This is a genomic window from Nocardiopsis codii, from assembly GCF_036327455.1.
Lineage (GTDB): Bacteria > Actinomycetota > Actinomycetes > Streptosporangiales > Streptosporangiaceae > Nocardiopsis > Nocardiopsis codii.
In genome coordinates, this window is sequence record NZ_JAUZMY010000012.1 from 1 (window position 1) to 56,502 (window position 56,502).

Annotated in this window: 55 protein-coding genes; 17 read left to right on the plus strand and 38 right to left on the minus strand. The window is 71.3% G+C overall.

Annotation, left to right across the window (positions count from 1 at the left end):
* Positions 1–220 (plus strand): hypothetical protein (locus tag Q8791_RS13680; protein WP_330092063.1); only part of this gene is annotated, 220 nt, incomplete at its 5' end.
* 435 nt (positions 221–655) lie between these two features.
* Here Q8791_RS13680 and rdgB read toward each other — a convergent pair.
* The 6 genes from rdgB to Q8791_RS13710 all read right to left on the minus strand — a co-directional run bounded on the left by rdgB (position 656) and on the right by Q8791_RS13710 (position 4,953).
* Positions 656–1,261 (minus strand): RdgB/HAM1 family non-canonical purine NTP pyrophosphatase, encoded by a 606-nt coding sequence (gene rdgB, locus Q8791_RS13685; protein ID WP_330092064.1) that lies wholly within the window; start codon positions 1,259–1,261, stop codon positions 656–658.
* Between the two features lie 56 nt (positions 1,262–1,317).
* Complete coding sequence (rph, locus tag Q8791_RS13690) at positions 1,318–2,037, minus strand: ribonuclease PH (RefSeq protein WP_330092065.1); 720 nt, start codon at positions 2,035–2,037, stop codon at positions 1,318–1,320.
* Positions 2,038–2,128: 91 nt separating this feature from the next.
* Entirely contained in the window at positions 2,129–2,881 is a 753-nt protein-coding gene (locus Q8791_RS13695) for an MBL fold metallo-hydrolase (protein ID WP_330092066.1), read from the minus strand.
* Between the two features lie 319 nt (positions 2,882–3,200).
* Complete coding sequence (locus Q8791_RS13700) at positions 3,201–4,148, minus strand: PLP-dependent cysteine synthase family protein (RefSeq protein WP_330092067.1); 948 nt, start codon at positions 4,146–4,148, stop codon at positions 3,201–3,203.
* 7 nt (positions 4,149–4,155) lie between these two features.
* Positions 4,156–4,434 (minus strand): MoaD/ThiS family protein, encoded by a 279-nt coding sequence (locus Q8791_RS13705; RefSeq protein WP_330092068.1) that lies wholly within the window; start codon positions 4,432–4,434, stop codon positions 4,156–4,158.
* 96 nt (positions 4,435–4,530) lie between these two features.
* A complete protein-coding gene (locus Q8791_RS13710) occupies positions 4,531–4,953 on the minus strand; it encodes a M67 family metallopeptidase (RefSeq protein ID WP_330092069.1) in 423 nt (140 codons plus the stop codon).
* Positions 4,954–5,083: 130 nt separating this feature from the next.
* Here Q8791_RS13710 and Q8791_RS13715 point away from each other — a divergent pair, with 130 nt between their 5' ends.
* The gene (locus Q8791_RS13715) at positions 5,084–6,385 is read left to right on the plus strand and encodes a nicotinate phosphoribosyltransferase (protein WP_330092070.1); all 1,302 of its coding nucleotides are present in this window, start codon (positions 5,084–5,086) and stop codon (positions 6,383–6,385) included.
* 70 nt (positions 6,386–6,455) lie between these two features.
* On the plus strand, positions 6,456–7,034 hold the full coding sequence (locus Q8791_RS13720; protein WP_330092071.1) for a nicotinamidase: 579 nt from the start codon (positions 6,456–6,458) through the stop codon (positions 7,032–7,034).
* Between the two features lie 5 nt (positions 7,035–7,039).
* Here Q8791_RS13720 and Q8791_RS13725 read toward each other — a convergent pair whose 3' ends face one another.
* From Q8791_RS13725 to Q8791_RS13760, 8 genes are all read right to left on the minus strand, one after another.
* Positions 7,040–8,062: a tryptophan--tRNA ligase gene (locus Q8791_RS13725; protein ID WP_330092072.1), complete on the minus strand. Its 1,023-nt coding sequence runs from the start codon at positions 8,060–8,062 to the stop codon at positions 7,040–7,042.
* Between the two features lie 251 nt (positions 8,063–8,313).
* On the minus strand, positions 8,314–9,243 hold the full coding sequence (locus Q8791_RS13730; RefSeq protein ID WP_407942000.1) for a zinc metalloprotease: 930 nt from the start codon (positions 9,241–9,243) through the stop codon (positions 8,314–8,316).
* A gap of 144 nt (positions 9,244–9,387) precedes the next feature.
* Complete coding sequence (locus Q8791_RS13735; protein ID WP_330092074.1) at positions 9,388–11,109, minus strand: DEAD/DEAH box helicase; 1,722 nt, start codon at positions 11,107–11,109, stop codon at positions 9,388–9,390.
* Between the two features lie 219 nt (positions 11,110–11,328).
* Positions 11,329–11,595: a hypothetical protein gene (locus Q8791_RS13740; protein ID WP_330092075.1), complete on the minus strand. Its 267-nt coding sequence runs from the start codon at positions 11,593–11,595 to the stop codon at positions 11,329–11,331.
* Between the two features lie 11 nt (positions 11,596–11,606).
* Positions 11,607–12,293 (minus strand): class E sortase, encoded by a 687-nt coding sequence (locus tag Q8791_RS13745; RefSeq protein WP_330092076.1) that lies wholly within the window; start codon positions 12,291–12,293, stop codon positions 11,607–11,609.
* A 167-nt stretch (positions 12,294–12,460) separates the two neighbouring features.
* Positions 12,461–13,342 carry a heme ABC transporter ATP-binding protein gene (locus Q8791_RS13750; RefSeq protein ID WP_330092077.1) on the minus strand — a complete coding sequence of 294 codons (882 nt, stop codon included), beginning with the start codon at positions 13,340–13,342 and terminating at the stop codon, positions 12,461–12,463.
* Positions 13,339–14,451 (minus strand): FecCD family ABC transporter permease, encoded by a 1,113-nt coding sequence (locus Q8791_RS13755; RefSeq protein ID WP_407941996.1) that lies wholly within the window; start codon positions 14,449–14,451, stop codon positions 13,339–13,341. The genes Q8791_RS13750 and Q8791_RS13755 overlap by 4 nt, the downstream gene beginning before the upstream one ends.
* Positions 14,448–15,557 (minus strand): heme/hemin ABC transporter substrate-binding protein, encoded by a 1,110-nt coding sequence (locus Q8791_RS13760; protein ID WP_330092078.1) that lies wholly within the window; start codon positions 15,555–15,557, stop codon positions 14,448–14,450. Before Q8791_RS13760 ends, Q8791_RS13755 begins: the two co-directional genes overlap by 4 nt.
* A gap of 254 nt (positions 15,558–15,811) precedes the next feature.
* Between Q8791_RS13760 and Q8791_RS13765 the strand changes: the two genes are divergently transcribed.
* The gene (locus tag Q8791_RS13765) at positions 15,812–17,227 is read left to right on the plus strand and encodes an LPXTG cell wall anchor domain-containing protein (RefSeq protein WP_330092079.1); all 1,416 of its coding nucleotides are present in this window, start codon (positions 15,812–15,814) and stop codon (positions 17,225–17,227) included.
* Between the two features lie 128 nt (positions 17,228–17,355).
* Positions 17,356–19,230: an HtaA domain-containing protein gene (locus Q8791_RS13770; RefSeq protein WP_330092080.1), complete on the plus strand. Its 1,875-nt coding sequence runs from the start codon at positions 17,356–17,358 to the stop codon at positions 19,228–19,230.
* A gap of 486 nt (positions 19,231–19,716) precedes the next feature.
* Here the strand turns inward: Q8791_RS13770 and Q8791_RS13775 are convergent, their stop codons facing one another.
* The 7 genes from Q8791_RS13775 to Q8791_RS13805 all read right to left on the minus strand — a co-directional run bounded on the left by Q8791_RS13775 (position 19,717) and on the right by Q8791_RS13805 (position 26,954).
* Entirely contained in the window at positions 19,717–19,959 is a 243-nt protein-coding gene (locus Q8791_RS13775) for a DUF3039 domain-containing protein (RefSeq protein ID WP_330092081.1), read from the minus strand.
* A 66-nt stretch (positions 19,960–20,025) separates the two neighbouring features.
* Positions 20,026–20,607 (minus strand): YqgE/AlgH family protein, encoded by a 582-nt coding sequence (locus Q8791_RS13780; protein WP_330092082.1) that lies wholly within the window; start codon positions 20,605–20,607, stop codon positions 20,026–20,028.
* A 101-nt stretch (positions 20,608–20,708) separates the two neighbouring features.
* Positions 20,709–22,115 carry an NAD-dependent malic enzyme gene (locus Q8791_RS13785; RefSeq protein WP_330092083.1) on the minus strand — a complete coding sequence of 469 codons (1,407 nt, stop codon included), beginning with the start codon at positions 22,113–22,115 and terminating at the stop codon, positions 20,709–20,711.
* 367 nt (positions 22,116–22,482) lie between these two features.
* On the minus strand, positions 22,483–23,268 hold the full coding sequence (locus Q8791_RS13790) for a cytidylate kinase-like family protein (RefSeq protein ID WP_330092084.1): 786 nt from the start codon (positions 23,266–23,268) through the stop codon (positions 22,483–22,485).
* Positions 23,269–23,524: 256 nt separating this feature from the next.
* The gene (locus Q8791_RS13795) at positions 23,525–24,478 is read right to left on the minus strand and encodes a tetratricopeptide repeat protein (protein WP_330092085.1); all 954 of its coding nucleotides are present in this window, start codon (positions 24,476–24,478) and stop codon (positions 23,525–23,527) included.
* Positions 24,479–24,626: 148 nt separating this feature from the next.
* Entirely contained in the window at positions 24,627–26,357 is a 1,731-nt protein-coding gene (locus Q8791_RS13800; RefSeq protein ID WP_330092086.1) for an acyl-CoA mutase large subunit family protein, read from the minus strand.
* A 75-nt stretch (positions 26,358–26,432) separates the two neighbouring features.
* Entirely contained in the window at positions 26,433–26,954 is a 522-nt protein-coding gene (locus Q8791_RS13805) for a MarR family winged helix-turn-helix transcriptional regulator (RefSeq protein ID WP_330092212.1), read from the minus strand.
* A gap of 429 nt (positions 26,955–27,383) precedes the next feature.
* On the opposite strand from Q8791_RS13805, the gene Q8791_RS13810 reads away from it, so the two are divergent.
* Together Q8791_RS13810 and Q8791_RS13815 are read left to right on the plus strand one after the other, a co-directional pair.
* Positions 27,384–29,054, plus strand: coding sequence for a glycosyl hydrolase family 18 protein (locus Q8791_RS13810; protein ID WP_330092087.1), 1,671 nt, complete (start codon positions 27,384–27,386; stop codon positions 29,052–29,054).
* A 322-nt stretch (positions 29,055–29,376) separates the two neighbouring features.
* Positions 29,377–31,326 carry a glycosyl hydrolase family 18 protein gene (locus Q8791_RS13815; RefSeq protein WP_330092088.1) on the plus strand — a complete coding sequence of 650 codons (1,950 nt, stop codon included), beginning with the start codon at positions 29,377–29,379 and terminating at the stop codon, positions 31,324–31,326.
* Positions 31,327–31,453: 127 nt separating this feature from the next.
* Here Q8791_RS13815 and meaB read toward each other — a convergent pair whose 3' ends face one another.
* Together meaB and Q8791_RS13825 are read right to left on the minus strand one after the other, a co-directional pair.
* The gene (gene meaB, locus Q8791_RS13820; protein WP_330092089.1) at positions 31,454–32,401 is read right to left on the minus strand and encodes a methylmalonyl Co-A mutase-associated GTPase MeaB; all 948 of its coding nucleotides are present in this window, start codon (positions 32,399–32,401) and stop codon (positions 31,454–31,456) included.
* 269 nt (positions 32,402–32,670) lie between these two features.
* The gene (locus tag Q8791_RS13825) at positions 32,671–33,858 is read right to left on the minus strand and encodes an acetyl-CoA C-acetyltransferase (protein ID WP_330092090.1); all 1,188 of its coding nucleotides are present in this window, start codon (positions 33,856–33,858) and stop codon (positions 32,671–32,673) included.
* Positions 33,859–33,944: 86 nt separating this feature from the next.
* On the opposite strand from Q8791_RS13825, the gene mce reads away from it, so the two are divergent.
* Positions 33,945–34,403 (plus strand): methylmalonyl-CoA epimerase, encoded by a 459-nt coding sequence (mce, locus tag Q8791_RS13830; protein WP_330092091.1) that lies wholly within the window; start codon positions 33,945–33,947, stop codon positions 34,401–34,403.
* Between the two features lie 421 nt (positions 34,404–34,824).
* Positions 34,825–36,126: a DivIVA domain-containing protein gene (locus tag Q8791_RS13835; protein WP_330092092.1), complete on the plus strand. Its 1,302-nt coding sequence runs from the start codon at positions 34,825–34,827 to the stop codon at positions 36,124–36,126.
* A 272-nt stretch (positions 36,127–36,398) separates the two neighbouring features.
* On the opposite strand, the gene Q8791_RS13840 is transcribed toward Q8791_RS13835, so the two are convergent.
* From Q8791_RS13840 to Q8791_RS13850, 3 genes are all read right to left on the minus strand, one after another.
* Positions 36,399–37,139 carry an alpha/beta hydrolase gene (locus Q8791_RS13840; RefSeq protein ID WP_330092093.1) on the minus strand — a complete coding sequence of 247 codons (741 nt, stop codon included), beginning with the start codon at positions 37,137–37,139 and terminating at the stop codon, positions 36,399–36,401.
* 126 nt (positions 37,140–37,265) lie between these two features.
* The gene (locus Q8791_RS13845; RefSeq protein WP_330092094.1) at positions 37,266–37,595 is read right to left on the minus strand and encodes an ATP/GTP-binding protein; all 330 of its coding nucleotides are present in this window, start codon (positions 37,593–37,595) and stop codon (positions 37,266–37,268) included.
* A 70-nt stretch (positions 37,596–37,665) separates the two neighbouring features.
* On the minus strand, positions 37,666–38,880 hold the full coding sequence (locus Q8791_RS13850; RefSeq protein ID WP_330092095.1) for a 3-hydroxyacyl-CoA dehydrogenase: 1,215 nt from the start codon (positions 38,878–38,880) through the stop codon (positions 37,666–37,668).
* A 244-nt stretch (positions 38,881–39,124) separates the two neighbouring features.
* On the opposite strand from Q8791_RS13850, the gene nucS reads away from it, so the two are divergent.
* The 8 genes from nucS (at position 39,125) to Q8791_RS13890 (ending at position 47,487) form a co-directional block, all read left to right on the plus strand.
* Entirely contained in the window at positions 39,125–39,802 is a 678-nt protein-coding gene (gene nucS, locus Q8791_RS13855) for an endonuclease NucS (RefSeq protein ID WP_330092096.1), read from the plus strand.
* 175 nt (positions 39,803–39,977) lie between these two features.
* Positions 39,978–40,853 (plus strand): ABC transporter ATP-binding protein, encoded by an 876-nt coding sequence (locus Q8791_RS13860; RefSeq protein ID WP_330092097.1) that lies wholly within the window; start codon positions 39,978–39,980, stop codon positions 40,851–40,853.
* Positions 40,850–41,719: an ABC transporter permease gene (locus Q8791_RS13865; RefSeq protein WP_330092098.1), complete on the plus strand. Its 870-nt coding sequence runs from the start codon at positions 40,850–40,852 to the stop codon at positions 41,717–41,719. Before Q8791_RS13860 ends, Q8791_RS13865 begins: the two co-directional genes overlap by 4 nt.
* On the plus strand, positions 41,695–43,062 hold the full coding sequence (locus tag Q8791_RS13870) for a sensor histidine kinase (RefSeq protein ID WP_330092099.1): 1,368 nt from the start codon (positions 41,695–41,697) through the stop codon (positions 43,060–43,062). The genes Q8791_RS13865 and Q8791_RS13870 overlap by 25 nt, the downstream gene beginning before the upstream one ends.
* Positions 43,059–43,694: a response regulator transcription factor gene (locus Q8791_RS13875; protein WP_330092100.1), complete on the plus strand. Its 636-nt coding sequence runs from the start codon at positions 43,059–43,061 to the stop codon at positions 43,692–43,694. The genes Q8791_RS13870 and Q8791_RS13875 overlap by 4 nt, the downstream gene beginning before the upstream one ends.
* Positions 43,695–43,799: 105 nt before the next feature.
* On the plus strand, positions 43,800–44,468 hold the full coding sequence (locus Q8791_RS13880) for a DUF1707 SHOCT-like domain-containing protein (RefSeq protein ID WP_330092101.1): 669 nt from the start codon (positions 43,800–43,802) through the stop codon (positions 44,466–44,468).
* 417 nt (positions 44,469–44,885) lie between these two features.
* Positions 44,886–46,316 (plus strand): M28 family peptidase, encoded by a 1,431-nt coding sequence (locus Q8791_RS13885; protein ID WP_330092213.1) that lies wholly within the window; start codon positions 44,886–44,888, stop codon positions 46,314–46,316.
* Between the two features lie 574 nt (positions 46,317–46,890).
* Positions 46,891–47,487, plus strand: coding sequence for a cob(I)yrinic acid a,c-diamide adenosyltransferase (locus tag Q8791_RS13890; protein WP_330092102.1), 597 nt, complete (start codon positions 46,891–46,893; stop codon positions 47,485–47,487).
* Positions 47,488–47,514: 27 nt separating this feature from the next.
* Here the strand turns inward: Q8791_RS13890 and Q8791_RS13895 are convergent, their stop codons facing one another.
* The 12 genes from Q8791_RS13895 to Q8791_RS13950 form a co-directional block, all read right to left on the minus strand.
* Positions 47,515–48,030, minus strand: coding sequence for a hypothetical protein (locus Q8791_RS13895; protein WP_330092103.1), 516 nt, complete (start codon positions 48,028–48,030; stop codon positions 47,515–47,517).
* Positions 48,031–48,081: 51 nt separating this feature from the next.
* A complete protein-coding gene (locus Q8791_RS13900; RefSeq protein ID WP_330092104.1) occupies positions 48,082–48,378 on the minus strand; it encodes an MTH1187 family thiamine-binding protein in 297 nt (98 codons plus the stop codon).
* A gap of 46 nt (positions 48,379–48,424) precedes the next feature.
* On the minus strand, positions 48,425–48,925 hold the full coding sequence (locus tag Q8791_RS13905) for a DUF2550 domain-containing protein (protein ID WP_330092105.1): 501 nt from the start codon (positions 48,923–48,925) through the stop codon (positions 48,425–48,427).
* Between the two features lie 28 nt (positions 48,926–48,953).
* A complete protein-coding gene (locus tag Q8791_RS13910) occupies positions 48,954–49,343 on the minus strand; it encodes a F0F1 ATP synthase subunit epsilon (protein ID WP_330092106.1) in 390 nt (129 codons plus the stop codon).
* A 134-nt stretch (positions 49,344–49,477) separates the two neighbouring features.
* Complete coding sequence (gene atpD / locus Q8791_RS13915) at positions 49,478–50,920, minus strand: F0F1 ATP synthase subunit beta (protein ID WP_330092107.1); 1,443 nt, start codon at positions 50,918–50,920, stop codon at positions 49,478–49,480.
* A 5-nt stretch (positions 50,921–50,925) separates the two neighbouring features.
* Positions 50,926–51,846, minus strand: coding sequence for a F0F1 ATP synthase subunit gamma (locus Q8791_RS13920; protein WP_330092108.1), 921 nt, complete (start codon positions 51,844–51,846; stop codon positions 50,926–50,928).
* A 3-nt stretch (positions 51,847–51,849) separates the two neighbouring features.
* Entirely contained in the window at positions 51,850–53,490 is a 1,641-nt protein-coding gene (atpA, locus tag Q8791_RS13925) for a F0F1 ATP synthase subunit alpha (RefSeq protein WP_330092109.1), read from the minus strand.
* A 65-nt stretch (positions 53,491–53,555) separates the two neighbouring features.
* A complete protein-coding gene (locus tag Q8791_RS13930) occupies positions 53,556–54,380 on the minus strand; it encodes a F0F1 ATP synthase subunit delta (protein ID WP_330092110.1) in 825 nt (274 codons plus the stop codon).
* On the minus strand, positions 54,380–54,922 hold the full coding sequence (locus tag Q8791_RS13935) for a F0F1 ATP synthase subunit B (RefSeq protein ID WP_330092214.1): 543 nt from the start codon (positions 54,920–54,922) through the stop codon (positions 54,380–54,382). The genes Q8791_RS13930 and Q8791_RS13935 overlap by 1 nt, the downstream gene beginning before the upstream one ends.
* A gap of 56 nt (positions 54,923–54,978) precedes the next feature.
* On the minus strand, positions 54,979–55,206 hold the full coding sequence (gene atpE / locus Q8791_RS13940; protein ID WP_267946340.1) for an ATP synthase F0 subunit C: 228 nt from the start codon (positions 55,204–55,206) through the stop codon (positions 54,979–54,981).
* A 122-nt stretch (positions 55,207–55,328) separates the two neighbouring features.
* A complete protein-coding gene (gene atpB, locus Q8791_RS13945; protein WP_330092215.1) occupies positions 55,329–56,159 on the minus strand; it encodes a F0F1 ATP synthase subunit A in 831 nt (276 codons plus the stop codon).
* 105 nt (positions 56,160–56,264) lie between these two features.
* A complete protein-coding gene (locus tag Q8791_RS13950) occupies positions 56,265–56,495 on the minus strand; it encodes an AtpZ/AtpI family protein (protein WP_330092111.1) in 231 nt (76 codons plus the stop codon).
* Positions 56,496–56,502 lie beyond the last annotated feature (7 nt).

Here is a 56,502-nt window from a genome sequence, read left to right on the forward strand (position 1 = left end):
CAACCGCTCTTCCCGTACAAGCCCGATCCTGGTGGACCGTGTGCTCTTCCGTGGAAGGCGTCTGCGTTTCCGCTTTGTTGTGTCTTTACTTTATCAGGTGTTCCGCGCCCCGCCAAATCGGCGGTTTTTCGCATTTGCGCTTTCAAAACCCTGCGGTTTTTCCTGCGCACCCGATCGGGCTAAAGAAACCCGTTTTCCCTCTTTCGAGGCAACTCCCTGAGCTTACATGCTCCGAGCACATGCTCGAACCAGGCGGCTCTGGAGGAGGATTGTCGGATCGCGGTCCGGTTCCGAGTGATCCGAAGATGGATCCTCGCCGTCCCGCAGCGACTCGGTCGACTATAGGCAACTACTCCGACGGCGTCAAACCGGCCCGGGCTCGGGGAGAACCCCTGTGTCCACGGGCGTCCCGCGTCCCTCTGCCCCGAGGGGGGCGATCCGCGGATCCGCGCCTGCCGGAGCACCCGATCCACCGGATCGTGTGTCTCTTACGGCTTACTTGTCGTGCAACGACTGTCCTGCCCCTCCGCCCCGGGGCCCAAACACGCGGAGCGAGGATTTCCTGTGCCGCCCCCCGCCCCCGCCCCGGGAACGACGGGGGGCGGCACCCGGACGCGAGGTCCCGGTACCGCCCCTCCACCCGCGGCGTCGCGGGTCAGACCATGTCGGCCAGGTCCTTGGCCAGTTGCCGGAAGGCGATCCCGCGGTGGCTGATCGCGTTCTTCTCCTCCGCGCTCAGCTCGGCCGTGGTGCGGGTCTCCCCCTCGGGGACGAAGACCGGGTCGTAGCCGAACCCGTTCTCGCCCCGGCGCTCACGCGCCAGGCGACCGCGCAGTACTCCCTCCGCGACCACCTCGGTCCCGTCCGGCATCACCAGGACCGCCGCGCACACGAACTCCCCGCCGCGGCGCTCGGACGGGGTGTCCGCCAGCTGGTCGAGGACGAGGTCCAGGTTGGCCCGGTCCTGGTCCCCCTCGCCGAAGCGGCCGGCCCAGCGGGCGGACAGCACCCCGGGCATGCCCTTCAACTCGTCGACGGCCAGGCCGGAGTCGTCGGCGACCGCGGGGAGCCCGGTGTGGGCGGCGATCGCACGTGCCTTCAGCAGCGCGTTCCCGATGAACGAGGGTTCGGTCTCGGGAACCTCCGGCGCGTCCGGGAAGGCGTCGAGCGAGACCACCTCCGCCTTCACGCCGGCCTCGGCCAGGATGGCGCGCATCTCCGGCACCTTCTTGGCGTTGCGTGTCGCAAGGACGATCTTCACCGTTCCCCCTCCTCCGGGAACACCGCCGATTCGTGGGCCGACGCTGTTCATCGCGGTCACTCCGCCAGTGCCTTCTTCTGGATCGCGGTCAGTTCCTCGCAGCCGGCGGCGGCGAGGTCGAGCAGTTGGTCGAGGAGGGCGCGGTCGAACGGGTCGCCCTCAGCGGTGCCCTGGACCTCGACGAACTTTCCGTCCCCGGTGAGGACGACGTTCATGTCGGTCTGGGCGACCGAGTCCTCCAGGTAGTTCAGGTCCAGCCGGGGCTGTCCCTGGACCACGCCGACGCTGACCGCGGCGAGGGAGCTGGTCAGCGGGTTGTTCTTGAGCTTGCGGCGCTTGCGCAGGTACTTCATCGCGTCGGCCATCGCCACGTAGGCGCCGGTGATCGCGGCGGTGCGGGTCCCGCCGTCCGCCTGGAGGACGTCGCAGTCCAGGGTGATGGTGTGCTCGCCCATCGCCTTGAAGTCCACGACGGCGCGCAGGGAGCGGCCGATCAGGCGGGAGATCTCGTGGGTGCGTCCGCCGATCTTGCCGCGGACCGACTCCCGTGCCCCACGGGTGTCGGTGGCGCGGGGCAGCATCGCGTACTCGGCGGTGACCCACCCCTCGCCGGTGCCCCGGCGCCAGCGGGGGACGCCGTCCTCGACGGTGGCGGCGCACAGTACACGGGTGTCCCCGAACTCGATGAGTGCGGAGCCTTCCGCCTGGCGCAGCCAGTTGCGGGTGATGGTCACGGGGCGGAGTTGGGTCGGAACGCGTCCGTCAGGTCGGGCCATGCCAGAAGCGTATATCCGAGGAGGGACCTGCGGTGCGGGTGCGCACAACTGTCCGTCCCGGTGGGACGCCCACCACGCCCCGCCCCTCCCGTCAGCGGCCGATGGCGTGCACCTGTCCGCTGCGGGCCAGCCCGATCGGCCCCCCGAAGGTGGAGCTCGCCTCGGCGAGGGTGACGGCGTCGTCGTTCCACGGCACGAGGTGGGTGAGGAGCAGCTCGCGGGCTCGCGCCCGGTTGGCGTGGTCGCCCGCCTCGCTGCCCGTGAGGTGCATGTCCTTGGGGTGCTCGACGTGGTCCTGGAAGGCCGCCTCGCACAGGAAGAGGTCGGTGTCCGTCGCGAGGTCGACCAGGGAGTCGCACACGCCGGTGTCACCGGAGTAGGCCATGGACACCCCGCCGTGCTCCAGGCGGATGCCGAAGGCCTCGACCGGGTGGTTGACGTAGTCCACGCGGACGGAGAACGGGCCGATCCGGAAGGAGCCGGGGGCGAGCTCGTGGAAGTCGAAGACCTCGGTCATGCCGGGGTCGGTTTCCAGGCCGTACGCCTCCGCGACCCGGTCGGCCACGCCCTTGGGTCCGTAGACGGGGATGCGCGGCTTGGCGCCGTCCGGGTGGAACATCCTCGCCACCCAGTAGGAGCACAGGTCGAAGCAGTGGTCGGCGTGCAGATGGCTCAGGTACACGGCGTCGACGGAGTAGATGTCGATGTACCGCTGGAGGGCTCCGAGCGCGCCGTTGCCCATGTCGAGCAGGAGGCGGTAGCCGTCCGCCTCGAGCATGTAACAGGAGGCCGGGCTGTCCGGCCCGGGGAAGCTCCCCGAGGACCCGATAATCGTGAGTCGCACGTCGTCGTCGCCTTCTCGATGGGCCGCGCGGCTTCCGTGGCACCCCCGGCATGTGAGGCGGAGTGCGGATGGCGGCTGGTTCTGCGGATGTCCCGTTGTTACGGGTCTACCCCAATGGCCGCCCGGGTGGTACAAAATGTGGCCCGCGTCTCACGCGACGTCCGTCACGTGTGAATTTTTCACACACTTTGACGTGTTCTGTCTACGTTGTTCAGGCCGTGTTTCGGTTGTGTTCAGAACGGCGTGAGGGCCGGCACCCTTCCCGGGTGCCGACCCTCACTGCGTCCCGGAGCCGCGGAGTCCGGGACGCGTCGCGCGCTCAGGCCCAGAGCTGGCCGTCGAGCCGCTCCTCGGCCTCCTCCAGCGTGCCCTCGTAGGCGCCGGTGGACAGGTACTTCCATCCCGCGTCGGCGATGACGAAGGCGATGTCGGCGCGTTCCCCCGCCTTCTCCGCCTTGGCCGCCACGCCCATCGCGGCGTGCAGGGCGCCCCCGGTGGAGATGCCCGCGAAGATGCCCTCCTTGTCGAGGAGCTCGCGGGTGCGCCGGAGCGCGGCCTCGGCCGGAACGGAGAAGCGCGTGGTGAGCACCGACTCGTCGTACAGCTCGGGCACGAAGCCCTCGTCGAGGTTGCGCAGCCCGTACACCAGCTCGCCGTACCGGGGCTCCGCCGCGACGACCCGGATGTCGGGCCGCTGTTCGCGCAGGTAGCGGCCCGCGCCCATGAGGGTCCCGGTGGTGCCGAGCCCGGCCACGAAGTGGGTGATCTCGGGCAGGTCGGCGAGGATCTCGGGGCCGGTGGACTCGTAGTGGGCACGCGCGTTCGCCGGGTTGCCGTACTGGTAGAGCATCACCCACTCGGGATGCTCCACCGCCATCTCCTTCGCGACGCGGACGGCCTCGTTGGACCCGCCCGCCGCCTCGGAGTAGTGGACCTCGGCCCCCCACATGGCGAGCAGCTGCCTGCGCTCGGCGGAGGTGTTCTCCGGCATGACGCAGACCATGCGGTAGCCGCGCAGCTTGGCGACCATCGCCAGCGAGATGCCGGTGTTCCCCGACGTCGGCTCCAGGATGGTGCAGCCGGGGAACAGCAGTCCGTCCTTCTCGGCCTGTTCGATCATGAAGAACGCGGTGCGGTCCTTGATCGAGCCCGTGGGATTGCGGTCCTCCAGCTTCGCCCACAGCCGGACCCGGGGCGACGGCGAGAGGCTGGGCAGGCCGACGAGCGGCGTGCCTCCGAGGGAGTCGAGCAGGGAGTCGTAGCGCATGAGCGTCCTAGCGGCTTCCGCCGGCGACGGCCGGCAGGACGGTGACGCTGTCGCCGTCGGAGAGCTCGGCCTCCAGGCCGCCGACGAACCGCACGTCCTCGTCGTTCAGGTACACGTTGATGAAGCGGCGCAGCTTGCCGCCGTCCACCAGGCGCTCACCGATGCCCGGGTAGCGGCCGTCCAGGTCGGTGAACAGCTCTCCGATGGTGGCGCCGGACCCCTCGACGACCTTCGCGTCGTCGGTCAGGTTGCGCAGGATGGTGGGGATGCGGACCTCGATGGCCATGAAGAGTGTCTTCCTTCGCGGTGGGTTGGTGTGCGTACATTCCCAACAGGGGGTGTCCCGCGCCCATTCCTGGGCGCAGGCCCCGGGAGGGGGAACCTACTGGTCGGCGCCCGCGCCGACGACCTCCACCGGTTCCTCGGTGACCTGGCCGTCGACGATCCGGTAGGAGCGGAACTCGACGGCGTCGGGCTCCCGGGTGGAGACGAGCACGTAGTGCGCGCCGGGCTCGGACGCGTAGGAGATGTCGGTGCGCGAGGGGTAGGCCTCGGTGGCGGTGTGGGAGTGGTAGATCACGACGGGCTCCTCGTCCCTGTCGTCCATCTCCCGCCAGACCTTGAGCTGTTCGAGGGAGTCGAACCGGTAGAAGGTCGGGGACCGCTCCGCGTTGGCCATCTCGATGAACCGCTCGGGGAGGTCGGACTTCTCGGGTCCGGCCACGACGCCGCACGCCTCGTCGGGGTGGTCGCGGCGGGCGTGGGCGACGATCTTGTCGTAGATCGAGCGATCAATCCTCAGCATGCGTCCAGAGTACCCACATCTCGTTCCCTACCAACCGAATGGGTATTGTTACCGGACGCGGGACCCCCGCTGGTCCGTGGCTGGTGGGCCGCCCGTCGTGGCTCATCGCGCACGGATTAGGCTCGTCCCCATGAGCGACGACAGCAGCAGCGCGCTGCTCACCGACCACTATGAACTGACGATGCTCCAGGGGGCCCTGCACAGCGGTGCCGCCCCGCGTCGGTCGGTGTTCGAGATGTTCGGCCGGCGCCTGCCCGAGGGCCGGCGGTACGGGATCGTCTCCGGGACCGGCAGGTTCCTGGACCTCCTGGAACGGTTCAGGTTCGACACCGCGGAACTGGACTTCCTGTCGGACAACGGGGTGGTGGACGACCGCACCCTGGAATGGCTGGCCGACTACCGGTTCTCCGGGAACGTGTGGGGCTACGGCGAGGGCGAGGCGTACTTCCCCGGCTCCCCCATCCTCGTGGTCGAGGGCACGTTCGCCGAGTCCGTGATCCTGGAGACCCTGGCGCTGTCGGTGTACAACCACGACACCGCGATCGCCTCGGCCGCCAGCCGGATGTCGGTGGCCGCGGGGGGCCGGCCCCTGATCGAGATGGGGTCGCGCCGCACCCACGAGCGGTCGGCGGTCGCCGCGGCGCGCGCCGCGTACGTGGCCGGGTTCGCGACCTCCTCCAACCTGGAGGCGGGGCGCACCCACGGCGTGCCGACCGGCGGCACGGCGGCGCACGCGTTCACGCTGCTGCACGACAGCGAGCGGCACGCGTTCAAGGCACAGCTGGAGTCCATGGGCACGGGGACCACCCTGCTGGTGGACACGTTCGACGTGGAACGCGCGGTGGCCACCGCCCTGGAACTGGCCGGACCGGAGCTGGGCGCGGTGCGCATCGACTCGGGCGACCTGGGCGCGACCGCCTCCCGGGTGCGTGCGCAGCTGGACGCCCTCGGCGCGACCGGCACCCGCATCGTGGTGACCGGAGACCTCGACGAGTACTCCATCCTGGCCCTGGCCGTGGCACCGGTGGACGGTTACGGAGTGGGTACCTCTCTGGTGACGGGGTCGGGGGCGCCGACGGTGTCCCTCGTGTACAAGCTGGTGGCGCGGGCCCGAGGCCTGGAGGCGGACGCACCTCTGGAACCCGTGGCCAAGCGCTCGGTGGGCAAGCCCAGCAGGGGCGGCCGCAAATGGGCGTCGCGACGCCTCGACGACAAGGGGATCGCCGTGGCGGAGGAGGTGTTCCCCCACGATCCGTCACCGGGCGTGGGGTTGCGTCCGCTGTTGCGTCCCCTGGTCAGCGAGGGCGTGGTGGTGGGACGCGAGAGCGTCCACGAGGCGAGGGAGCGGCACCGTTCGACGGTCGCCGAGCTTCCCGAGCAGGCCCTGAGAATGTCGCGCGGCGAGACCGCGCTTCCGACGGTCTTCCACTGAGCCGCCGTACACGGGGTGACGGCCCCGGTGTTCCGAGACCTGACCGACAGACGCGAGAAAGGGGTGCCGGATGACCAGGGCACTCATCGTGGTGGACCTTCAGAACGACTTCTGCGAGGGCGGCAGCCTGGGAGTCACGGGCGGCGCCGAGACCGCGGGGGCCGTCACCGAGTACGCACGGGCCAACGCCGACTCCTACGACCACGTGGTGGCGACCCGCGACTACCACATCGACCCGGGCGCGCACTTCTCCGAGAGTCCGGACTTCGTGGACAGCTGGCCACGGCACTGCGAGGTGGGGACGCCCGGGGCCGAGTTCCACCCCGAATTCGACGGGTCGCTGGCCGAGGAGGTGTTCAGCAAGGGGCTGTACACGGCGGCGTACAGCGGTTTCGAGGGCACCGCGAGCGACGGCACGACCCTGATGGCCGACTGGCTGCGCGCGCGGGGGGTCGACGAGGTGGACGTGGTGGGGATCGCCACGGACCACTGCGTGCGGGCGACGGCGATGGACGCGGCGGCCGAGGGGATCCGCGCACGGGTCCTGCTCGGGCTGACCGCCGGGGTGTCCGCGGACACCGTGGCCACCGCGCTGGAGCGGCTGCGCGAGGCGGGTGTGGAGCTGGAGGGCGAGCCGCTGGTGGGCTGACCGCCTCACTGCGGCGGGGGGGGGGGGGGGGGGCCCCCCCCCCCCCCCCGGTGGTGGGGGGGGCGGGCCCGCGCGCGGCCCCGCGCGGAACCGGCCTCCAGGACCTCGTCGATCTCGGAGGGGTTCGCCATCAGGTGGTCGTAGCGCTCGCGCTTGGGTCCGAGTTCGGCGTTGACCGCCTCGAAGAGCTCGTTCTTGAGCTCGCCCCAGCCCATGCCCCCGGCCTCCAGGCGTCGGCGCACGTCGGCGACGGTTTCGGCGTCGGCGAAGTGGCCGAGGAGCTGGACCGGCACCGAGCCGTCGGGGTCCTTGGGGTCCTCCACCGGGGTGGAGTCGGTCGGGATGCGGCGGATGGCCTTCTTGAGCTTGGCCTCCGGCAGGAACAGCGGGATGTGGTTGTCGTAGGACTTGCTCATCTTGCGGCCGTCGGTGCCGGGCAGGATGCTGCCGTCGCCCTGGTCGATGACGCCCTTGGGGACCGGGAAGGTGTACGACCCGCCGAAGCGGTGGTTGAAGTACCCGGCGATGTCGGCGGTGTACTCGATGTGCTGGGACTGGTCCCGGCCGACGGGGACGTGCGTGCCCTCCATGACGAGGATGTCGGCGGCCATGAGGATGGGGTAGTTGTACAGCCCCATGTTGATCCCGGCGTCCAGGTCGGTGATCCCGGCCTCGGTGTTGCGGTCGCGGGCGGCCTTGTAGGCGTGCGCGCGGTTCATGAGGCCCTTGGGGGTCAGGGCGCCCAGGATGGTGGTGAGCTCGAACGTCTCGGGCACCTTGGACTGCTGGTAGACGATCGTCCGCTCCGGGTCGAGACCGCACGCGAGCCAGGTGGCAGCGCCCGACCGGATGCTGTGGCGGAGCTCGCCCGCGTCCTTGACGGTGTTGAGCGCGTGGTAGTCCGCGACGAAGTAGTACGTCTCGTACTCCAGCGCCGCGGCCAGGGCGGGCTTGATCGCGCCGACGTAGTTGCCCAGGTGGAAGTCACCGGTGGGCTTGATACCGGTCAGGTAGGTGTTCGCTGCCATGCCCTCAGCCTAGCGGCGTTCGCGGGCGCTCCCCCGTCCCGGTCCGCCCGCCGCCAGGTCCGCGGCGTGGGAGGGACGTTCCGGGTGCCGGGCCCGCGGGCTGCCCCTGCGGGTGGCGACCGGGCGGCGGTCCGGAGCGCGGGAGCACGCCTCGGGCGGCGCGCGGTGGCCCGGGGCGCCGTGCCGGGGCGGCGGAAGGCCCCGGGGCGAAGCGCCCCGGGGCCGTGCGAGCGGCGTCCTGATCCGTCCGGTCAGGAGCGGAAGGCCGCCCAGTGCTCCGCGATGCGAACGGCCTGCCCCTCCGTGAAGTGGCTCATGCAGCTGTCGTCGCTGTAGTTCATGAAGTTGCTGACGGGGTCCTTGCCCGCCTTGCGGGGGCAGGAGTCCCTGCCCTCGGGGCAGCCGGAGGCGGCCTCCCGCTCGTACGGGGTGTCGTCCACGTAGTCGCCGGGCGAGCTGCACCCGTTCTGGAACGTGTGGAACAGGCCCAGCCAGTGGCCGACCTCGTGGGTGCCGGTGTGGCCGAGGTCGAAGCCCTCGCGGCCACCGCCGGGCAGGGTGTCGTGGGCGATCGCGACCCCGTCCTGCTCGGGGGCCGACTCGTAGTCCTGGGGGAAGGTCGAGAACCCGAGCAGCCCCGTCCCCAGGTCGGCGGTGTAGATGTTGAGCGTCCCGGCGTCGCCCTGGCGCAGTTCGGCGCGGATCGTGTCGCGGTACTCGCCGAACCGGGTGAACCAGGTGTCGTTCACCGTCCGGGTGACCTCGGTCAGTTCGAAGCTGAAGCCGGTGTCGGCGCCCTCGGTCGCGTAGCCGCCCCGGTAGGCGGTGTTGAGGACGTCGATCTGGTCGCGGATGCGCGCGGCCGGCACGTTGCCCCGGCCGTCCTCCGCGGAGATGACGTGGACCACGACCGGTACGGCCTGGGGCGGCTGGATCTCGTGTCCGCGCAGGGGCAGGACCGCCTCGCGGAACTGCCTGTCGTACTCCGCGGCCTGCTCGGGGGTGAGCTCGCCTCCCTCGGGGACCGCGGCGGTGGGATCGCTCACCCGTGCCGCCGGGCCGGGCGCGCACTCCTCCAGGGAGGCGCCGCCCTCCCCCACCACGCGGGCGGGTGCGGCCTGGGCCCCGGCCTGGTCGGGCGGCAGGGCCACGACCGTTCCGGTCAGTGCGAAGCCGCACATCAGCAGTCCGGTCCAGAGTGCGGCTGAGCCACCGCGAGCGTTTCGTCGAGTCACATCACGGACTGTAATCACACGATTACATTCAGCTTGGTAGCCGTGCGCATACTGACGAAGTGTTTGCCCGATTCGGGACCCCTGTCCGGGCTACTTGCCGCCGACCGCCCAGGTGCGGAGCTTGGCGATCCGCTCGCGGATCTGCGGCGGGGACGCCTGGGCGACCGGGGGCCCGCCGCACGCGCGGCGCAGCTCGTTGTGGATGACCCCGTGCGGCTTGCCCGTCCGGTGGTGCCAGGCGCCCACCAGCCCGCTGAGCTCGCGGCGCAGGTCGGCCACCACCTCGTGGGTGGGGCCCTCCTCCTCGGAGGGATCGTCCTTCTTCGCCTTGCGCTCACCGGCCCGGATGTCGGCCTTGCGCTTGCGCAGCAGCTGGGAGACCTGCTGCGGATCGAGCAGACCCGGAAGCCCCAGGAAGTCCTCCTCCTCGGAGGAGCCCGGGACGCCGCCGTACTCGGCGCCGTCGTAGAGGGCGCGGTCGAACTCGGCCGCCGACTCCATCGTCTCGAACGGCAGCTCCTCCCCCGCGTCGGGGCTGTCGCGCTTGCGGTTGGCCTCCTTGAGGAGGTCCTCCTCCGGGTACTCGTCGTCGCCGGGCGGGGGCTTGTCCAGCACGTGGTCGCGCTCGCGCTCCATCTCGCCCGCGTACTCCAGCAGGGTCGGGACCGAGGGCAGGAACACCGACGCCACCTCGCCGCGCTGGCGCACCCGCACGAAACGGCCGATCGCCTGGGCGAAGAACAGGGCGGTACTGGTGGAGGTGGCGTACACGCCGACCATCAGCCGCGGCACGTCCACCCCCTCCGACACCATGCGCACCGCGACCATCCACCGGTCGTCGCCGACGGCGAACCGGGAGATCTTCCGGGAGGCCGTGGGGTCGTCGGAGAGCACCACGGTGGCGCCCTTGCCGGTGATCTGCCGGATGATGCGCGAGTAGGCGCGGGCGTTCTCGTGGTCGCTGGCGATGACCAGCGCGCCCGCGTCGGGGTGCGTCTTGCGGACCTCGGTCAGGCGCCGGTCCGCGGCCTGGAGCACCCGCTTGATCCAGTCGCCCTTGGGGTCCAGCGCCGCGCGCCACGCCTGGGAGAGGGCGTCCTGGGTGAGGGGCTCCCCGAGCCTGGCCGCGAGTTCGTCCCCCGCGCGGGTGCGCCAGCGCATCTCACCGGAGTAGGCCATGAAGATGACGGGGCGCACGACCCCGTCCTCCAGGGCGGGACCGTACCCGTAGTTGTAGTCCCACGAGCAGCGGCGCACCCCGGCGGCGTCGGGGACGTAGTCCACGAAGGGGATGGGGTTGATGTCGGAGCGGAACGGGGTTCCGGTGAGCGAGAGCCGTCTGGCCGCCGGGTCGAAGGCCTCACGCGCCGCGTCGCCCCAGGACAGGGCGTCGCCGGCGTGGTGGACCTCGTCGAAGATCACGAGGGTCTTGCGCGCCTCGGTGCGGTTGCGGTGCAGCATCGGGTGCGCGGCGACCTGCGCGTAGGTGACGGCTACCCCGATGTACTGCCGGCCGAGCGCGCCCTGGCCGTTCTTGAAGTCGGGGTCGATGGCGATACCGAACCGTGCGGCGGCCTCGGCCCACTGCTTCTTGAGGTGCTCGGTGGGGCACACGATGGTGATGGCCCGCACGGCGTGCCGCTGGAGGAGTTCGGTGGCCAGCGTGAGCGCGAAGGTGGTCTTGCCCGCGCCCGGGGTCGCCACGGCGAGGAAGTCGCGTGGGTCCCGCCGGAAGTACTCCTCGAACGCCTCCCGCTGCCAAGCGCGGAGCCCCCGCAGGCGGTCCTCCGTAGTGGTCTGCGTCACCGTCATTCTCAGAACCGTCCCCCGTTGCTCACCTGCTAGAGGTTAGCGGTCGTGGCGGACCGGACCGGGAGCCCCGCCAGTGGTGCCGCCCACACGACCGCGCCGTTCGCCCGCATGCGGGCGCCCCGCCCCTTCGCTCCCGGCCCCGGCCGGGCGGCCCCGCGCCCTGCCGACACGGGGCCGGGGGCGGGAGCCGTGCCGGCGCCCGCCCCCGGATGCCTCCGCCTAGGAAGCCCCTTCCTCCCCGGGAAGCCCTTCGGCCCCCGGATCCTCCGAAACCTCACCGGTGACCGCCTCCTCACCGCCGCCGTCCCCACTGCCCGCTCCGACACCCTGGGTGTCGACGGCGCCGTCGTTGAACGGCATGTGCGGGGAGATCGCCGGGAAGGCGAACAACCACAGCAGGGCAGCGGCGCCGACCAGGAGGCCGACCGCCATGATGAACTTCGAGGCCCACGGGCCGGGCAGGATGCGCCAGATCAGACCGTACATTCGCGTTACCCCTACTCGGCCGCGTCGGACTCGGGGGCCATGTGCGCGATCGACTCGGGCATCCCCTCGGACTTGGGCGTGGTCTCCACCAGCTCACCCCAGACGATGAGCCTGTGCGTGTTGTTCAGCTTCGGCGCGCAGGTGGTGAGCGTGATCAGGGACCGCTCGGGGTCGCCCTCCCCTGCACCCTCGACGTCGTCGAACGGATCCGGCTCGATCACCCACACGTCGGTGGGCAGGACCGTCTCCTCCTGGAAGACCTCGTACGTGTAGAAGTTCTCACCGTCCTCCAGGACCAGTACGTCACCGTTGTTCAGCAGGTCCATGTCCCAGAACAGACCCGGGGTGCGGTGCGCGGCGATCGCGTAGTTGCCCGCGCCCCCGGCGCTGCTGGGGTACTCGGTGTAGTGCCCCGGGCTGTAGCGGATGTCGTCCGGCGTGGTGCCGTTGACCACCACCCAGTCCAGGTCGAGGCTGGGGACGTAGAGGCGGCTGTCGGCGCTGCCGGGCAGCGGTTCGGAGTCCGGTCCGGACTCGTCCGTCGTCGCCGCCCACGCCTCGTTCAGCCCGTCCGCCAGACCCTGCTGCTCGCGGTCGGTCTCCCATTGGGAACCGTAGACCTCGTACCCGGCGTAGAAGAGCATGAGCAGCCCGGCCGTCAGGAGGATCTCGCCGACGAACCGGACGAACCCGCGCACGACGTCTCCCGGTGTGGCCCGGCGCCGGGGCGCCCGGCGGCGTCGGCCGCCCGAGGCCCGACGACGCCCCTCCCCGCGCTCGTACGGGGGCTCTTCGTGTGGCTGCCGTTCAGTTGTGGACACCAATACGACCTACTCCTGTGGACGCTCTCGTGTGCGCCGGACACCTACCGGAGGGGCACGACCAGCGGGACCCCGGTACGCGGGTGCGGCAGGACTTCGACCTCGTGCTGGTAGACGGTGCTGAGCAGGGGCGCGCGGAACACGTCGGCGGGGGCTCCCTGCGCGGCGACCCGTCCTCCGGAGAGTATCGCCACACGATGGGCGTAGGCTGCCGCAAGCCCCAAATCGTGCAGGACCACGATAACCGCCCCGCCGTCCTCCGCGATCTGACGCGCGATGGACAGGACGAGTTCCTGGTGCCGGATGTCGAGGGCCGCCGTCGGCTCGTCCAGCATGAGCACCTGGGCCCCCTGGGCGAGGACCCGCGCGAGCATCACCCTGGCGCGTTCGCCCCCGGAGAGGGTGGGGAACCGGCGTCCGGCCAGGTGGGTGACGCCCGCGCCGTCCATGGCCGCGGCGACGGCGGAGTCGTCGGAGGCGGGGTCGCCCAGGCCCGCCCACGGCGCCCGGCCCATGGCGACGAGCTCGGCGACCGAGAACGGGAAGCTGACCGACGCCTCCTGCGGGAGGACGGCCCGCCGCAGCGCGAGCTGTGGCGGAGTCCACGCGGAGAGCGGCCTGTCGAAGAGGTACACGGCGCCCTCGTCCGCCTCCCCCCTGCCCGGTCCGCCGGTGACGTCGCCGGACAGGGCGGAGAGGAGGGTGGACTTTCCGGCTCCGTTGGGCCCGACCAGCGCGAGGAGCTCACCGGCCCGGACCGTGAGGTCGACCCCGTCCAGGAGGGCGCGACCGCCCCGTCGGACGGTGACGCCCTCGGCCCGGACCACCTCCGCGCCGGGCGCCGAGCGGACCGGGAGCGCGGGGGGCCGGGACAGGGGGGCGACGGCGGCGGTGATCCGCCGGCGCAGCCGGGGAAGGGTGTTCACGACCATCCTCCCTGCTTGGCGCGGGTGCGGTGCAGAAGGTAGAAGAAGAACGGACCGCCGAGCGCGGCCGTGACCACGCCGAGGGGGATCTCGGCGGGGGCGGCGACGGTGCGGGCGAGCAGGTCGGCGGCGAGGAGGAGGAGTCCGCCGCCGAGCGCGCTGGCGGGCAGCAGGACGCGGTGGCCGGGTCCGGTGATCATGCGGATGATGTGCGGGACGACCAGGCCGATGAACGCGACGATCCCGGCGAACGCGACTGCGGCCGAGGTGAGCAGTGCCAGGGCGCAGATGAGGACCAGGCGCATGCGCTCGACGTCCACGCCCAGGTGGCGGGCGGGCCCCTCGCCGAGCGCGAGCAGGTCGAGGCGCCGGGCGTAGACGGGGATCACCGCCAGTCCGGCCAGGAGGCACGGGGCGATCGCGGCGACCTTGGACCAGGTGGCGGTGGAGACGCTGCCGAGCTGCCAGAAGGTGATGGTCTGGATCTCGGCGTCCTGGGAGAAGTTGGTCATCAGGCCGATCGCCGCCCCCGCGACCGCGTTGACGGCGATGCCCGTGAGCAGCAGGGTGACGACCTCGGTGCGCCCGCGCGAGCGCGCGAAGACGTACACGAACAGGGTCGTGGCCAGTCCGAACACGAACGACGCGGCGATGATCGTCCAGTGGCCGAACACGGTCAGGCCGGTGAAGATGACCACGATCGCACCGACTGCGGCCCCGGAGGAGACCCCGATGACGCCGGGTTCGGCGAGGGGGTTGCCGAAGATGCCCTGCATCATGGCGCCCGCGGCGCCCAGGGCGGCGCCGACCATGACGGCGAGGACCACGCGGGGGAACCGCACGTCCCACAGCACCGTGTGGCCGATCCGGTCGGGGGGCGTGCCGACCTCCAGGCCGACCGCGTGCAGGATCGACGCGGCGACCTGCTCGGCGGGGACGGGGTAGGCCCCCGCCCCGGCCGCGACGAGGGAGACCGCCACGAGGCCGGCGCCGAGGCCGGTCAGCAGGAGGACGGCCCGGAGGCGGCGCGCGGCCCGTCCGCCGCGGTCGGCGGGGGACCCGCTCTCTCCCGCGTCCCTGCCTGTGACGGCGGTGTCGACGGCGCTCACTCGCCTCCCCCCTCCCCCTGGACGGCGGCCAGCTCGTCGGCGAGGGCCACGATGACCTGGGGCGTGCGGGGGCCGAAGTTGAGCAGGACGCCGTCCTCGAAGTCGACGACCGCGCGCGCGGCTCCGGCGGGTGTCTGGGCGACCCCGGGGATCTCGACGAGCCCGTCGATGCCGCCCACGGACTCCAGGCCCTTGGTCATGACGAGGAGCACGTCGGGCTGGGCCGCGATGAGTGCCTCGGTGGTGATGGGGGTGAACGGTGTGGTGAGTCCCATCTCGACCCCGGCGTCGCGTGCTCCGATCTCGGCGAGCATGGCGTCGGCTCCCGACCCCTCACCGCCGAGGAGGTAGACCCCGGCGGTGCCGCGCAGGTAGAGGAAGGCGACGAGGGGGCCGTCCCCGGACCCGGTGGAGCCCTCTCGGACGTCGGCCATCTGCGCCTGTGTCCGCTCGGACAGGGCCGCGCCGTCCGCGGGGACGCCGAGCGCCTCCGCGACCCGCTCGAAGCGCGGGTACATCTCGTCGATGGACCAGGCCTCCTCGACGATGACGACGGGGACGCCGGACCGCTGGATCTGCTCGATCGCCTCGGGCGGGCCGGTCTGGGTGTCGGCGAGGATCACCGTGGGTTCGAGGGCGAGCACGCTCTCGGCGGAGACCTCGTGCCCCTCGCTGATGACGGGGAGGTCGGCGGCCTCCTGGAACGTGGCCGCGACGTCGCGGCCGACGACGCTGCCGCCGAGGCCGAGTGTGAAGACGATCTCGGCGAGGCTGCCGGTGAGCGGCAGGATGCGGCTGACGTCGGCGACCTCGACCTGCTCGTACTCCAGGGGGTCGGAGCTCGTGCGGTACGGGTCGAGGACGACCGAGTCGACGGTGACGGGGAGTTCGGGGGTTCCGGTCTCCTCCAGCGGCTGGAGGCGGTTGTCGGAGAAGTCGGGGATGTCGGCGGCGCTGTCGCCCGGGGAGGGCGCGTCGGGGGCGCCGCCTCCGCCGGTGCACCCGGCCAGGGCCAGGGCGAGGCCGCACGCGGCGGCGAGGACGGAGGCTGTTCGTGCGCGCGGGCGGCGTCGGCGCAGGCGGTGCCGCGGTTCGGCGAGTGGCATGGGGGTCGCTTTCGGTGGTCCGTGTGCCGGGTGCACGGGCGGGTGTCGCCTGGGAGCGGGGATGCGACAACGCCCTTTATATGACACTTCGTCATCATCTTGACAAGTCTGATGCTTCGGTGTTCAACTGTTCCGGCGCGGACTTCGAGTTAGGCAAGGCTCACTTCACTAAAGTAAGCGTAACCTAAATATCTTTCCCCACGTCACGCGGGCGGCGGAACTCCCATCGCACCCGCACGAAGCGAAGGCCCCTGATGCAAGCAGCGGTTTCCCCCCGCCCCGGACACGGGCGGCGCCGCGGGCTCGTCCCGCCCCTCGCAGCCACCGCCGTCGCCGCGGTGCTGGTCACGACCGGTCCGACCGCGGCACTCGCCGAGCCCGCCCCCTCCCCGGACGAGGAGCCCCGGCACCCCCGCGTCACCACCGTGAACCGGACCGAGGACCTCGATCCCGAGGGTGACACCGTCACCGTCTCCGGGATCGGTCACGCCCCCGGTTCGCTGGTCGAGGTCACCACCTGGGCCGTCCCTGCGGAGGCCGCGGGCACCGGGTCCACCGACGACGGGGCCGTGTCCGACTCCGGCAACGCGGTGACAGTGGAGGTCGGCGCACGCGGAACCTTCACCGTCCCCCTCGACACCGGCGCCGGGTTCGCCGCCGAGGCCGGGCTGGACGCGGCCGAGGACCCGTTCGAGATCCGGCTCCTGGAGGTCGGTCCCGCCCCGGCGGAGGACGGAGGGACCACCGGAGGGACCTGGGCGCCCGACGCAGACGCCGCCCAGGACGCCGAGCCGGTCGCCTCCCCCGGAGCGGGGACGAGCACTCCCGTGTCCGCCCCCGCCGCACCGGTCGTGGTGGGCCAGGTCCCGGTGGCCTTCGCCGCCGCGGCCGCCGTGCCCGAGACGTCTCCCCAGACCGCTCCCCGGACCACCCCGCAGACGCAGCCCCAGGCCCAGCCCGTCAGCCCGCAGGCCCCCGTGCCCCGGGAGCCGGGCACCCCGGCGCTCACCGTCTCCAAGACCTCGGGGCTCGCCCCGGGCGGTGAGACCGTCACGGTCACCGGCACCGGCTACGACACCTCCAAGGGCGTCTACGTCGCCCTGTGCGACACCGGTTCCGCCGGCCCGGGCCAGGCTCCCAGCCCGTGCATCGGCGGCGTGGACATGGACGGTTCCGGCGGCGCGTCGGTGTGGGTCTCCAGCAACCCCCCGCCCTACGGCGAGGGACTGACGACCCCGTACACCGGCAGCGGGACCGACGGCGGCTTCAGCGTCCAGCTGGAGGTCAGGGCCAGTGACGAGAACACCGACTGCGCCTCCTCCGGCACGGAGTGCGCGGTGGTCACCCGCAACGACCACACCCGGTCCAGCGACCGCAGCCAGGACGTGTTCGTCCCCGTCTCCTTCGGCTCCGGATCGGGAGCGGGCGACGGCGGTTCCGGCGGCGGTTCCGGCGGCGGTTCCGGCGGCGGCGACAACGCCGGTGGCGGCGGCAACGGCAGCGGTGGCGGCGGTGCGGACAGCACCCCGGCGCGACTCCCCCGCACCGGCGCCGAACTCCACGGCCTCGTCCTGGCCGCCGCGGTGGCCGCGCTGACCGGCGCCGCGGCGATCATCGCCACCCGCCGCCGACGCGGAACCGACACCACCCCGGACCCGGCCACCGGCTGACCGTCCCACGACCCCCCACCGGTGGACCCCGCCGCTCCCGCTCAGCCGGGGCCGCCCCACCGGCCCCCGGCACGCGCCGGAGGCCGCCCTCCCCACCCATCCCCCTCACGATTGGACCGACGAACCCCATGACCACAACCCCGACCAGCGGGAGCGGAGCCCCGGGCAGAGCCCGCCGGGTCCTGCGCGCCGTCACCGCCTACGCGGGCGTCGCCGCCCTCGGAGCCTCGCTCGCCGTCGCGGCGGCGCCGGCCTCCGCCGACGAGACCGTCCCCCTCAGCGGGGGGTCGGCCGCCTGGGGCGTGAAGCAGTCCTTCCGCAACTACATCTCGGGCCCGATCGCCCACGGCGGCTACGAGGCCTCCAACGGCGCGACCGTCCTGGCGGACGGCACCGTGGACTTCCCCACGGCGGGCGGCGCGGTCTCCAAGGAGGACGCCTCCGGTGAGGTGAGCTTCGCCGGAACCGTCGTCTTCAGCGGCCACGACTACGGCCAGGGACCGGTCCTGGAGGTCCGCGTCTCCGACCCCCGCGTGGTCTTCGACGGCGACGCGGCCACGGTGTACGCGGACGTGACGAGCCGCGACTTCGGCGGCGCCAACCCGAACCTGCCCCCGGGCGCACTGGTCGAGTACGGCGAGGTCGCGGTCACCGAGCTGACCGGCGCCGAGCTGACCGTCGAAGGCGAGGAGATCGGCTTCACCTCCGCCGCGGGCACCCTGCACGCCGACGCGGTCGAGCCGTTCGCGAACTTCTACGCCGCCGGGTCCGCGATGGACCCGCTCTCCTTCACCGCCGGGATCGAGGACGTCACCGACCCGGGTGGCCCCCTCCTCGACCCGCGGGTCACCGTGGCCCCGGAGTCCGGCCTCGACCCCGAGGGCGACACCGTCACCCTCGAAGGCACAGGTTTCCGCCCGGGCCAGGGCGTCTACGCGGCTCTGACCGCCCTCCCGCAGTCGTCCGACTCCTACCCGGCCCACTACACCGGCGCGGTGTGGCTGCGCGGCGCCACCGCCCCCGGCGAGGACGGCGCGTTCAGCACCGAGGTGGCGGTGACCGGCTCCTACGACAATGGCGGCACCACCTTCGACTGCGTCGAGACGCAGTGCTACGTGGCGGTCTTCAACGACCACACCGACATCGCCAACCGCGACCAGGACGTGTGGACGCCCGTCTCGTTCACCTCCGAGGAGGAGCCGACGGAGGAGCCGACCGACCCGACGGACCCGGTCGACCCCGCCGGACCTCTGACCGTCCACAACGGCCGCGCCGACTGGGGTGTGAAGGAGTCGTTCCGCTCCTACATCACCGGGAACATCGCCCACGGTGAGATCAGCACCGAGAACGGCGCGACGACGAACGAGGACGGCACCTACGCGTTCACCAACGGCAGCGGCGAGGTCGACCTGGAGGCGTCCACGGCCGACATCGGGTTCGAGGGCACCGTCGTCTTCGAGGGCCACGTGTACGACGGGGCCGACCCGCTCCTGTACATGACGGTCACCGACCCCCGCGTGGAGATCGAGAACGGCGCCGGCGTCCTGTACGCCGACGTGGTCAGCAAGTCGCTCGCCAACGAGCAGCTCGTCACGTACGAGGACGTCGCGTTCGCCGACCTGGACCTGTCCGGCGTGGAGTACGAGCTCGCGGACGGCGTGCTGAGCTGGGACCCGATCCCCGCTTCCCTGACCGCCGAGGGAGTGCCCGCGTTCGCGGACTTCTACGCCGAGGGAGCGGCACTGGACCCGATCACCCTCACGGTGAGCGTGGACGAGGACGTCACGGTCCCGGGCGGCGGCGACGGCTCCGGGGGCACCCCGGGCGGTCCCGGCGACGGTGACGGTGACGGTGACGGCGGGGAGAACCCCGGCCTGCCCAACACTGGTACCGCCCTCGCGGGCCTGCTGGCCGCCGCCGTGGTGGCCGTGGCCGCCGGAGGCACGGCCGTGTACGCCGCCCGCAAGCGCGGCTCCACGGTGTCCGAGGACGCCGGGGTCTAGAGCCCGGCTGTGGGCGCCCGGCGACCGGGCGCCCACAGCGCTCCTCCCGGGGGCCGAAGGAGCCGAAGGTTCCCGCGCGAAAGGCGCCCGAGGGCCGAAGGAGCCGAAGGTTCCCGCGCGAAAGGCGCCCGAGGGCCGAAGCGAAGCGAAGGCCCGAAACAAACACCATCCGGGCGCCCGCGGGGTTCTGGAGGTACCGCAGGCGGGTTCGCGAGGAACGAGCCAACCCGCCGAAGGAGCCGAAGGTTCCCGCGTGGAAGGCGCCCGAGGGCCGAAGCGAAGCGAAGGCCCGAAACAAACACCATCCGGGCGCCCGCGGGGTTCTGGAGGTACCGCAGGCGGGTTCGCGAGGAACGAGCCAACCCGCCGAAGGGACCGAAGACTCCCGCGCGAAAGGCGCCCGGACAAACACGAAGGCCTTGGCACAGCGACTGTGTCAAGGCCTTCCGTGTGGCACCCGCCGCGTGGAGGCGACGTGGAGACGTCCTACTTCATCATCTCCTCGTAGGCCTTCTTGCAGTCGGGGCACACGGGGAACTTCTTGGGGTCCCGGTTGGGGACCCAGACCTTGCCGCACAGGGCGATCACCGGGTTGCCGGTGACAGCGCTCTCGGTGATCTTGTCCTTCTGCACGTAGTGGGCGAACCGCTCCCGGTCCCCACCGTCGTGGGAGATGTCCGGCTTGGTCTCGCTGTCAGGAAGGACCTTGTTGAGGATGTCCATCGCCATCGTGCCTCACACCTTTCGACGTCTGCGTTCCACGGTATAGGGTGCCGCACCCACCCCGGTGGGCGCTCAGTTCATGGTGGGATCGTCCGGGTAGGTGGACATGAGCGCCAACTGTCCGCCCTGGCGACGGAGGACGCGCGACCACAGGCCCTCGGGTTCGGTGGTGAACACGTCCGAGGCGACGGCGTCGACGACGAACCACGCGCCCTCGGCGATCTCCTCCTCCAGCTGGCCCGCGCTCCACCCGGCGTAGCCGGCGAACACGCGGAACGCGCCCAGGGCCGTCCCCAGCACCTGCGGGGGGCCTTCGAGGTCGACCACGCCGAGCCCGTCCAGGCCCGCTCCCGGGGCGAGGCCCTCCAGCGGCGACCAGCCCGGCGGCGGTTCTCCCGCGCCGGCCACACCCAGGGCTATGCCGGTGTCCTCCCCGACCGGGCCGCCCGAGAACATCACCGCCGGCTCGCTCGCGTAGGCGCCCCAGTCGGTGACGACCTCGTCAACGGCCATACCCAGGGGGCGGTTGAGGATCACTCCGAGGGTGCCGTCGCCCGCGTCGTCCACGACGAACACCACCGAGCGGCGGAAGGAGTCCTCCTGGAGGAGGGGGGCGGCCACCAGGAGCCGCCCGGTCATTGTCGACTGGTCCATGCTGCACCTCTACCCCGGAACAGCCGCCGTCCCGCCCGTGTTCCCAGGCCGTTACCTGCCCGGGTCCACGGGCCCCCCGCCGCGGAAGGCCCCTCCCGGGGTCACTCCCCCTGGTCGCGCAGCCCGCGCTGGGCGACCTCGCGCACCGCGGTCGCCACGTGGGTGGACAGGTCGGAGTGGAACACGCTGGGGATGATGTAGTTCGGGCCCAGCTCGTCCTCGCTGACGACGTCGGCGAGGGCCTCGGCGGCGGCGACCATCATGTCCGAGGTGACGTGGTGGCTCTGGGCGTCGAGCAGTCCGCGGAAGAAGCCGGGGAAGACCAGGACGTTGTTGATCTGGTTCGGGTAGTCGCTGCGGCCCGTGGCGACGACGGCGGCGTGCAGGTGCGCGACCTCGGGGTCGACCTCCGGGTCGGGGTTGGCCAGCGCGAAGATGATCGAGTCGTCGTTCATCTCGGCGATGGCCTCGCCGTCGAGCAGGTTGGGGGCGGAGACGCCGATGAACACGTCCGCGCCGACGACGGCGCCCTTGAGGTCACCGCTGTAGCCGGCGGGGTTGGTGTTCTCGGCGATCCACTGGAGGTTGGGGTCCTGGTTCTCGCGCCCGGTGTGCACGGCGCCGTGGACGTCGCTGACGATGATGTCGCGTGCCCCGGCGTGCATGAGGAGCTTGAGGATGGCGGTGCCGGCCGCGCCCGCGCCGGACATGGCGATGCGGACCTCGCTGAGCTTCTTGCCGACGACGCGCAGGGCGTTGCGCAGGGCGGCGAGGACGACGATGGCGGTGCCGTGCTGGTCGTCGTGGAAGACGGGGATGTCGAGCAGTTCGCGCAGGCGGGCCTCGACCTCGAAGCAGCGGGGCGCGGAGATGTCCTCCAGGTTGATGCCTCCGAAGCCCGGGGCGATCACCTGGACGGTGCGGACGATCTCGTCCACGTCCTGGGTGTCCAGGGCGATGGGCCAGGCGTCGATGTCGGCGAAGCGTTTGAACAGGGCGGCCTTGCCCTCCATGACGGGCATGGCGGCCTCGGGGCCGATGTTGCCCAGGCCCAGGACGGCGGATCCGTCGGTGACGACGGCGACGCTGTTGCGCTTGATGGTCAGGCGGCGGGCGTCGTCCTTGTTGGCGGCGATGGCCTGGGAGACGCGTGCGACGCCGGGGGTGTAGGCCATGGAGAGCTCGTCGCGGTTGCGCAGCGGCACCTTCGACTTCATCTCGATCTTGCCGCCGAGGTGCATGAGGAAGGTCCGGTCGCTGACCTTGTGCACGATGACGCCGTCGATGGCGCCCAGGGCGTCGACGATGGCCTGCGCGTGCTCGGTGTCCCGGGCGGCGCAGGTGACGTCGATGCGGATGCGCTCGTGCCCGGCCGCGGCCACGTCCAGCGCGGTGATCATGCCGCCCACCTGCTCGACGGCGTTGGTGAGGCTGCCGACGGCGCTTCCCCCAGCGTCCAGTTCGAGGCGGACGGTGATGGAGTACGAAACGCTGGGAAGGGTGGCCACGTGTTGCTCCTCGGCTCTGGCTCGGTGTTGTGCGTCCGTCGGGCACGCGGACGGCCCCTCCCCCGGGACGCACCGCCGACGTCGGGGACCTCCCGCCGCGGGGCGGTGCCGCGCTCACACGGCCCGCCCGGGGCCCGGTGCGGTCGGCGCGTGCGCGGGGCGGCGCTCGCGTCCCGTCCTCGTGCGGGCGAGGGTGTCCTGCATGCCCGGTTCACGCGGCCTCCACGGTGGTGGCGGCCGCACACGGACCTCGGTTACGGGTGGGGGCTGGTCGGGACCCGGAACCAAGTCGCCTTACCTTACCTGAGTCAAGCGCCCACCGACAGCACAAGGTGACAATTACCGTGATGGTAAAAAATCGCACAAATTACGCCGACCCGGAGGTGTCGTCGGGGCGAAGGCCTGTCGTCGGCGGGACGTCCCCGTCGTCGCCCTTGACGGGCGCCACCCGGTCCGCGGCCGCCCTCGCGACGAGGTCGGCGCAGGCCTCCAGTGACAGCGCCGCGGTGTCCAGGACCAGGTGGTAGTGCCGGGGGTCGGCGGGGTCGGCGTGGTAGAAGCGGCGCACGTAGGCGGCTCGGGCGCGGTCGTTGTCGTCCAGCAGCCGCAGCGTGGGCACCCCCTCGCCCCAGCCGTGGCCGGAGCACTCCTCCCGGTCCCCGGACTCCCACAGGGCGCGTGCCCTGCGCAGCCGGGCACGGCGGTCGCCGTCCAGGCGGACGTGCAGGGCGGTGGCGTGGTCGGCGAGGACCACGGCTCCCGCTCGCCCGAGGACGACGCCGCCGTTGTGGGCGACCTCGCCGATGACGAGTTCGGTCTGCTCGACGAACTCGTGGTCGTAGAGGAGGCGCCCCTCGTCGTCGGTCATGCCGATGAAGGCGGTGTCCACGCTTCCCAGGGTGACGGTGGGGAGGCGTGCGGCGCTGGCGAGGAGGCGTTCGAGCCCTCCCGGGGCGCGGTCGTCGCGCTGGAGGACCTCGTCCAGGGAGCAGCCGATCTGGGCCGCCACAGCGCTGGGGATCGCGCGGTCGAGGAAGGCCACACCCAGCCGTGCCGCGACGGCGGGGCCGACCGCGCTGCCTCCCGCACCGTAGGTGGCCGAGATCGTGACCACGGGCTCGCTGGTCCTGCGGGGGGTGTCGTCGCTCGCCATGGGGCACCTGCCGGGTCGACCGACGGACCGTTCCGTCCGCCTCTTACTGAGTCTTTACCCAGGCGGCGAACGCCTACCCCACCCGCGGGAGCCCGCGCGGGGACGGTCCGGCCCCCGTCGCGTCCGCCCCGGCGGGCCGCCGGGAGCGCGGAGGCGCGGACGGGCCGTGGCGGCCCCGGTCGGAACGACCGGGGCCGGAACGGTCACCGGTCGGAACGACCGGGGCCGGAACGGTCACCGGGCCTCCGCTGTCCGGTCAGAACAGCGCCGAGGTCAGCTTGCGCCGGGCCGCGCTCACCCGCGGGTCGCCGGGCGGCAGCAGGTCGAACAGCCCGAGCAGGTGCGTGCGCACCCGGTCGCGGTCGCCGTCGCGCGTGACCCTGACCGCGGCGATGAGGCGGTCGAAGGCGTCCTCGAACTTGCCGCCGTACATGTCGATGTCGGCCGCGGTGGTCTGGGCGCCCACGTCCGCCGGGTCGGCGTCGGCGGCGGCGAGGGCCGCGTCGGGGTCGACGTCCTGGAGTCGGCCCACCAGGCCGACCTGGGCGAGCTTGTTCCGCGACTCGGTGTCACCCGGGTCGGCCTCGACGGCCTTGGCGTAGACGGCCGCAGCGGCGTCGAAGTCGCCGCGGTCCAGGGCCTCCTGGGCCTCGATGTCCACCGGGCGGCCCTGCGGCTCCTCCGGCTGCCCGGCGCCGTCGGCCTCGGGGCCCGGCTCGCCCGCCAGGGTGCCGGGGTGGCCCGGGGGCAGCGCGCCCTGCTCCTGGAGGGCGGCGAACGCCTCGGTGAGCCAGCCGGTCAGCTGCTCCTCGGTCGCCGGACCCGCCGGGCCGGGCAGGAGCTGCCCCTGGACGGCCACGATGATCATCGGGGAGGTCGGCACACGGAGGGCCTGGACCAGCTGCGGGCTGGCGTCGCTGTCGACCTTGGCCAGGAACCAGTTCCCGCCGGAGGCCGCCGAGAGCTTGTCCAGGACGTCCTCGAACTGCTTGGACTGGTCGGACCAGCCGGCGAGGACGGCCAGCACGACCGGAGCGGTCATGGACCGCTCCAGGACCTGGGCCTGGAAGGTGGACTCGTCGACGTTGAAGGCGTAGGGGTTGGATCGACCCGCCGACTCCGCCGCGCGCTGTTTGGCCTCGCGTTCCATGGCCGCCTTGCGCGCGCCGAGGTCAACGGCACTGTTCGGTGAAAAGTCCGAAGGCTGCATGCTTCCATCCTGCCGTATCCGCGGGGAGGGCGTGGACCACCCGGGAAGGGCTGGGGGGCGGGCCTCCCCTCCCGGGCCCCCGCGGTACGAACGACGGGCCCCGCCGGAGGGTTCCGGCGGGGCCCGTGCGGGTGGGGAGGCGCGGGTCTCAGAAGCGCGGATCCTCGGTGTAGGTCCCGAACTCCTCCCCCATCGCCGCGCAGATCTCGCCCATCGTGGCCTCGGCGCGGGCGGCGTCCATGATCAGCGGGATGAGGTTGCGGTCGCCGGCGCGGACCCCCTGGAGGAGGGCGGCCAGGGACGCGTCCACCGCGGCGCCGTCGCGCCGGACCCGGCGCTCGGCCAGCTCGCGCTTCTGCTCGTGCTCCACTTCGTGGCTGATCCGGAGGATGTCCAGCTCACCGGAGACCGTGTTGGTGTGGCAGTTGACCCCGACGATGCGCTTGTCGCCCTTCTCCAGGGCCTGCTGGTACTGGAACGCGGACTCGGCGATCTCCGAGCCGAAGTAACCGTTCTCGATCCCGGCGAGGATGCCGGAGGTCATCGGGCCGATCGCGTGCTCGGCGCCCTCTCCCCCGCCCATCCGCAGGATCTGCTCGAAGATCCGCTCCGCCTCGGCCTCCAGCTCGTCGGTGAGCGACTCCAGGTACCAGGAACCGCCGAGCGGGTCGGCCACGTTGACGATCCCGGTCTCCTCCATCAGCACCTGCTGGGTGCGGAGGGCGATCTCGGCGGACTGCTCCGTAGGCAGCGCCAGGGTCTCGTCCAGGGCGTTGGTGTGCAGCGAGTTCGTGCCGCCGAGCACTGCGGCGAGGGCCTCGACCGCGGTGCGGACCACGTTGTTGTAGGGCTGCTGGGCGGTGAGGGAGACCCCGGCGGTCTGGGTGTGGAACCGCAGCCACTGGGCCTTCTCGGTCCGGGCTCCGTAGACGTCCCTGAGCCGGCGCGCCCAGATGCGCCGGGCCGCGCGGAACTTGGCGATCTCCTCGAAGAAGTCGATGTGCGCGTCGAAGAAGAACGACAGCCCGGGCGCGAACGCGTCCACGTCGAGCCCGCGCGAGAGTCCGAGCTCGACGTAGCCGAAGCCGTCGGCGAGCGTGTAGGCGAGCTCCTGCGCGGCTGTGGCCCCGGCCTCGCGGATGTGGTAGCCCGACACCGACAGGGGCTTGTACGCGGGGATGTGCTCCGCGCAGTACTCCATGAGGTCGCCGATCAGCCTCAGCTGGGGCTCCGGCGGGTACAGCCACTCCTTCTGGGCGATGTACTCCTTGAAGATGTCGGTCTGGAGCGTGCCGTTGAGCGTGCGGATGTCGACGCCCTGCCGCTCGGCCGCGACCAGGTACATGCAGAACGCCGGGATGGCGGGCCCGCTGATGGTCATGGAGGTCGTGGTGTCGCCGAGCGGGATGCCGTCGAAGAGCAGGTCCATGTCGGCCACGGAGTCGATCGCCACCCCGCAGTGGCCGACCTCGCCCAGGGCGTGGGGCGAGTCGGAGTCGTGGCCCATGAGGGTGGGCATGTCGAACGCGACCGAGAGCCCGCCTCCCCCGGAGGCCAGGATCATCTTGTAGCGCTCGTTGGTCTGTCGCGCGTTGCCGAAGCCGGCGAACTGGCGGATGGTCCAGGCCCGCCCCCGGTAGCCCGTGGGGTAGAGGCCACGGGTGTAGGGGAACTCGCCGGGCCAGCCGACGCGCTCGAAGCCGGGCACCTCGGAGCCGGGCGCGGGACCGTAGACCGGTTGCAGCGGGCGCCCGGACAGCGACGTGAAGTCGGCGTCGCGGGTGCGCGCGGCGTCGTAGCGGCGCTGCCAGCGCTCGCGCCCGGCCTCGATCTCCTGGGCCCCGCCGCCGTTGGTGGGGTCGCTCGTGGTGTTCGCCATGACAAAATAGTAGGACGTCCAACTAAATATGTACAGGGACGGCGCCCACGGCGTCCCGGGCCCGGGACGGGCGGGTCAGCGGCCCTCGACGCCCTCGGAGACGGGCGCGGGGAAGTCGCCGAAGTCCACCCTGAGCTTGGTGAACGTCTCGTGCATGCGCCACAGCTCCTCGTCGGAGTAGCAGCCCAGCCCGAAGTCCATGCCCGTCAGCGCCCGGGTGGCCTCCTCGGTGACCGCGCGCCCGGTGTCGGTGATGTCGGCCAGCACGCCGCGGCCGTCGCTCGGATTGGGGCGGCGGCGCACGAAGCCCTGCCCCTCCAGCCGGTCGATGGTGTTGGTGACGCTGGTCGGGTGCACCATGAGCCGCTCCCCGATCTTGCCCAGGGGCAGGGAGCCGGAGGCGCTGAAGGTGAGGAGGACGAGGGCCTCGTAACGGGCGAAGGTCAGACCGAACGGCTTGAGGGCGCCGTCCAGCTCGCCGATGAGGATCTGCTGCGCGCGCATGACCGAGGTGACCGCCGCCATCGCGGGCGAGGCACCCCATCTGCGCGTCCAGTTGTCGTGTGCGCGCTCGATCGGGTCGAACGGAAGATTCAACGGGTTTCCCACGCCGTCACTCTAGGGCGTGCCCGGAGAACACCGTCCGCCACGAGCACCGCCTCCGGCCTTAGCATCCGACCGCAGCAGGGTCAATGCGTTCCGGTGGCCACAAGGGGACACGGGCGGTACCGGAGGCCGGTCCACCCCGCCAGCTCGGAAAATCCGAAACCGGGCCGGGATTCCTCCAGAAAGTTCACGGGAGGCCGTTGACGTCACCCGTAATTATTAGTTAAGTTTCCTAAAAATTTATCCCCCCACGTCAGAGGCACCGGATCGATTTCCGGACCTTACTTCGCTCGTGGACCACCCCGTCTGGAGAGCACACCCGCGCACTCCGTCCGCCCGACCCGGCCGCAGCCCATCCCACACGCTCGACGGTTCGACGGCCTCCCCCGCCCCCAGCTCATGACCAGGAGATCTCCCGACGTGAGAGCACGACGTTCCAGCACCCTGCTCGCGGCCCTCGCGGCCGCCGTGCTGGCCGCCCCACTGGCGGTCGCACCGTCCACCGCCGCCGCAGACGAGGCCGACGCCTCCGACCTCACGGTCACCTACGTCGAGTCCGCCCGCTGGAACACCGGCTACACCGGTGAGATCACCGTCCACAACGCCTCGGACGCCCCCGTCGACGACTGGACCGTCGAGTTCTCGCTGCCCGACGGCAGCCGCATCCACGAACTGTGGAACGCGAGCCTGGCGGGCACCGCCGAGGGCTACACGATCACCCCGCCCCGCTGGGGCGCCGCCGTTCCGGCGGGCGGCGAGTACTCCTTCGGCTTCAACGGACTGCACGCGGACGGCGGCACCGGCCCCGTCGGCTGCCTCGTCAACGGCTCCCCGTGCGCGGGCGGCGGCGAAGGCCCCTCCCACGACAGCTACTCCGTCGCCTACTTCACCCAGTGGGGGCCCGCGGAGCGCGACTACCACGTCAGCGACCTGGTCGACAGCGGCAGCGCCGAGAAGCTCACGCACATCCAGTACGCGTTCGGCAACGTCGGCGCCGACGGCGAGTGCGTCATGACCGACGAGGAGGGGCAGGGGGACGCCCTCGCCGACTACGGCCGCCCCGTCCCCGCCGACCAGAGCGTCGACGGCGTCGCCGACGATCCCGACCAGGCGCTGCGAGGCAACTTCAACCAGCTCCTCAAGCTCAAGGAGCAGTACCCCGAGCTGGTCGTCAGCATCTCCCTCGGCGGCTGGGAGTGGTCTCGGCACTTCTCCGACGCAGCCCTGACCGAGGAGTCGCGCGAGAGGCTCGTCAGCTCCTGCCTCGACCTCTACCTCAAGGGCGACCTGCCCCTGCTCAACGGTGCGGGCGGCGACGCCGCCGCCCAGGGGGTCTTCGACGGCATCGACCTCGACTGGGAGTGGCCCGGCTCGGACGGCAACCCGCACAACGTCGTCCGCCCCGAGGACAAGGAGAACTTCACCGCCCTGGTGCAGGAGTTCCGCGACCAGCTGGACGCACTCGGCACCGAGGACGACCGCCACTACGAGCTGACCGCCTTCCTGCCCGCCGGGGGCTGGCGGCTGGACGCCGGTTTCGAGCTGGACGAGCTCATGCCGAACTTCGACTTCGTCACCGTCCAGGGCTACGACTACCACGGCACCTGGGAGTCCGTCACCAACCACCAGTCGAACCTGGTCACCGACGCCCGCGACCCCGAGCCCGTGATCTCGGCCGAGCTCATCCACCAGGCCTACGTCGACCGCGGCGTCGACCCGGCCCAGCTCGTCCTGGGGATCCCCTTCTACGGCCAGGGGTGGACCGGTGTGGAGCCCGGACCCGACGGCGACGGCCTCTTCCAGCCCGCGACGGGCCCCGCGCAGGGCACCTACGGCGCCGGCACCGAGGACTGGAAGGTCCTCCGGGAGCTCACCGACGACGGCTTCGAACTCCACCGCAACGACGAGGCCGGAACGGCCTGGCTCTACGACGGCAGGACGCTCTGGACCTACGACGACGAGACCGCCGTCGCCCAGAAGACCGACTGGGCCCAGGCCCAGGGCATGGGCGGCGTGATGATCTGGTCCATCGACGGCGACGACGCCGACGGCAGCCTCATGGCGGCCATCGACGGGGCGCTGGCCGACTGAGGCCCTGAAGCCCCCGGTCCGGTGACCCCGGACCGGGACCGAGCGGCGTCGGTGCTCTGATCCGGGGAGCACCGCCGCCACGGCCGGCGCGGACCGATGTGCGACGGTCCGCGCCGGCCCCCCACTCCCCCTCCTCCACCCCCAGCGGGAGGAACCGCCATGCCCCTGCCACGCACACGCCACCGCTCACGCGCACCCCCGACCCGGTCCTGGTCAGCTCCGATCACCGCACTCCCTGGGCGCACACCCCCTGCCGGACGCCGCCCGAGAACGCCCACGGCGAACGGCACCCCCCACACCGCTCACGCACCAGGAGCAACCAGTGAGAGCACGACGACTCAGGAACCGCCTCGCGGCGCTCGCGGCCGCCCTCATAGCCGTCCCCCTCGCCCTGTCCCCCGCACCCGCCGCCGCCGACACCGCCGGCGTCACCGTCACCTACGTGGAGACCAGCCGCTGGGAGACCGGCTACGGCGGACAGATCACCATCGCCAACGCGTCCGGCACCCCCCTGTCCGACTGGAGCATCGAGTTCGGGCTGCCCTCGGGTACCGCCATCACGTCCCTGTGGAACGCCACCCTGACCCGGTCCGGCGGCACCCACACCCTCACCCCGCCCTCCTGGGGCGCCGACGTCCCCGCGGGCGGCAGCTACTCCATCGGGTTCAACGGCACCCACGGCGGCGGCGACACCGTCCCCGTGAACTGCCTGGTCAACGGCAACAGCTGCTCCGGCGAACCCGGCGGGGACGACACCGAGCCGCCCACCGCGCCGACCGGGCTGACCGTCACCGGCACCACCTCCACCACCGTGACCCTGGGCTGGGCGGCCGCCACCGACGACGTCGCCGTCGCGGGCTACGAGGTCCTGTCCGGCGGGGCGGTCGTCCGCGCCGTCACCACCACCTCGGCGACCGTCACGGGGCTGGCACCCGGGACCGGGCACACGTTCACGGTGCGCGCCTACGACAGCTCCAACAACCGGGGCCCGGAGACCGCCGCCGTCAGCGCGACCACCGACGCGGGGGGCGGCCCCACCGACCCGCCCCAGGAGCGCCGCGTGGCGTACTTCACCCAGTGGGGCATCTACGACCGGGGCTACCTCGTCCGGAACCTGGAGACGTCGGGCACCGCCGAGAAGCTGACCCACATCAACTACGCGTTCGGCAACATCAACGCCAACGGCGAGTGCTTCATGGCCAACCAGCTCGGCCAGGGCGACGCCTGGGCCGACTACGGGCGCTCCTTCACCGCCGACCAGAGCGTCGACGGCGTGGCCGACACCTGGAACCAGTCCCTCCGCGGCAACTTCAACCAGATCCTCAAGCTCAAGGAGCAGCACCCCGACCTGAAGGTCAACATCTCCCTCGGCGGCTGGACCTGGTCCGAGCACTTCTCCGACGCCGCGCTGACCGCCGAGTCCCGAGAGCGCATGGTCTCGTCCTGCGTCGACCAGTTCCTGCGCGGCAACCTCCCGCTCTTCGACGGTGCGGGCGGGCCCGGCTCCGCCGAGGGCGTCTTCGACGGCATCGACCTCGACTGGGAGTGGCCCGGCTCCGCGGGGCACGAGCACAACACCATCCGCCCCGAGGACAGGGAGAACTTCACGGCCCTGGTCTCCGAGTTCCGCGACCAGCTGGACGCGCTCGGCGCCGAGACCGGCCGCGACTACGAGCTGACCGCGTTCCTGCCCGCGGACCCCGAGAAGATCGACCTCGGCTTCGAGATGCAGCCGCTGATGACCGACTTCGACTTCATCACCGTGCAGGGCTACGACTACCACGGCGCCTGGGAGAACACCGCGAACCACCAGTCCAACCTCGTCGAGCACCCCGACGACCCCGGGCCGGACGTCTACTCGACCCGGAGCACGGTCCAGGCCTACCTCGACCACGGCGTCGACCCCGCCGACATGGTCCTCGGTGTGCCCTTCTACGGCCGCGGCTGGACCGGGGTCCCGCCCGGCCCGAACGGCGACGGCCTCTTCCAGCCCGCCACCGGAGCCGCCCCAGGGCGCTACGAGGCCGGGATCCAGGACTGGAAGCTCCTCAAGGACCTGACCGGATACGAGCTGCACCGTGACGACGAGCTGGGCACGGCCTGGCTCTACAACGGCTCCACCCTGTGGAACTACGACGACGAGACGTCCATGGCCCAGAAGACCGACTGGGCCCAGGCCAACGGCCTCGGCGGAGTGATGATCTGGTCCGTCGACGGCGACGACGCGAACGGCAGCCTCATGAACGCCATCGACACCGCGCTGGCCGACTGACCCCGGCCGTACCGGAACCGACAGGGCCCGCCCCCCGCCGGGAACGGGCGGGGGCCGACACGGACAGGACGTCCGCGTCGGCCCCCGTCGTCCCGGTGCTCCCGCGCGGGGGCCGGATCCGCCCTCCCTACGCCCCGAGTTCCGACAACAGTCTCTCGGCGGCGGCGTAGGGGTCGCTGCGGCCCTCGGCGACCTCCCGGGCGAGCGCGTCCAGGCCCTTCTCGTCGCCGACGTCGCCCAGGCGGGCGCGCAGCCGCTCCAGCACGATCGCCTGGACCTCGTCCCTCGCACGGGCACGCCGCCTCCCGGCCAGCTGCCCGCTCGCCTCCAGGTGGGCGAAGTGCTCCTCGACGCGCTCCCACAGCTCGGCGACGCCCTCGTCCTTCGCGGCGACGGTCATGACGATCGGCGGCTTCCACTCGTCGTCGGCGCGGTCCTTCATGGCGACCATCTGGCGCAGCTCGCGCAGGGTCACCCTGGCCCCGTCCCGGTCCGCCTTGTTCACGGCGAACACGTCGGCGACCTCCAGCACGCCCGCCTTCGCGGCCTGCACCGCGTCACCCATGCCCGGTGCGGACAGCACCACGGTCGTGTCGGCCCGGCCCGCGATCTCCACCTCGGCCTGCCCCACGCCCACCGTCTCGACCAGGATCACGTCGAATCCGGCGGCGTCCAGCACCCGCAGCGCGTGGGGGGTGGCCCAGGACAGTCCCCCCAGGTGCCCCCTGTTGGCCATGGAGCGGATGTACACGCCCGGGTCGGTGGCGTGCTCCTGCATCCGCACCCGGTCCCCGAGCAGCGCGCCTCCCGTGAACGGCGACGACGGGTCGACCGCCAGGACGGCCACGGTCAGCCCCCTGGCCCGGACGGCGCGCACGACGGCGTTGGTGGTGGTGGACTTGCCCACCCCGGGCGACCCGGTGAACCCGACGACCCTCGCCCGCCCGGTGTGGGGCGCCAGGCCCGCCATGATCTCGCTCAGTTCCTCGGAGCCGTTCTCGACGAGGGTGATCGCGCGGGCCAGCGCCCGGCGGTCACCGCCCCGGACCCGTTCGACCAGCTGGGGGGCGTGCATGGGACTCCTCGGTGTCGGAGGGAGCAGGACGGGGCGAGGGCTCGTGACCCCCGCCCCGCCGCTGTCAGGTGCGTCTGCGCTCCGGGGCTCCCCCGGGCGCGGTGTGTCTTCGGAACAGTGTCTTCGGAGGTGCCGCCCCGACGGGATCCGCCACGCGGGCGGCCGGGGGTCGCCCGGTCTCCGCGCCCGCGCCGGGGCCCGTGGGGAGGGCGGGACGTCCGGCCCCGGGGTGCTCGGGGCACCCCGGGGCCGGAGGCGCCCGGTACCGCCTACTCGGCGGGCACCGTGAACAGCAGGGCGTCGCCCTGGCCGCCGCCCCCGCACAGGGCCGCGGCGCCGAGTCCGCCGCCCCTGCGGCGGAGCTCGTGGACCAGGTGGAGGGCGATACGGGCGCCGGAGGCGCCGATCGGGTGGCCGATCGCGATCGCGCCGCCGTTCACGTTCACGATGTCCTCGGAGACGCCCAGGTCCTTGGTGGACTGGAGTCCGACCGCGGCGAACGCCTCGTTGATCTCGATCAGGTCCAGGTCCTCCACGGACTTCCCGGCCTTGGCCAGGGCGTGCCGGATCGCGTTGGACGGCTGGGAGTGCAGCGAGTTGTCCGGGCCCGCGACGTTCCCGTGCGCGCCGATCTCGGCGAGGATCGGAGCGCCCAGCTCCTCCGCCTTGGCACGGCTCATCACGACCACCGCGGCGGCGCCGTCGGAGATCTGGGAGGACGATCCGGCCGTGATCGTGCCCTCGCCGTCGAAGGCGGGGCGCAGCTTGCCCAGGCCCTCCGCCGTGGTCCCGGGGCGCACGCCCTCGTCGGCGGCGAAGACGACCGGGTCGCCCTTGCGCTGCGGGATCTCCACCGGGACGATCTCCGCGTCGAAGCGCCCCGCCTCCGCGGCGGCGGCGGCCCGCTGGTGCGAGCGGGCCGAGAACTCGTCCTGCTCACGGCGCCCGATGCCGAGCTTGGCGTTGTGCCGCTCCGTGGAGGCGCCCATGGAGTCGCCCTCGAAGGCGTCGGTGAGCCCGTCGTGCGCGGTCGCGTCCAGGACCTCGACCGAACCGTACTTGTAGCCCTTGCGGGACTTGGGGAGCAGGTGCGGCGCGTTGGTCATGGACTCCATGCCGCCGGCCACCACCACGTCGAACTCGCCCGCCCTGATGAGCTGGTCGGCGAGGGCGATGGCGTCGAGGCCCGAGAGGCAGACCTTGTTGATGGTCACCGACGGCACGTCCATGGGGATGCCGGCCTTGACCGCGGCCTGGCGGGACGGGATCTGGCCGGCGCCGGCCTGGAGCACCTGTCCCATGACCACGTATCCGACCTGGTCACCGCTGATACCGGCGCGTTCCAGGGCCGCCTTGATGGCGAAGCCGCCGAGGTCGGCGGCGGAGAACCCGGCGAGGGAGCCGAGGAGTCTGCCGGTGGGGGTACGCGCCCCACCGACGATGACGGAACCTGGCATCGTAACTGGCCTCCAAGTGATGTGTGACGCACCTGGTCTGCAACGATACCCACACCGCCGTCAGCGAACTCCGGGAGGTTCACCCCATGAGCGACGTACCCGACCCCGCCAGCCCGTTCTCCGGGCTGACCCGCCTCGACCACGTGGGGATCGCGTGCCGCGACCTCGACGCCTCGATCGCGTTCTACCGGGAGACCTACGGTTTCGAGGTGGAGCACCGGGAGGTGAACGAGGAGCAGGGCGTCCGTGAGGCCATGCTCCGGATCAACGGCACGGACGACGGCGGCGCCACGTATCTGCAACTGCTCGAACCCACCCGCGACGACTCCCCCGTGGCGAAGTTCCTGGCGCGCAACGGCGAGGGGGTGCACCACGTGGCCTTCGGCACGTCCGACGTCGCACGCAGCGCCGAGGCGGTCGGGGCCCACGGGGTGCGTGTGCTCGACCCCGAGCCGCGGACCGGGACGGCGGGGTCGAGGATCGTCTTCCTGCACCCGAAGGACAACGGTGGTGTGCTCACGGAGCTGGTACAAACCACGCACTGATTTGGCGCGGTTCCGAAACAACGTCACAGGGGCGTTCCGGACGCATCACATCTTGAGTTCCACTGGTGTGGTTGACCTTAGACCCCGCCGGAAGTTACACGAAACCCTCTTCCCAGGGGTTCCACGCTTGATAAAGTCGGCTAGCTGCCGGATTTGTTTTCCGGAGTTGGTCCATGTCTTGCAGTCCGGTGGTCGAGCCGGGTCGGCCGTCACGCCGTGCCGCCGTGTCGAGAGGACAGGGCACACGCGGACGACATCGGAGGCGGTCAGGGGCTCCCATGCCCGCAGCGCCGGTCCACCGCCCCGGTTCGCACACCCCCTTCCGGACACACCCGTCCGCCGGGGACGGCGCCACCGCCCTCATGTCGTCCCCGGTCCGTTTGCAAGTTAGCCGTCTCGCACCCGTTCAGGATTCCGCCACATGCCGTCAAACAACATTGACACCCAGCTCAACAACATCTTCGACGAAGACAACACCCCGCCCGAATTCGACGTGGTGCTGCGTGGCTATGACCGCACCCAGGTGACGGACTACCTGGACGGCCTGCGCAACGAGGTCAAGCAGAACAGCAAGCAGATCGAGAAGTTCAAGGCCGAACTCTCCTCCAAGAACCGCCAGCTGCAGGAGCGGGAGCGCCCCTCCTACTCCGGCCTGGGCTCTCGGATCGAGGAACTGCTGCGCCTCGCGGAGGAGCAGGCCAACGAGCTGGTCCAGAGCGCGCAGATCGACGCGAACGACATCCGCTCGGCGGCCAAGATCGAGGCCGCCGAGATGCGCGCGGCCGCCGAGTCCGAGGCCACCGAGGTCCGCACGCTCGCCCAGCGCGAGGCCGACGAGCAGCGCCAGACCGCCGAGTCCGAGGCCGAGGAGATCAGCACCACGGCCCGCCGCGAGGCGGACGAGCTGGCCTCCACCACCGAGCGCGAGGTCCAGAAGAAGCGCTCCGCGGTCGACCACGAGATCGCGGAGAAGCGCGCCACCTTCGAGGGCGAGATCGCGAAGCTGCGCACGACCACGGAGCGCGAGTGCGCCCAGGCCCGTGCCGCCGCCAAGCGCGAGCGCGACGAGACCATCCAGTCGGCCAAGAGCCAGGCCGAGGAGCTGCGCAAGAACGCCGAGCGCGCGTACGCCGAGTCCGAGGCCCGCCGCACCGAGACCGAGGACCAGTTCGAGCTCCAGCTGGCCGACCGTCGCGCGGAGGCCGAGCGCCAGGACGCCGAGCGTCTGGCCGCCGCCCAGGCCGCCACCCAGAAGATGGTCAACGAGGCGGAGGAGCGGGCCTCCAGCGCCGAGCAGCGCGCCACCAAGGCGAGCCAGCAGGCGGAGCAGACCCGCCGCGACGCCGAGAACCACGCCAAGCAGCTGGTCGGCAACGCGAAGAAGAACGCCTCGCAGATCGAGGCCGAGGCCAAGTCGAAGTCGGAGCACCAGCTCAACGACGCCAAGTCCGAGGCCAACCGGATCATGACGGCCGCCCGCAAGGAGGTCGACGAGCTCAACCGCCAGCGCGACAGCATCCAGTCGCACCTGCAGCAGCTGCGCCAGCTGCTCGGTGGCGGCGGTGCCGCCCCGGCTCCGGCCCCCGCCGCGCCGGTCGCTCCCGCCGCACCCGCCCCCGCCGCGATCGCCCCGCAGGAGCCCGCTCCGGCCCTGGCCGAGGAGCCCAAGCAGCCGGCGCACTCCGGCAAGGGCACCGACGACGAGGACTGGTGGCAGGAGTAGCGTTCCGGCCGTCCCGCGGCCGCCGCTCCCTCAGCCCTGCGCCCTAGGCGGAGCCGGTGAACACGCGGAAGGACCCGTCTCCCCGGGGGAGGCGGGTCCTTCGCTGTCAGGGGCCGTGACCGGCCCCGGAGGCGGCCGGGCCGACGCGCCGCGCGTCCGCGGGCGGCCGTGCGGGCGTGACCACCGTGGCCGAAGCAGCACTGGAGATCAGTGGGACTCGTGAGGCTGATGGGATCACGGACGTCCCCGCGAGGAGACGTACGACTCATTTCCTACGCGAGGGTCTGCACGTCCTTCTCGTAGGGCCCGTCCCACTCGGTCGGCAGCGGGTAGGCCTCCGGGTTGACCCTCCTGACGATCTCGTCGAGCACCCGGCGCACGTACGGCTCTCCCACCCACAGGTGCTTGGCGCCCTCCACACCGATCACCTCGGCCTGCGTGAGCGGCTTGAACCGCTCCTTCGCCTCGTCGGGGCGCAGGTAGTCGTCGTGCTCGGGGACCAGGGCCACCACGGGCTTGCCGGTCTCGGCCCACGCCGCCAGGTCGGACTCGTCGGCGCGGTGCAGCGGCGGGGACAGCAGGAGGGCGCCGCGCACCTGCGGGTCGGCGCCCCACTTGAGCGCCAGCTCGGTGCCGAACGACCAGCCGAGCAGCCAGGGCTCGGGCAGCCCCTCGAACTCGGTGAACTCGATGGCGGCGAGCACGTCGTGCCGCTCGGTCTCGCCCTCGCCGAAGACGCCCTGGCTGGTGCCGTGCCGCGACGTCGTGCCGCGCGTGTTGAACCGGAGCACCGCGACGTCGGCCAGTGCGGGGAGCCGGAACGACGCCTTGCGCAGGACGTGGCTGTCCATCATGCCCTCGGCGGTGGGCAGCGGGTGCAGGCACACCAGTGTGGCCACCGGTGTCCGGCCCTCGGGCAGGGCCAGCTCACCGACGAGCTCCAGCCCGTCGGCGGTGTGCAGGGTGATGGGTCGTCTCACGGCGGGCAGCACCGTGGTGGCTCGAATCTCCATGGCTCCTCGTGTCCTGGGTGGGTGGCTGTGGGCCGCGCGGCGGATCCGCGGACGGCGGGGCGGGCGTCCACCCGGGTCCGACCGGCCCGTGTCAGGGCTCCAGGGGCCCGTGGGCGCCGACCGGGCTCAGTAGCGCGGTGCCCTGGGCGAGCGGTGCGAACGCCGGTCCCAGCAGGAGGAGTGCCAGTGGCGCCGGTCGCCGCCGTCTCCGTAGGGGCGCCAGGCCACGACGTGGGGCATGCCGGACGGGATCTCCTGGGCGCAGCCGGGGCAGCGGTAGGCCTTGGCGGCGGACGCGCCGGGGATGCGCCGTGTGACCCACTCCCCGTCCGGGCCGGTCTCCCGGCGCTGCCCTCCGGTGACGCGCAGCATGAGGGAGTCCTCGTCGGGGACTCCACCGGAGGAGTCACGGCCCCGGGCGGGTTTGCGGCGGGAGGAGTTACGTCGCGGGCTCACACCGTCAAGGGTAGGAGAGGAACGACAGTGGCCGCCGTCACACCTGCGACGGCAGCCACACGGGTCGGGATCAGCCGTGGCAGGCGCAGCCGCCGCCGTGGCCCTCCCCCTCCTCGGCGTCGGGCAGCTGGTCCATCAGCAGCGGGGCGGGCACCGCGATCGTGGTGAGGCTGTACTCCCCCATCGCCATCAGGGTGGTGACCACGGACTCCGCGCCGCGCTCCGCCAGGAGCTCGGTCGGGCCCTTCGGGTAACCGCAGCCGAACCGCATCGCGGTGTCGACGTCCTTGGCGGAGGCGTAGCCGTCGCCGATCATGCGCAGGGCGTCGTCGATCTGCGGGGCGATCAGGATCTCCCCCAGGTCGAGGGTCTCCTCGTCGCGGACCATCGCGGCGTAGCGTCCGGCGGGCCGCGGTTCCGGCTCCTCGGATCGGCCCACGTGGAAGCCCTGCCCGGACTTGCGGCCCAGGTGCCCGGCGGCGACCATGCGGCGGAGCAGCGGCGAGGCCGCGAAGCGCGGGTCCCGGTACTCCTCCCACAGCACGTCCATGACGGCCAGGCACACGTCCAGACCCACCAGGTCGGCGAGGGCGAGCGGCCCCATGGGGAGGTCCGCGGCCTTCTGCGCGGCGGCGTCGATCTCCGCGCGGGTGGCGATCCCCCGCTCGTACAGGCGGACGGCGTCGTTGATGTAGGGCACGAGCAGCGCGTTGGCGACGAACCCGGCGCGGTCTCCGACCGCCACGGGGGTCTTGCCGATGCGCTTGGCGACCTCGGTGACCACGTCGAGGGTCTCGTCGCTGGTGGAGACCGTGGTGATCACCTCGACCAGTTTCATGACCGGGGCCGGGTTGAAGAAGTGCAGACCGACGACCTTCCCGGGGCGACCGGTGAGCGCGGCGATCTCGGTGACCGACAACGACGACGTGTTGGTGGCCAGGATCGTGCCGGGCGGGCAGATCCGGTCCAGGTCGCCGAAGACGTCCTTCTTGACGTCCATCCGCTCGGGGACGGCCTCGACGACGAAGTCGGCGTCGGCGAGATCCTCCCTCGAGGTGGTGAACGTCAGGCGGGAGTCGATCCCGGCGCGTTCCTCCTCGGTGAGTTTGCCCTTGCTGACCGCACGCGAGAGGGACTTGTCCATGTGACTGCGGCCGCGGTCGACGGCGGCCTGGTCGATCTCGACCCCGATGACGTTGAACCCCGCACGGGCGAACACCTCTGCGATGCCCGCGCCCATCGCGCCGAGTCCGACGACACCGACCTTGTCAAATTCCTGCACCATGAGCCCAACCCTAAAGGGCGCGGCGCCGTGGACCGCGCACCGGAGGCCCCGGTCCGACACCCGGCGCCCTCCCTGCCCGGGGCGCCGCCGCCGTTCCGCCGTCGGCGCGGACACGGTGGCCCGGAGGTCGGCGGACCCGCGCCCCCTCCCCCGCTCCGGCCCGCCGACGCCCCGCACCCCCCGGGCTCCGGCCCCCGGGCCGTTCGGGTCCGCCCGCCCCCGGGAGGCGGTAACGTGGCGTTTCGTGCGTCTCGTCATCGCTCGGTGCAGCGTCGACTACGTCGGCCGGCTCACCGCACACCTGCCCATGGCTCCTCGGCTGATCCTCATCAAGGCCGACGGGAGCGTGTCCATCCACGCCGACGACCGGGCGTTCAAGCCGCTGAACTGGATGAACCCGCCGTGCAAGCTCCGTGAGGAGACCGTCGCGGACGGGCCGGACCAGTGGACCGTCACGCACGGCAAGTCCGGAGAGAAGCTGGTGCTGACCATCGAGGAGGTCATGCACGACACCTCCCACGAGCTCGGCAAGGACCCCGGTCTCCAGAAGGACGGCGTCGAGTCCCACCTCCAGGAGCTGCTGGCCGAGCACATCACCACGCTGGGCGAGGGCTACACCCTCATCCGGCGCGAGTTCCCGACCGCCATCGGGCCGGTCGACATCCTGTGCCGCGACGCGGGCAACGCCACGGTGGCCGTCGAACTGAAGCGCCGGGGCGACATCGACGGCGTCGAACAGCTCACCCGCTACCTCGAACTGCTCAACCGGGACCCGCAGCTCGCCCCCGTGCGCGGCGTCTTCGCCGCCCAGGAGATCAAACCGCAGGCCCGCGTCCTGGCCGAGGACCGCGGCATCTCCTGCGTCGTGCTGGACTACGACGCGCTGCGGGGTATCGAACCGGACGTCCTGCGCCTGTTCTGACCCCCGCGCCGGCCGCCGCCCCCGGCGTCCGACCCCGGCTTCCCGAGGCCCTTGGCGACACCCGCCGGGGGCCTCCGTCGTGCCCCCACCACCACCGGAGTCGTCCGAACGGATGACCCGGCCGCGCCCCGGCGGCCGATACCGCCGGCGGCGCCGACCCGGAAGAGTCGGTGCCATGAGCGACACAGCCATCGAGGTACGCGGACTCACCAAGAGGTACGGGGACGATCATGCCGTCGCGGGCATCGACCTGACCGTCCACCGCGGCGAGGTCTTCTCCTTCCTCGGCCCCAACGGTGCGGGCAAGTCCACCACGGTCGAGATCCTGGAGGGTTTCCGGCACCGGGACGGCGGTACGGCGCTCGTCCTCGGCGAGGACCCCGGGACGGCGGGGCGCGGCTGGCGGGCCCGCATCGGTGTCGTCTGGCAGCAGGAGACCCAGGTCCCCGCCCTGCCGGTACGCGACCTGGTCCGCCACTTCGCGGGCTACTACCCGGAGAGCCACGACTCCGACGAGGTGGTCGCACGGGTCGGCCTGGCGGACAAGGCCAGGGCACTGCCCTCCTCCCTCTCCGGCGGGCAGCGGCGCCGCCTGGACGTGGCGCTCGGCATCGTCGGCCGCCCCGAGCTCCTGTTCCTGGACGAGCCCACCACCGGGTTCGACCCCCGTGCCAGGAGGGACTTCTGGTCCCTCATCCGGGAGCTCGCCGACGGGGGCACCACCATCGTGCTGACCACCCACTACCTGGAGGAGGCGGAGGAGCTCGCCGACCGGGTGTGCGTGATCGCGCGAGGGAGGATCCGGGCCCTGGGCGCGCCCGCCACCCTGGGCGGGCGCGCGTCCGCGGAGGCCACGGTGGGCTGGACCGTCGAGGGGCGGCGGCGGGAGGCCGTCACCGGGGCGCCCACCCGGGTCGTGGCCGAACTGGCCACCCTCTTCGGCGGGGAGGTGCCGGAGCTGAGCGTGCACCGCCCCACCCTGGAGGAGACCTACCTGGAGCTGATCCGGGACGACGGCGGCGAGGACACCGCCGAGGGGAGCACGGCATGAGCACCGGCACCACACCGGCCACCGCGCCGGGGACCCCCGCGGAACCCTCCGGTGCCGGGTCCGCCCGGCGGCTGCCCGGCCCCCTGCGAATCGGCCTGTCCCGGGGCTGGGTCGAGATCAGGGCGTTCAGCAGGGAGTGGGAGAGCCTGATCTTCACGTTCAGCCTGCCGGCGCTGATCCTGGTCCTGTTCTCCTCGATCTTCGACGGCATGTTCGACATGGGCATGCCCGCCGTCGACTACTACCTGCCGGGCATGATCGCCATGGGCCTCATGTCGGTGAGCTTCCAGCAGTTGGGCACCGGCATCGCCGGTGAGCGCGAGCACGGAGGGCTGCGCCGCCTTCGCGGCACCCCGATGCCGCCGAGCGCGTACTTCATCGGGAAGACCGTGCTGGTGGCCTTCCTGTCGCTGGGGCAGACACTGCTCCTGCTGGGAGTCGCCGCGCTGGGCTTCGGCGCGGAGCTGCCCGCCGACGCCGGCTCCTGGGCCACCCTGGCGTGGGTCCTCCTCCTCGGCACCGTCTCCTGCGCCCTCCTCGGGATCGCGGTCAGCTCGCTGGCGCGGTCCTCCCAGGCGGCGTCCGGCGTGGTGGTCGTGCCGTTCCTCGTCCTCCAGTTCACGTCGGGGGTCTTCGTCCCGGTCGTGGTCCTGCCCGACTGGGTGGTGACCGCGGCGGGACTCTTCCCCCTCCTGTGGATGGCGCAGGGCATGCGGGCGGGGTTCTTCCCCGACGAGATGGCCGCACTCGAGGCCGGCGGGTCGTGGGATCTGCCCCAGGTGGCACTCGCCCTGGGCACGTGGTGTGTGGTGGGCTTGGTGCTCACACTGGTGACGTTCAGATGGAAGACGCGGAAGGACGGGTGAGCGCCGTGGCCGAACAGGTCACCGACCGGCAGGTCGTCGGTGGGACCGTGGACGGCGGCCCGGCCGACGACGGGGAACCCACCGGGGAGGAGGGCCTCGGCGACGGCGCCCAGAGGCACGCGTGGGACCTGGGTATCTGGTGGGACGTGTACTTCACCGGGACGATGGCCGCCATCGTCCTGCTCGCCCTGAGCACAGGCGCCCCGGGGCACCGGTGGCTGACGGCGGGCCTGACGGCGGGGACCATCGTCGTCTACTACCTGTACGGCAAGCGGATGGTCCTCCTGGACGGCTCCGACTGGGACCTGCCCCGCTCTCTGACGCTGTCGGCGCTCCTCCTGCTGTGCATCCTGCCCGCGGTGATCCTCAACCCGAACCTGACCTTCATGCTGTTCGCGATCGCCCCGCTCTGCTTCATGACGTGCGGGTCCGGGGTGGCCGTCCCCACGGTGGCGGTCATCCTGCTGCTGCCGGGACTGCTGCGGGGACTGGCCGGTGTGGATGACTGGCGCGGCGTCCTGGCCACCTCACTGGTCCACGCGGTGCTCGTCGGCTTCTCCCTGTGGTTCGGCCGCTGGTTCGAGCTGATCATCGAGCAGAGCTACGAGCGCTCCGAGCTGATCACGAGCCTCCGCGAGAGCCGTTCGGAGGCCGCCAGGCTGTCGGAGGAGTCCGGCGCCCTGGCCGAGCGCGAACGCCTCGCCCGCGAGATGCACGACACCCTGGCGCAGGGCTTCACCAGCATCGTCGCCCTCACCCAGGCGGTGGAGTCCGAGATGGACACCGACCCCGGGACCGCGCGCCGCCACCTGGCGCTGATGCGCGAGACCGCCGCCGAGAACCTGGCCGAGGCGCGGGCGATGGTCGCCGCACGCCAGCCGGTCCCGCTCGACGGCGAGGACCTGGACGCCGTCCTCACACGGATCTCCGCGCGGATCGGCGGCGAACTCGGCATCACGGCCCGCTCCCGGGTGGAGGGCGCCCCGGTGCCGCTCTCCAACGACCTCAAGATCTGCCTGCTGCGCACGGCGCAGGAGGCGCTGTCCAACGTCCGCAAGCACTCCGGGGCCCGCACGGTCGAGGTGGTCCTGGTCTACGCCGACACGTGCGTCGGGCTGACGGTGACGGACGACGGACGGGGGTTCGTCCGCGGGCAGGCCCCCACCGGCGACGGCCTCGCCAACATGACGCACCGGGCCCGCAGTGTGGGCGGGACCCTGGACGTCGAGGGCGTCCCCGGCACCGGGACGACCGTCCGCATGACCCTCCCCCTGGTGGAGGCCTCCGCCTCCCACCCGCAGCACACGACCCGCCACGAGCCCAACGAGGAGCCCACACCATGATCAGTGTCCTGCTGGTCGACGACCACCCGGTGGTCCGCGAAGGGATCCGCGGCATGCTCGGCACCGAGACCGACCTCGCCGTCGTGGGCGAGGCCGCCTCGGGCCCCGAGGCGGTGGCCCTGGTCGCCGCACTCTCCCCCGACGTGGTCCTGATGGACCTGCGGATGCCCGGCGGCGACGGGGTCGCGGCGACCGAGCGCATCACCGCCGAGTACCCCGGCGTGCACGTCCTCGTGCTCACCACCTACGACACCGACAGCGACATCCTGCGGGCCGTCGAGGCCGGCGCGACCGGATACCTGCTCAAGGACACCCCGCGCGCGGCCCTCGCCGACGCGATCCGCGCCGCGGCCCGCGGGGAGACCGTGCTCACCGGCCGCGTCGCGGGCAAACTCCTGACGGGGATGCGCCAGCGGGCCGAGCCGCCCGCCGTCGCCCTGTCACCCCGTGAGACGGAGGTGCTGCGCCTGGCCGCCGACGGCCTGACCAACGCCGCGATCGGCCGCGCACTGCACATCAGCCAGACGACCGTCAAGACCCACCTGATGCGGGTGTACGAGAAGCTCGGGGTGGGCGACCGGACGGCGGCGGTCTCCCAGGCGATCCGCCGCGGGCTGCTCCCGGAGGCCTGACCCCCGCCCCGCGGCGGGGACGCGACGGCGGCGCAGGGGCGGTTCGGGGTTCCTCCCCGACGGCGGGGCGTGCCGCCACGGAAGAATCGTCATAAGGTGGACCGGATGAACGACGCCAACCCCCCCGAACACGGCCGGATGCGCGCCTCCGACGCCGACCGCGACTCCGTCGCGCACCGCCTGCGCGAAGCCCTCGCCGAAGGCCGCCTGGACCCGGACGAGCACAGCGAGCGCCTGGACTCCGTCTACCGCGCCAAGACCATCGGCGAGCTCGTCCCCCTCACGGAGGACCTGCCCGCGACCGACCAGGGCTCCTCGCTGACACCCGTCTCCGGCGACTTCCGCTCGCCCCGACCGGTCTACGGCAGCGGTCGGGTCACCCCGCAGTCCGCCCCGACCAGCACGGCCGCCGTGGCCGTGATGGGCGGCGCCGACCGCGCCGGGGCATGGGTGGTCCCGAAGAACTTCTTCGCCCTGTCGCTCATGGGCGGCGTCGAACTGGACCTGCGCGAGGCGCGGTTCGTCCACCGGGAGACCACGATCTGGACCGGCGCCGTGATGGCGGGGATCGAGATCAGGGTCCCCGACGACATCCAGGTGCGGGTCCACGGGCTGCCGATCATGGGCGGCTTCGGCAACGAGGGCGGTACCCCGCCCAGCGTGGTGGACCCGGACGCGCCGATCGTCCACGTCCGCGGCCTCGCGGTCATGGCGGGAGTGGGCGTGGTCTACAAGCGCCGCAAGCACCAGCGCGAGCGGGACGACGAGGACTGATCCGGGCAGCTCCGCCCGGACGCCTCCGGCTGCGGTACGGCTCCGGCGGCGGTACGGCTCCTCCGGGGGCGCCCGGTCCGCCGGGCTCCGGCGCCCCCTACCTGGACGATCGGTCCGTCCGGACGGACGTTTCGGGCACAGTGCGTACCGAACGCGCAAGTTCCGTGGCTGATTGTGGCAATGACACCCGCCACTCCTTGCCGAGAGCACCGTTCTGGTGGCAGGCTGCAGCGGTACTTTGCCTGCCAAAGGTGTCCATCCCCCACGCCTCGGAGCGGTGGACCCCCGTACACCGGAGGAAGATCGTTGCGCCCCACCCACCGACGGGCCGCGCTCGGCAGAGCGTCCGACCCCGTGTCCCCCTCCTCCCCCCGGTCCGGCCGTCGCGCCGCCGCGGCGGGCCTCGCGACCGTGCTCATGGCCTCCGGGGCCCTGGCGTCGGGCACGGCCCACGCGGGCAGTGAGCCCGACGGGCTCGCCGACCTCGTCACCGCCGACGCCATCCAGGAGCACCTGGAGAACCTGGACACCATCGCCGAGTACAACGGCGGCAACCGGGCCACGAGCACCCCCGGCTACGACGTCGCCGCCCTCTACGTCGAGGACCAGCTCGAACGCGCCGGGTACGAGACGTACCGGCACGAGTACGACTACGAGCTCTGGCGCGAGCAGTCGCCCGCGGTCCTGGAGCAGACCGCGCCGGCACAGGTCGACTACGAGGCCGAGGTCGACTACGTGCCCATGAGCTACTCCGGCTCCGGCGACGTCACCGCCCCGGCCGTCGCGGTCAACGCGGGCAGCTCGGAGAGCGGGTGCTCCCCCGACGACTTCGCGGACTTCCCCGAGGGCGCCGTCGCGATCACCCTGCGCGGCACGTGCCCCTTCTCCGAGAAGGTCCAGAACTCCGCCGACGCCGGCGCCTCCGCCGCCCTCGTGGTCAACAACGAGGACGAGGTCTTCCTGGGCACCATCGCGACCGTCTCCGACATCCCCGCCGTGGGCGTGTCCGGGCTCACGGGCGCCGAGCTGATCGCCGCCGACGGGCTCGAACTCCGGGTGAAGGTGGACGCCACCGTCGTCAACGAGACCTCCTACAGCGTCCTCGCCGAGACGCCCGAGGGCCGCGACGACAACGTCGTGGTGGTGGGCGCCCACCTGGACAGTGTCGAGGACGGCCCCGGCATCAACGACAACGGCAGCGGCTCGGCGTTCGTGCTGGAGACCGCCGTCCAACTGGCCGAGCAGGCCGATCCGAACAACAAGGTCCGGTTCGCGTTCTGGGGCACCGAGGAGGAGGGCCTGGTCGGGTCCACCGAGTACGTCGCCGACCTGACGCCGGAGCAGGTGGACGACATCGCCCTCTACCTCAACTTCGACATGATCGGCTCGCACAACTACGGCCGGTTCGTCCTCGACGGAGGCATGGAGCTTCCCGACTCCTCCGGAGCCCCCTCCGGGTCCGGCGCGATCGCCAAGGTCTTCTCGGACTACTTCGCCTCGCGGGACCAGGTGAGCGAGCCGGGCGTGCTGAGCGGACGCAGCGACTACAGGGCGTTCATGGAGTCCGGCATCCCGTCCGGGGGCCTGTTCAGCGGCGCCGACGGCGTCAAGAGCGAGGAGCAGGCCGAGTGGTACGGCGGCACGGCCGGTGAGGCGTTCGACCCGTACTACCACACCGCGGACGACACGTTGGAGCACGTCGACTGGGACTCGGTGGCGGAGCTGTCGGCCGCCGGCGCCCACGGCGTGGAGTTCTTCGCCGAGAGCACGCTCCCGGTGAACGGCGTGCTGAGGCACTCCGCCGCCACCGCCGAGCTGCCCCGGGCGGGGGACGCCTGGCTCCGCTAGGGCGTGTTCCGTGGATGCTTTCGGTTGACTCGGCGCTTGCGCCGATCGACGCGAGCGGCTTCCAGGCCATCTCTCGCAAGACGGGTAGCGCAGGTCAGCCCGGGTTTGGCTGTCCAAGCGCAGTCGGCGCAGCGAGAGGCAGCCTGGGGGACGCGAGCCCGGAATGATCCGCGGAACGCGGCCTGGGGGTTGTGCTCCGGCGGGCTTCGGCACCGGGCGCCCCTGCCCGCCACCGAGGCCGCTGACCCGCGGTCCCGGACCGCCCCGAGGCGCGCGGTCCGCCGTGCATGGAGGCGGGCGGCGTGAACCCCCCGGTCTCACGCCGCCCGCCTTCGGCGGTGCCTCCCCCTGCGCAGAAGGCCCGGGTGGCCCCCTCTTTCCACTCGGGACTTCTCGCGTAGAACACCACCGGAAACTACTTTGCGTAGCTTCCTTGTCTCTCAATGTATCAGTGACATGCATCACCTTCACCCGCTGATACTGAACAGTTATCCTCCGTCACCAGAGCGAGCTCGGGTGCCGCTCGCGACGGGAACGTCGACACCGTCGGCCGACCCTCCCCTAGGGTTGGGGCATGACCACACGGGACACGGACAAACCGGTCGTTCTGTCGAAGATCTACACGCGTACCGGCGACGCCGGCACGACGGCCCTCGGCGACATGAGCAGGACCGGCAAGAACGACACACGCCTCGTCGGGTACGCCGACACGGAGGAGGCCAACGCCGCCATCGGCGTCGCGCTGGCCGTGGGCGAACTGCCCGACGACGTGCGGGCACTGCTCGGACGGGTGCAGAACGAACTGTTCGACCTGGGCGCCGACCTGTCCACGCCGATCGTGCCGGACCCGGAGTACCCGCCGCTGCGGGTACTCCCCGAGTACGTCACCCGGCTGGAGGAGGCCTGCGACCACTACAACGCCGACCTGCCCACACTGCGCAGCTTCATCCTCCCCGGAGGCTCCCCCACCGTGGCGCTGACGCACACGGCGCGGATCGTGGTCCGCCGCGCGGAGCGCAGCGTGTGGGCCGCCGTCGAAGAGCACGGCGACACGGTCAACCCGCTCACCGCCCAGTACCTCAACCGGCTCTCGGACCTGCTGTTCATCCTCGGCCGCTACGTGGCGGACGAGGGCGACGAGGTGCTCTGGAAGCCCGGAGGCGAACGCTAGGAGGCCTCCGGGCACACCCGCCCGCCCTCAGCACTCGGGCGGGAACTCCTCCTGCGGGACGACCCCCGCCTCGGAGGTGCCGTCCCCCGCGTACAGCACCCCCTGCTCGGCGGCCAGCGCCCCGGTGGTGAAGCTGAGGGTTCCGATGTCGTGCTCGGCGGAGTCCCCGGGCTCCGCCGCGGCCGAGCCCACCCCGACGGCGTACTCGTCCTCCGAGGAGTCCGGACCCATCCGGTAGACGGCCCTTCCGTCCTCGTCGAGGATCTCCCAGTCGTCCCCGGGCGCCGCGAGGTCGACCTCGATCTCGCCGCCCTCGAACGCGCGGGTGGCGACGAGGTGTCTGCGCTGGGTCTCCCCGAGCAGGTCGATCTGGCGGGGCGCGGCGTCACCGCACCAGGTGACGATCACGACCGGGAACTGGTGCAGGGCGGTGAAGTGGCCCGTGGCCACCGCACCGACGTGGCCGCCGGGCGGCTGGCAGCCGACGAGCAGGGGCGCCAGGAGTACGGGCGCGAGCAGGACGCGGAAACGCGAAGTGGCCATGGAACCGCATCCTGCCGTGTCCGACCCGTCCTGTGGAAGGACCGATGGGCCTCAGGAGTCGCCGAGTTCCCGCTCGACCGCCTCGACCTTGCTGTGGAGGCCGTCCGTGACACCCTCGCGGATGTCCGCCTTGAGGGTGAGGCTGACCCGCCCGGCGCCCTCGCCGGCCGCGGCGACAGCGCGCTTGACGACGTCCATCACCTCGTCCCACTCACCCTCGACGCTGGTGAACATGGCCGAGGTCTCGTTGGGCAGCCCGCTCTCGCGCACGACCTTCACGGCGCGCGCGACGGCGGGAGCGACGGACTCTCCGGCACCGAGTGGAGAAACAGAGAAAGCGACGATCATGTCGCCATGCTAGGCACAGACCGCCGCCTTTGTGAACCCACCGGGCTCACGCCTCCCACTGCGTGCCGGGGGGCATCGACTCCAACCACGACAGGAACCCGGTCAGGGCGCTCTCGCTCATCGCGATCTCGTACACCGCGTCCCGCGGGTCGCTGCCGTCCTCGGCGGCCCAGCCGATCCGGACGACGGTCACGTCCGTGGGCAGGTGCTCGGTGTCCTCGCCGCTCGGAACGCGCCGCCCCAGAACGACGAGGCCGCGGCGCGACAGGAAGACTGTCGGCCGCGGCCTCAGGGAGAAGATCGGGAACCAGCCGAGGTTCTCCGTGCCGTACCGGCCGAAGCCGATACGCCAGGAGCCCCGGCGACCCCTACCGCCCGGTGTGCGCAGGTAGCACTCGACCGCGCCGCCCCGCTGGACGAGCACCCAGCGGCGTACGGTGACGGCGAGCACCACCGCCAGGAAGACGAAGAGCAGGGCGAAGAACACCCACTGCGCGGACTCCAGCCAGGAGCCCGTTCCCACCTGAGCGGGGAGCGGTCGTTCCATGCCCACTGCGTTCCGCCGTCCCGGTTCGCTAGGCGACGTCCTCGCCAGCAGCGCGCAGGCGGCTCCGAGCACGACCCAGGGCGACGGTGTCGCCGGACTCGGTCGCGTTCTTCAGCGCCGTGCGCGCACGGTCCACATCGATGTCCTCGGCGAGCTCGGCGGTCTCGGCGAGGATGGAGATACGACCCTCACCCGAAACCGAGACGAACCCGCTGTGCGCGGCGGCCCGGACCTCGCCGGTCTCCCGCGCACCCAGCACGCGAACGACGGCGTCGTGGGCCAGCAGCGAGAGCACCGGGATGTGCCCGGGCTGGACGCCGATCTCACCCTCGACGGTCTTCGCGATGACCATGTCGCCCTCGCCGGCCCAAATCTCACGTTCGGGCGAGACGATCTCGACGAAAAGCTTCTTCGACACTGCCACAAACTCCTCGGCTAGCGGGTGGGTTCGGCCGGGCCGGCCCCGACGTGTTGTCGTTCGGGACCGGCCCGGCCGGAGAAACTGTCCCGCCCGTCGCCCGCCACCACCCTCAACGGACGCTTCGCGCGGTTCTAGGCCTGAAGCTGCTTGGCCTTCTCGACCGCCATGTCGATGTTGCCGACGTCGAGGAAGGCCTGCTCGGGCAGGTGGTCGTACTCACCGTCGCAGAGGCCCTTGAAGGAGGCGATGGTCTCCTCCAGGGGAACGAACACGCCCGGGGTGCCGGTGAACTTCTCGGCCACGAACATGTTCTGCGACAGGAAGCGCTCGATGCGGCGAGCACGGTTGACGACGATCTTGTCCTCTTCGGACAGCTCGTCCATACCGAGGATGGCGATCTGGTCCTGGAGGTCGTTGCTCCTCTGGAGGATCTCCTTGACGCGCTGCGCCACCTGGTAGTGCTCCTCGCCCACGTACTGCGGGTCGAGGATGCGGGAGGTGGACGTCAGCGGGTCCACCGCCGGGTAGATGCCCTTCTGCGAGATCGGGCGGGAGAGCTCGGTCGTCGCGTCCAGGTGGGCGAAGGTGGTCGCCGGAGCGGGGTCGGTGTAGTCGTCCGCGGGGACGTAGATCGCCTGCATCGAGGTGATCGAGTGACCGCGGGTCGAGGTGATCCGCTCCTGGAGCTGACCCATCTCGTCCGCCAGGTTGGGCTGGTAGCCCACGGCCGAGGGCATACGGCCCAGCAGCGTGGAGACCTCGGAGCCCGCCTGGGTGAAACGGAAGATGTTGTCGATGAAGAGGAGCACGTCCTGGTTCTGGACGTCGCGGAAGTACTCCGCCATCGTCAGAGCGGACAGGGCGACCCGCAGACGGGTGCCCGGGGGCTCGTCCATCTGGCCGAAGACGAGAGCGGTGTCCTGGAGGACCTCCATCTCGTCCATCTCCAGGAACAGGTCCGTACCCTCACGGGTGCGCTCGCCGACACCGGCGAACACGGACACGCCACCGAAGTTGCGGGCGATACGGGTGATCATCTCCTGGATCAGCACGGTCTTGCCGACACCGGCACCACCGAACAGACCGATCTTGCCACCGCGCACGTACGGGGTGAGGAGGTCGATCACCTTGATGCCCGTGACCATCATCTCGGTCTTGGACTCGAGCTGGTCGAAGGCCGGGGCCTTGCGGTGGATCGGCCAGCGCTCGGTGACGCCGAGCTCCTCCGCCGACACGTCCAGGGGCTCGCCCAGGGTGTTGAACACGTGGCCCTTGACGAGGTCGCCGACGGGCACGCTGATGGGCGCACCGGTGTCGCGCACCTCGGCACCGCGGACGAGACCGTCCTGCGGGGCCAGGGAGATGGTCCTCACCAGGTTGTCACCCAGGTGCTGGGCGACCTCCAGGGTGATGGTCTTGGCCTTGCCGCCGACGGTCACGTCGGTGTGCAGGGCGTTGTAGATCGAAGGCAGGGAGCCGACGGGGAACTCCACGTCGACGACCGGCCCGGTCACCCGGGCGATCCGGCCGGTGGCGGTGCCAGCCCCAGCCGTCTCTTCAACTGTCGCAGTCACTTTTACTACTCACTTCCTGCGCTGGCAGCGGAGAGGGCGTCGGCACCGCCGACAATCTCACTGAGTTCGTTGGTGATCTCGGCCTGGCGCGCCTGGTTGGCCAGGCGTCCCAGGTTCTTGACGAGGTCCTCGGCGTTGTCCGTGGCGGCCTTCATGGCCGCGCGGCGGGACGCCTGCTGGGAGGCGGAGGCGTCCAGGAGCGCGAAGTAGATGCGGTTGGTCACGTACTGCGGGAGCAGGGCGTCCAACGCTTCCTCGGCGGACGGCTCGAACTCGTACAGCGGCAGCGGATCGCTGCCGTGCGCGGCCTCGAGCTCGCTCTCCTCGGACTCCTCGACCTCCAGCGGGAGCGCACGGACGGCGCCGGCCCGCTGGGTCAGCATCGAGACGAACTCCGTGGAGACCACGTGGATCTCGTCGACACCGCCCTCGGAGGTGTCCGCGAGGAACTTCTCAATGAGAGCGGAGCCGATCTCCCGGGCGTGCGCGTAGGTCGGCCGCTCGGTGAAGCCCTCCCACTGCTCCTCGATCGGACGATCGCGGAACTTGTAGAAGGCCGCACCCTTCCGGCCCACCATGTAGGTGAGGACCTCCTTGCCCTGCTCCCGGAGGAGCTGGGTGAGGGAGTCCGCCTCCTTCAGCACGTTGGCGGAGAAGGCGCCCGCCAGGCCCTTGTCACTGGTGATGACCAGTACGGCAGCGCGGGTCGGGTTCTCGGACTCGGTCAGCAGCGGGTGGTCCGACACCCGGCTGGCGAGGGCCGAGACCGCCCGGGTGATCTCCCGCGCGTAGGGCCCAGCAGCCTCAGCCGCACGCTGCGCCTTGGTGATGCGCGTCGTGGCGATGAGCTCCATCGCGCGGGTGATCTTCGCCATCGACTTCGTCGAGCGGATCCTCCGGCGATAGACGCGAAGCTGTGCACCCATGGGTTACTTCCCGCCCTTGGCGACCTTGATGGTCTCCTGGCCGACCTTCTCCTCGGAGAGGGCCTCGGCCTCGGCCTCGGTGCCCAGGAGGGTTCCGGCGGAGGTCTGGAACCCCTGCTTGAACTTCTCCAGGGCGACGTCGAGCGACTTCTCGGTCTCGGGCTCGAACTTGCCGGTGTCCCGGACCGCCGCCAGGATGCCGGCGTGATCGCGGCCCAGGTGCTCCAGGAAGTCGTCCTCGAAGCGGCGGACGTCCTCGACCGGGACGTCGTCGACGCGGCCGGTGGTACCGGCCCAGATCGACACGACCTGCTGCTCCATGGAGTACGGCGAGTACTGGCCCTGCTTGAGGAGCTCCATCAGACGGGCGCCGCGCTCCAGCTGCTGCTTGGAGACGGAGTCCAGGTCCGAGCCGAAGGCGGAGAAGGCTTCCAGCTCGCGGTACTGGGCCAGGCCCAGACGGAGGGTACCGGAGACCTTCTTCATCGCCTTGGTCTGCGCCGCGCCACCGACACGGGAGACCGAGACACCGACGTTGATGGCCGGACGCTGTCCCTGGTTGAACAGGTCGGACTCCAGGAAGACCTGGCCGTCGGTGATGGAGATGACGTTGGTGGGGATGTACGCCGAGACGTCGCCCGCCTTGGTCTCGATGATCGGCAGAGCCGTCATCGAGCCCCTGCCCATCTCGTCGGAGAGCTTCGCGCAGCGCTCCAGGAGACGGGAGTGGAGGTAGAAGACGTCACCGGGGTAGGCCTCACGGCCCGGCGGGCGGCGCAGCAGCAGCGACACCGCACGGTAGGCCTCGGCCTGCTTGGTGAGGTCGTCGAAGACGATGAGGACGTGCTTGCCCTCGTACATCCAGTGCTGGCCCAGGGCCGAACCGGTGTACGGGGCGAGGTACTTGAAGCCGGCCGGGTCGGACGCCGGGGAGGCGACGATGGTGGTGTACTCCATCGCGCCGGCCTCTTCGAGGGCGCCGCGGACACCGGCGATGGTCGAGCCCTTCTGGCCGATCGCGACGTAGATGCAGTGCACCTGCTTGTCGGGGTCGCCGGACTCCCAGTTGGACTTCTGGTTGATGATCGCGTCGATGCAGACCGCGGTCTTGCCGGTCTGACGGTCGCCGATGACCAGCTGGCGCTGGCCGCGACCGATCGGGGTCATCGAGTCGATCGCCTTGATGCCGGTCTGGAGCGGCTCGTGAACCGGCTTGCGCTCCATCACCGACGCGGCCTGGAGCTCCAGCTCCCGCCGCTCGGTCGACTCGATCTCGCCCTTGCCGTCGATGGGGGCGCCCAGGGGGTCCACCACGCGGCCGAGGAAGTTGTCACCCACCGGCACCGAGAGGAGCTGGCCGGTGCGACGCACCTTCTGCCCCTCCTCGATGCTGGTGAAGTCGCCCAGCACGACGACACCGATCTCGCCGACCTCAAGGTTCTGGGCCAGACCGAGGGTGCCGTCCTCGAACTTCAGCAGCTCGTTCGCCATCGCCGAGGGAAGGCCACCGACGCGGGCGATGCCGTCACCGGAGTAGGTGACGGTACCGACCTCTTCCGCGCGGGTGGCTTCAGGCTCGTACGACTGGACGAAGCGCTGTAGCGCGTCCCGGATCTCGTCCGGCCGGATCGTCAGCTCCGCCATCTCTACGTTGTCCTTGCTCTCAAATGGCGCCGGGCTGGCGCCGTGCGTGCTTGCCTTGCGTACTGTCAGCCGGCCAGGCGGCGCTGGACCTCGGCGATACGCCCGGCGATGGTCCCGTCGATGACCTCGTCACCCACCTGGATGGACAGGCCACCCACGATCTCGGGGGCGACCTCGGTGTTCAGGTGGATGTCACGGCCGTAGGTGCGCGAGAGCGCGGCCCCGAGTCGGGACTGCTGGCTCTCGCTCAGGGGGACGGCGCTGCGGACGACGGCCACGTAGCGCTGCGCGCGCTCCGCGACGAGTTGTCCGAAATGGTCCAGTGCCTGTTCCAGCGTACGTCGCCTGGGACGGGTCACCGCCTCGCCGATCAGGGTCGTCGTCGCGGCGTTCACCTTGCCCGAGAGCAGGTTCTCCAGGAGGGAGAGTCGCCGCTCGGGGGCGACACCCTCACGGGTGAGGGCGTCGCGCAGAGCGGGCTGGGCGGCGACGATCCGCTGGAAGCGGAACAGTTCGTCCTCCAGCTCGCCGAGCGCCGAGGCGCTCTGGAGCGAGGCGACGGTCGCGTAGACCGCCATCCGCTCCATCGCGTCCACGAGGTCACGCGGTCCGGACCACTTGGCCGAGACCACGTCGCCGGCCACGATGACGGTGGACGGCGAGACCTTCGTCTCCAGCAGCTGGCCGATCAGCTCGGTCTTGCCCTCGGCGGGGTTCGCCTGGTCGGCGAGCCACCGGCGGAGCGAGTGCTGGCTCCCCAGAAGGGCGACGACCTCGAAGAGCTCGCCGCCCAGGGCGACACCGCTCTGCGCGGTACCGGCCGACGCCAGGACGTTGTCGTCCAGGCGCCGGGTCACCTCTACCAGCGACGTGCGGCTGATACCACGCATCAGCGCACCTCGGCTTGCTGCGTGCTCTCGCTCTGCTCCAGCTCCTCCAGGAACCGGTCGATGACACGGCTCTGGGTGGCGCTGTCGCTGAGGGTCTCACCCACGATGCGGCCGGCCAGGTCGGCGGACAGGCCACCGATCTCACCGCGCAGCTGCACCATGGCCTGCTGACGGTCGGCCTCGATCTGGGCGTGGGCCGCCTCGACGATGCGACGGGCCTCGGTCTGGGCCTCCTCGCGCGCCTCGGCGATGATCGCCGCCCGCTGCTCCTTGGCCTTCTCCAGCTCCTGGGCGGACTCGCGGTGCGCCTCTTCGAGCTTCTCCCGGTACTGCTGGCGGATCTCCTCGGCCTCGGCCTCGGCGCGCTTGGCCCTCTCGATGCCACCCTCGATGGCGTCGTGACGCTCGTCGAGGACCGCCATCACCTTCGGAACCGCCTTGCGGGCGACAAAGAAGTAGACCACGGCGAGCGCGATCGCACCGAAGGTGAACTTCACCCAGTCGATCCGCAGAATGTTGTAATCGGCTGCCAACTCCACCAACATGGTCAGCCCTCCTTCGCGTCAGTTGCCATCAGAAAACGGTTGGCAAGTTTCGACTAGCCCTGGGGAGCGGCGAAGGCGAGAACGAAGCCCAGGATCGCCAGGGCCTCGATGAGGGCGAAGCCGAGGTAGATGTTGGTCTGCAGCGGGCCGCGGGCCTCGGGCTGGCGGGCGATGGCCTGCATGCCGAGACCGAACACGATACCGACACCAATACCGGCGCCGATGACGCTGATGCCGTAGCCGATGGTGTTGATGTTGCCGGTGATCGCAGCGATGTCCATTGATGTTTCCCTTTACTCGACGTCCGGCGTTGCTCGTCGCAATTGGTCAGTTCGCCGGTGTGGACGGGTCAGTTCTTCTCACCCCTGGGACGGCCGGTCGGCCGAGCAGAGGGGGAAGGGGTCTAGTGGGCCGCTTCGAGCGACTGGTTGATGTACAGGCTCGCCAGCAGCGTGAAGATGAACGCCTGGACGAGCATGATCACGATCTCGAAGACGAAGAAGGCGAGGTAGCCGAACAGTGCCGCACCCGAGAAGAGGAGCGAGACACCGACCAGCAGGGGCTCCGCCGTCAGGTTGAGCATGTACCAGCCGCCGTACGCGAACACGGCGAGCAGCAGGCTGCCCGCGAACATGGTCGCGAACAGACGCAGGGCGTGCGTGACGGGGCGGATCAGGAAGACCGAGAGGATCTCGATGGGGGTGACAAGGACATAGATGGCCTTGGGCATCCCCGGCGGGAAGATCTGGTTCCGGAAGTAGCCCCACCCGCCCTGGTTGCGGATGCCGATCACGATGGTCATCACGTAGATGACCACAGCGAACATCGCGGTGAAGGCCAGGTTGCTGTTGACCGGGAGCATCCCGGGGATCAGCCCGGTGACGTTCATGGCCAGGACGAGCGTGAAGACACCCGTCATGAACGGGATGAACCGGTCGCCCTTGGCGCCCATCGTCGGTCGGGTGATCTGGTCCCGGATGAACAGGACCAGCATCTCGCCGACGCTCTGCCTGCGGCCAGGGACGAGGCTCAGCTTCCTGCTGAACCACGACCACAGAAGCAGGACAGCACCGACCGCGACCAGGAGCAGGACCATGTACAGGTCGATGCCAGTGCTGCCGGGAATGTTGGCGAACCACGGTTCCGGGAAGAACATCCCGATGGTGGGCGGCGTGAACCCGCAACCGTTGTCACCGAACAGGTGGCAATTCGGTTCGGCCGCGAGAATGCGCACGTCAGCACTCACGGCGAATCCTTTCGTCGTGACGCAAGAATGCCTCGTTGATGGTTGTTACAGAGCGTCGTCGCACGATCGTCGACGCCGGACTGGCGGGAGGGTTCAGACCTGGCGAGTCTTGACGACGATCAGGTAGATCGCGCCGACCATGCCCAGAACCGCCCCGATGGGCAGGAAGAGCGCCTGGAATCCCAGGAGCTTGTCCGCGGCCCAGCCGATCGCGCTCCAGACGAGCACGCCCGAGAGCAGAGTGGAGAAGAGTGCCCAGCCGTCGGCCTCGCGCGGTGCCGGGGGCTCGCGCTTTTCCGTCTTTCTGGCTGGTTCGCTGCTCATCTCGCTC

Excerpts from the sequence above, each read along its gene's own strand:
- Q8791_RS13950 (WP_330092111.1), bottom strand. The coding sequence starts at position 56,495 with ATGAGCAGCGAACCAGCCAGAAAGACGGAAAAGCGCGAGCCCCCGGCA.
- Q8791_RS13890 (WP_330092102.1), top strand. The coding sequence starts at position 46,891 with ATGACCACACGGGACACGGACAAACCGGTCGTTCTGTCGAAGATCTAC.
- Q8791_RS13735 (WP_330092074.1), bottom strand. The coding sequence starts at position 11,109 with ATGACGGTGACGCAGACCACTACGGAGGACCGCCTGCGGGGGCTCCGC.
- Q8791_RS13775 (WP_330092081.1), bottom strand. The coding sequence starts at position 19,959 with ATGGCGATGGACATCCTCAACAAGGTCCTTCCTGACAGCGAGACCAAG.
- Q8791_RS13725 (WP_330092072.1), bottom strand. The coding sequence starts at position 8,062 with ATGGCAGCGAACACCTACCTGACCGGTATCAAGCCCACCGGTGACTTC.
- Q8791_RS13715 (WP_330092070.1), top strand. The coding sequence starts at position 5,084 with ATGAGCGACGACAGCAGCAGCGCGCTGCTCACCGACCACTATGAACTG.
- Q8791_RS13860 (WP_330092097.1), top strand. The coding sequence starts at position 39,978 with ATGAGCGACACAGCCATCGAGGTACGCGGACTCACCAAGAGGTACGGG.
- Q8791_RS13710 (WP_330092069.1), bottom strand. The coding sequence starts at position 4,953 with ATGCTGAGGATTGATCGCTCGATCTACGACAAGATCGTCGCCCACGCC.
- Q8791_RS13875 (WP_330092100.1), top strand. The coding sequence starts at position 43,059 with ATGATCAGTGTCCTGCTGGTCGACGACCACCCGGTGGTCCGCGAAGGG.
- Q8791_RS13770 (WP_330092080.1), top strand. The coding sequence starts at position 17,356 with ATGACCACAACCCCGACCAGCGGGAGCGGAGCCCCGGGCAGAGCCCGC.
- Q8791_RS13870 (WP_330092099.1), top strand. The coding sequence starts at position 41,695 with ATGGAAGACGCGGAAGGACGGGTGAGCGCCGTGGCCGAACAGGTCACC.
- Q8791_RS13800 (WP_330092086.1), bottom strand. The coding sequence starts at position 26,357 with ATGGCGAACACCACGAGCGACCCCACCAACGGCGGCGGGGCCCAGGAG.
- Q8791_RS13895 (WP_330092103.1), bottom strand. The coding sequence starts at position 48,030 with ATGGCCACTTCGCGTTTCCGCGTCCTGCTCGCGCCCGTACTCCTGGCG.
- Q8791_RS13720 (WP_330092071.1), top strand. The coding sequence starts at position 6,456 with ATGACCAGGGCACTCATCGTGGTGGACCTTCAGAACGACTTCTGCGAG.
- Q8791_RS13900 (WP_330092104.1), bottom strand. The coding sequence starts at position 48,378 with ATGATCGTCGCTTTCTCTGTTTCTCCACTCGGTGCCGGAGAGTCCGTC.
- Q8791_RS13840 (WP_330092093.1), bottom strand. The coding sequence starts at position 37,139 with ATGGAGATTCGAGCCACCACGGTGCTGCCCGCCGTGAGACGACCCATC.
- meaB (WP_330092089.1), bottom strand. The coding sequence starts at position 32,401 with ATGCACGCCCCCCAGCTGGTCGAACGGGTCCGGGGCGGTGACCGCCGG.
- Q8791_RS13850 (WP_330092095.1), bottom strand. The coding sequence starts at position 38,880 with ATGGTGCAGGAATTTGACAAGGTCGGTGTCGTCGGACTCGGCGCGATG.
- Q8791_RS13930 (WP_330092110.1), bottom strand. The coding sequence starts at position 54,380 with ATGCGTGGTATCAGCCGCACGTCGCTGGTAGAGGTGACCCGGCGCCTG.
- Q8791_RS13730 (WP_407942000.1), bottom strand. The coding sequence starts at position 9,243 with ATGTGCGGCTTCGCACTGACCGGAACGGTCGTGGCCCTGCCGCCCGAC.
- Q8791_RS13795 (WP_330092085.1), bottom strand. The coding sequence starts at position 24,478 with ATGCAGCCTTCGGACTTTTCACCGAACAGTGCCGTTGACCTCGGCGCG.
- rph (WP_330092065.1), bottom strand. The coding sequence starts at position 2,037 with ATGGCCCGACCTGACGGACGCGTTCCGACCCAACTCCGCCCCGTGACC.
- Q8791_RS13825 (WP_330092090.1), bottom strand. The coding sequence starts at position 33,858 with ATGCCAGGTTCCGTCATCGTCGGTGGGGCGCGTACCCCCACCGGCAGA.
- Q8791_RS13780 (WP_330092082.1), bottom strand. The coding sequence starts at position 20,607 with ATGGACCAGTCGACAATGACCGGGCGGCTCCTGGTGGCCGCCCCCCTC.
- Q8791_RS13765 (WP_330092079.1), top strand. The coding sequence starts at position 15,812 with ATGCAAGCAGCGGTTTCCCCCCGCCCCGGACACGGGCGGCGCCGCGGG.
- Q8791_RS13880 (WP_330092101.1), top strand. The coding sequence starts at position 43,800 with ATGAACGACGCCAACCCCCCCGAACACGGCCGGATGCGCGCCTCCGAC.
- Q8791_RS13920 (WP_330092108.1), bottom strand. The coding sequence starts at position 51,846 with ATGGGTGCACAGCTTCGCGTCTATCGCCGGAGGATCCGCTCGACGAAG.
- Q8791_RS13885 (WP_330092213.1), top strand. The coding sequence starts at position 44,886 with ATGGCCTCCGGGGCCCTGGCGTCGGGCACGGCCCACGCGGGCAGTGAG.
- atpA (WP_330092109.1), bottom strand. The coding sequence starts at position 53,490 with ATGGCGGAGCTGACGATCCGGCCGGACGAGATCCGGGACGCGCTACAG.
- Q8791_RS13760 (WP_330092078.1), bottom strand. The coding sequence starts at position 15,557 with ATGCCACTCGCCGAACCGCGGCACCGCCTGCGCCGACGCCGCCCGCGC.
- atpE (WP_267946340.1), bottom strand. The coding sequence starts at position 55,206 with ATGGACATCGCTGCGATCACCGGCAACATCAACACCATCGGCTACGGC.
- Q8791_RS13790 (WP_330092084.1), bottom strand. The coding sequence starts at position 23,268 with ATGGCGAGCGACGACACCCCCCGCAGGACCAGCGAGCCCGTGGTCACG.
- Q8791_RS13740 (WP_330092075.1), bottom strand. The coding sequence starts at position 11,595 with ATGTACGGTCTGATCTGGCGCATCCTGCCCGGCCCGTGGGCCTCGAAG.
- mce (WP_330092091.1), top strand. The coding sequence starts at position 33,945 with ATGAGCGACGTACCCGACCCCGCCAGCCCGTTCTCCGGGCTGACCCGC.
- Q8791_RS13705 (WP_330092068.1), bottom strand. The coding sequence starts at position 4,434 with ATGGCCATCGAGGTCCGCATCCCCACCATCCTGCGCAACCTGACCGAC.
- Q8791_RS13905 (WP_330092105.1), bottom strand. The coding sequence starts at position 48,925 with ATGGAACGACCGCTCCCCGCTCAGGTGGGAACGGGCTCCTGGCTGGAG.
- Q8791_RS13835 (WP_330092092.1), top strand. The coding sequence starts at position 34,825 with ATGCCGTCAAACAACATTGACACCCAGCTCAACAACATCTTCGACGAA.
- Q8791_RS13700 (WP_330092067.1), bottom strand. The coding sequence starts at position 4,148 with ATGCGCTACGACTCCCTGCTCGACTCCCTCGGAGGCACGCCGCTCGTC.
- Q8791_RS13865 (WP_330092098.1), top strand. The coding sequence starts at position 40,850 with ATGAGCACCGGCACCACACCGGCCACCGCGCCGGGGACCCCCGCGGAA.